The 45300-nt window shown below is 47.5% G+C and carries 43 protein-coding genes, 1 tRNA gene and 1 rRNA gene (1 of these 45 running past the window's edge); 12 read left to right on the top strand and 33 right to left on the bottom strand.

What is annotated here, in order from left to right:
- The 4 genes from ABMB67_RS14625 to comGA all read right to left on the bottom strand — a co-directional run.
- Positions 1 to 67, bottom strand: a 16S ribosomal RNA gene (locus ABMB67_RS14625); the annotation flags it as partial.
- A gap of 563 nt (positions 68 to 630) precedes the next feature.
- Entirely contained in the window at positions 631 to 1707 is a 1077-nt protein-coding gene (locus ABMB67_RS14620) for a hypothetical protein (RefSeq protein ID WP_354572505.1), read from the bottom strand.
- Positions 1708 to 2137: 430 nt separating this feature from the next.
- On the bottom strand, positions 2138 to 3175 hold the full coding sequence (gene comGB / locus ABMB67_RS14615; RefSeq protein ID WP_354572504.1) for a competence type IV pilus assembly protein ComGB: 1038 nt from the start codon (positions 3173 to 3175) through the stop codon (positions 2138 to 2140).
- Positions 3165 to 4280 (bottom strand): competence type IV pilus ATPase ComGA, encoded by a 1116-nt coding sequence (gene comGA, locus ABMB67_RS14610; protein ID WP_354572503.1) that lies wholly within the window; start codon positions 4278 to 4280, stop codon positions 3165 to 3167. Before comGA ends, comGB begins: the two co-directional genes overlap by 11 nt.
- A gap of 67 nt (positions 4281 to 4347) precedes the next feature.
- Here comGA and ABMB67_RS14605 point away from each other — a divergent pair.
- Positions 4348 to 4419, top strand: a tRNA-Gln gene (locus ABMB67_RS14605).
- Between the two features lie 84 nt (positions 4420 to 4503).
- Here the strand turns inward: ABMB67_RS14605 and ABMB67_RS14600 are convergent.
- Positions 4504 to 4695, bottom strand: coding sequence for a hypothetical protein (locus tag ABMB67_RS14600; protein WP_251224289.1), 192 nt, complete (start codon positions 4693 to 4695; stop codon positions 4504 to 4506).
- A gap of 126 nt (positions 4696 to 4821) precedes the next feature.
- Here ABMB67_RS14600 and ABMB67_RS14595 point away from each other — a divergent pair, with 126 nt between their 5' ends.
- Positions 4822 to 7155, top strand: coding sequence for an ATP-dependent helicase (locus ABMB67_RS14595; protein ID WP_354572502.1), 2334 nt, complete (start codon positions 4822 to 4824; stop codon positions 7153 to 7155).
- Between the two features lies 1 nt (position 7156).
- The gene (locus tag ABMB67_RS14590) at positions 7157 to 7789 is read left to right on the top strand and encodes an HD domain-containing protein (RefSeq protein WP_251224291.1); all 633 of its coding nucleotides are present in this window, start codon (positions 7157 to 7159) and stop codon (positions 7787 to 7789) included.
- Between the two features lie 15 nt (positions 7790 to 7804).
- Here ABMB67_RS14590 and ABMB67_RS14585 read toward each other — a convergent pair whose 3' ends face one another.
- On the bottom strand, positions 7805 to 8896 hold the full coding sequence (locus ABMB67_RS14585; protein WP_251224292.1) for a glycosyltransferase: 1092 nt from the start codon (positions 8894 to 8896) through the stop codon (positions 7805 to 7807).
- A 119-nt stretch (positions 8897 to 9015) separates the two neighbouring features.
- Here ABMB67_RS14585 and ABMB67_RS14580 point away from each other — a divergent pair, with 119 nt between their 5' ends.
- Positions 9016 to 10047: a glycosyltransferase family 4 protein gene (locus ABMB67_RS14580; RefSeq protein ID WP_251224293.1), complete on the top strand. Its 1032-nt coding sequence runs from the start codon at positions 9016 to 9018 to the stop codon at positions 10045 to 10047.
- 254 nt (positions 10048 to 10301) lie between these two features.
- Here the strand turns inward: ABMB67_RS14580 and ABMB67_RS14575 are convergent, their stop codons facing one another.
- The 3 genes from ABMB67_RS14575 to ABMB67_RS14565 all read right to left on the bottom strand — a co-directional run bounded on the left by ABMB67_RS14575 (position 10302) and on the right by ABMB67_RS14565 (position 13399).
- A complete protein-coding gene (locus tag ABMB67_RS14575; protein ID WP_285890540.1) occupies positions 10302 to 10916 on the bottom strand; it encodes an exosporium glycoprotein BclB-related protein in 615 nt (204 codons plus the stop codon).
- Complete coding sequence (locus ABMB67_RS14570) at positions 10898 to 11437, bottom strand: NTTRR-F1 domain (RefSeq protein WP_285890541.1); 540 nt, start codon at positions 11435 to 11437, stop codon at positions 10898 to 10900. Before ABMB67_RS14570 ends, ABMB67_RS14575 begins: the two co-directional genes overlap by 19 nt.
- 123 nt (positions 11438 to 11560) lie before the next feature.
- Positions 11561 to 13399, bottom strand: coding sequence for a glycosyltransferase family 2 protein (locus ABMB67_RS14565; RefSeq protein ID WP_354572501.1), 1839 nt, complete (start codon positions 13397 to 13399; stop codon positions 11561 to 11563).
- 125 nt (positions 13400 to 13524) lie between these two features.
- Here ABMB67_RS14565 and ABMB67_RS14560 point away from each other — a divergent pair, with 125 nt between their 5' ends.
- Entirely contained in the window at positions 13525 to 14070 is a 546-nt protein-coding gene (locus ABMB67_RS14560) for a hypothetical protein (protein ID WP_354572500.1), read from the top strand.
- A 1-nt stretch (position 14071) separates the two neighbouring features.
- On the opposite strand, the gene ABMB67_RS14555 is transcribed toward ABMB67_RS14560, so the two are convergent.
- From ABMB67_RS14555 to ABMB67_RS14535, 5 genes are all read right to left on the bottom strand, one after another.
- Positions 14072 to 15040, bottom strand: a complete 969-nt coding sequence (locus ABMB67_RS14555; RefSeq protein ID WP_251224296.1) for an SDR family NAD(P)-dependent oxidoreductase — start codon at positions 15038 to 15040, stop codon at positions 14072 to 14074.
- A gap of 12 nt (positions 15041 to 15052) precedes the next feature.
- Positions 15053 to 16309 (bottom strand): nucleotide sugar dehydrogenase, encoded by a 1257-nt coding sequence (locus ABMB67_RS14550; RefSeq protein ID WP_354572499.1) that lies wholly within the window; start codon positions 16307 to 16309, stop codon positions 15053 to 15055.
- A gap of 311 nt (positions 16310 to 16620) precedes the next feature.
- Complete coding sequence (locus ABMB67_RS14545) at positions 16621 to 17313, bottom strand: acyltransferase (RefSeq protein ID WP_354572498.1); 693 nt, start codon at positions 17311 to 17313, stop codon at positions 16621 to 16623.
- 11 nt (positions 17314 to 17324) lie between these two features.
- Positions 17325 to 18341, bottom strand: coding sequence for a glycosyltransferase (locus ABMB67_RS14540; RefSeq protein ID WP_354572497.1), 1017 nt, complete (start codon positions 18339 to 18341; stop codon positions 17325 to 17327).
- Between the two features lie 15 nt (positions 18342 to 18356).
- Positions 18357 to 19340, bottom strand: coding sequence for a glycosyltransferase family protein (locus ABMB67_RS14535; protein ID WP_251224300.1), 984 nt, complete (start codon positions 19338 to 19340; stop codon positions 18357 to 18359).
- Positions 19341 to 19487: 147 nt separating this feature from the next.
- Here ABMB67_RS14535 and ABMB67_RS14530 point away from each other — a divergent pair, with 147 nt between their 5' ends.
- The gene (locus ABMB67_RS14530) at positions 19488 to 20486 is read left to right on the top strand and encodes a DUF4855 domain-containing protein (protein WP_251194588.1); all 999 of its coding nucleotides are present in this window, start codon (positions 19488 to 19490) and stop codon (positions 20484 to 20486) included.
- 144 nt (positions 20487 to 20630) lie between these two features.
- On the opposite strand, the gene ABMB67_RS14525 is transcribed toward ABMB67_RS14530, so the two are convergent.
- From ABMB67_RS14525 to ABMB67_RS14505, 5 genes are all read right to left on the bottom strand, one after another.
- Positions 20631 to 21620 carry a glycosyltransferase family 4 protein gene (locus ABMB67_RS14525; protein ID WP_251224301.1) on the bottom strand — a complete coding sequence of 330 codons (990 nt, stop codon included), beginning with the start codon at positions 21618 to 21620 and terminating at the stop codon, positions 20631 to 20633.
- Between the two features lie 7 nt (positions 21621 to 21627).
- The gene (locus ABMB67_RS14520; protein WP_354572496.1) at positions 21628 to 22572 is read right to left on the bottom strand and encodes an NAD-dependent epimerase/dehydratase family protein; all 945 of its coding nucleotides are present in this window, start codon (positions 22570 to 22572) and stop codon (positions 21628 to 21630) included.
- Positions 22562 to 23647, bottom strand: coding sequence for a Gfo/Idh/MocA family protein (locus tag ABMB67_RS14515; protein ID WP_354572495.1), 1086 nt, complete (start codon positions 23645 to 23647; stop codon positions 22562 to 22564). The genes ABMB67_RS14520 and ABMB67_RS14515 overlap by 11 nt, the downstream gene beginning before the upstream one ends.
- On the bottom strand, positions 23644 to 24762 hold the full coding sequence (locus ABMB67_RS14510) for a DegT/DnrJ/EryC1/StrS family aminotransferase (protein WP_354572494.1): 1119 nt from the start codon (positions 24760 to 24762) through the stop codon (positions 23644 to 23646). Before ABMB67_RS14510 ends, ABMB67_RS14515 begins: the two co-directional genes overlap by 4 nt.
- Positions 24763 to 25035: 273 nt before the next feature.
- Positions 25036 to 25167, bottom strand: a complete 132-nt coding sequence (locus ABMB67_RS14505) for a hypothetical protein (RefSeq protein ID WP_285890544.1) — start codon at positions 25165 to 25167, stop codon at positions 25036 to 25038.
- 225 nt (positions 25168 to 25392) lie between these two features.
- Between ABMB67_RS14505 and ABMB67_RS14500 the strand changes: the two genes are divergently transcribed.
- The 3 genes from ABMB67_RS14500 (at position 25393) to ABMB67_RS14490 (ending at position 27938) form a co-directional block, all read left to right on the top strand.
- Entirely contained in the window at positions 25393 to 26061 is a 669-nt protein-coding gene (locus tag ABMB67_RS14500) for a BMQ_0737 family morphogenetic spore coat protein (protein WP_251224305.1), read from the top strand.
- A 225-nt stretch (positions 26062 to 26286) separates the two neighbouring features.
- The gene (locus ABMB67_RS14495) at positions 26287 to 26973 is read left to right on the top strand and encodes a hypothetical protein (RefSeq protein ID WP_251224306.1); all 687 of its coding nucleotides are present in this window, start codon (positions 26287 to 26289) and stop codon (positions 26971 to 26973) included.
- On the top strand, positions 26970 to 27938 hold the full coding sequence (locus tag ABMB67_RS14490; RefSeq protein ID WP_251224307.1) for a CgeB family protein: 969 nt from the start codon (positions 26970 to 26972) through the stop codon (positions 27936 to 27938). Before ABMB67_RS14495 ends, ABMB67_RS14490 begins: the two co-directional genes overlap by 4 nt.
- Before the next feature lie 62 nt (positions 27939 to 28000).
- Here the strand turns inward: ABMB67_RS14490 and ABMB67_RS14485 are convergent, their stop codons facing one another.
- Genes ABMB67_RS14485 through ABMB67_RS14460 form a run of 6 tightly spaced genes read right to left on the bottom strand, consistent with a single transcriptional unit; the run spans position 28001 to position 32472 of the window.
- On the bottom strand, positions 28001 to 29113 hold the full coding sequence (locus tag ABMB67_RS14485) for a glycosyltransferase (protein ID WP_354572493.1): 1113 nt from the start codon (positions 29111 to 29113) through the stop codon (positions 28001 to 28003).
- Entirely contained in the window at positions 29110 to 29565 is a 456-nt protein-coding gene (locus ABMB67_RS14480; RefSeq protein ID WP_251224309.1) for a dTDP-4-dehydrorhamnose 3,5-epimerase family protein, read from the bottom strand. The genes ABMB67_RS14485 and ABMB67_RS14480 overlap by 4 nt, the downstream gene beginning before the upstream one ends.
- Positions 29562 to 30416: a dTDP-4-dehydrorhamnose reductase gene (rfbD, locus tag ABMB67_RS14475; RefSeq protein WP_354572492.1), complete on the bottom strand. Its 855-nt coding sequence runs from the start codon at positions 30414 to 30416 to the stop codon at positions 29562 to 29564. The genes ABMB67_RS14480 and rfbD overlap by 4 nt, the downstream gene beginning before the upstream one ends.
- The gene (gene rfbB / locus ABMB67_RS14470; protein WP_251224311.1) at positions 30413 to 31378 is read right to left on the bottom strand and encodes a dTDP-glucose 4,6-dehydratase; all 966 of its coding nucleotides are present in this window, start codon (positions 31376 to 31378) and stop codon (positions 30413 to 30415) included. The genes rfbD and rfbB overlap by 4 nt, the downstream gene beginning before the upstream one ends.
- An 11-nt stretch (positions 31379 to 31389) precedes the next feature.
- Complete coding sequence (locus tag ABMB67_RS14465) at positions 31390 to 32103, bottom strand: sugar phosphate nucleotidyltransferase (protein WP_251224312.1); 714 nt, start codon at positions 32101 to 32103, stop codon at positions 31390 to 31392.
- Between the two features lie 15 nt (positions 32104 to 32118).
- Positions 32119 to 32472 (bottom strand): DUF1360 domain-containing protein, encoded by a 354-nt coding sequence (locus ABMB67_RS14460; protein ID WP_251224313.1) that lies wholly within the window; start codon positions 32470 to 32472, stop codon positions 32119 to 32121.
- A 146-nt stretch (positions 32473 to 32618) separates the two neighbouring features.
- On the opposite strand from ABMB67_RS14460, the gene ABMB67_RS14455 reads away from it, so the two are divergent.
- Positions 32619 to 33071: a hypothetical protein gene (locus ABMB67_RS14455; protein WP_251224314.1), complete on the top strand. Its 453-nt coding sequence runs from the start codon at positions 32619 to 32621 to the stop codon at positions 33069 to 33071.
- A gap of 124 nt (positions 33072 to 33195) precedes the next feature.
- Here the strand turns inward: ABMB67_RS14455 and ABMB67_RS14450 are convergent, their stop codons facing one another.
- The 4 genes from ABMB67_RS14450 to ABMB67_RS14435 all read right to left on the bottom strand — a co-directional run bounded on the left by ABMB67_RS14450 (position 33196) and on the right by ABMB67_RS14435 (position 41390).
- Entirely contained in the window at positions 33196 to 36771 is a 3576-nt protein-coding gene (locus ABMB67_RS14450) for a LamG-like jellyroll fold domain-containing protein (protein ID WP_354572491.1), read from the bottom strand.
- Positions 36772 to 37374: 603 nt separating this feature from the next.
- Positions 37375 to 38139 carry a DeoR/GlpR family DNA-binding transcription regulator gene (locus ABMB67_RS14445; RefSeq protein ID WP_354572490.1) on the bottom strand — a complete coding sequence of 255 codons (765 nt, stop codon included), beginning with the start codon at positions 38137 to 38139 and terminating at the stop codon, positions 37375 to 37377.
- Between the two features lie 229 nt (positions 38140 to 38368).
- Complete coding sequence (gene fabI, locus ABMB67_RS14440) at positions 38369 to 39148, bottom strand: enoyl-ACP reductase FabI (RefSeq protein WP_251224338.1); 780 nt, start codon at positions 39146 to 39148, stop codon at positions 38369 to 38371.
- 181 nt (positions 39149 to 39329) lie between these two features.
- Positions 39330 to 41390 (bottom strand): cation:proton antiporter, encoded by a 2061-nt coding sequence (locus ABMB67_RS14435; RefSeq protein WP_354572489.1) that lies wholly within the window; start codon positions 41388 to 41390, stop codon positions 39330 to 39332.
- 182 nt (positions 41391 to 41572) lie between these two features.
- On the opposite strand from ABMB67_RS14435, the gene prpE reads away from it, so the two are divergent.
- Positions 41573 to 42307 (top strand): bis(5'-nucleosyl)-tetraphosphatase PrpE, encoded by a 735-nt coding sequence (prpE, locus tag ABMB67_RS14430; RefSeq protein ID WP_354572488.1) that lies wholly within the window; start codon positions 41573 to 41575, stop codon positions 42305 to 42307.
- Here the strand turns inward: prpE and ABMB67_RS14425 are convergent.
- Genes ABMB67_RS14425 through ABMB67_RS14410 form a run of 4 tightly spaced genes read right to left on the bottom strand, consistent with a single transcriptional unit; the run spans position 42304 to position 45047 of the window.
- On the bottom strand, positions 42304 to 43200 hold the full coding sequence (locus ABMB67_RS14425; protein ID WP_354572487.1) for an RluA family pseudouridine synthase: 897 nt from the start codon (positions 43198 to 43200) through the stop codon (positions 42304 to 42306). The two genes, prpE and ABMB67_RS14425, sit on opposite strands and share 4 nt — an antisense overlap.
- Positions 43193 to 43987, bottom strand: a complete 795-nt coding sequence (locus ABMB67_RS14420; protein ID WP_354572486.1) for an NAD kinase — start codon at positions 43985 to 43987, stop codon at positions 43193 to 43195. The genes ABMB67_RS14425 and ABMB67_RS14420 overlap by 8 nt, the downstream gene beginning before the upstream one ends.
- Positions 43988 to 44007: 20 nt before the next feature.
- Positions 44008 to 44640: a GTP diphosphokinase gene (yjbM, locus tag ABMB67_RS14415; RefSeq protein ID WP_251224321.1), complete on the bottom strand. Its 633-nt coding sequence runs from the start codon at positions 44638 to 44640 to the stop codon at positions 44008 to 44010.
- A 20-nt stretch (positions 44641 to 44660) separates the two neighbouring features.
- Positions 44661 to 45047: a UPF0738 family protein gene (locus ABMB67_RS14410; protein ID WP_251224322.1), complete on the bottom strand. Its 387-nt coding sequence runs from the start codon at positions 45045 to 45047 to the stop codon at positions 44661 to 44663.
- Positions 45048 to 45226: 179 nt separating this feature from the next.
- Here ABMB67_RS14410 and ABMB67_RS14405 point away from each other — a divergent pair, with 179 nt between their 5' ends.
- Positions 45227 to 45300: the start of a CYTH domain-containing protein gene (locus ABMB67_RS14405; RefSeq protein WP_251224323.1), read on the top strand. 508 nt of this gene lie beyond the right edge of the window; only the first 74 of its 582 coding nucleotides appear in the window; it begins with the start codon at positions 45227 to 45229; its stop codon lies beyond the right edge, outside the window.

Here is a 45300-nt window from a genome sequence, read left to right as displayed (position 1 = left end):
GCTCGACTTGCATGTATTAGGCACGCCGCCAGCGTTCGTCCTGAGCCAGGATCAAACTCTCCATAAAAATGGTGAGCTGATTAAGCTCTTACGTTAATAATTTGACAGTCGCTTCACACTGCATCCTGTGCAGGCTCCGCTGACTTTTTTGTGGTGACATTCGTCACCTTTTTTTCGCTTGGCTTTTGTTCAGTTTTCAAAGAACTCGTTTTTATCGCCGTTCATCAGCGACGATTACTATCTTAACATAACTTAAGTTTCTGTGCAATAACTTTTTAAAAGTTTTTATCTCAACAGCAAACAAGATTAAAACAATGTAGATAAACATACTTTTTTCATGCCCAGATATATAAATTTATCACACTTCACAGGGAATGACAATAGTTAATGAGAAATGTTTTATCTGCTTTATATTTTTATTATAAGACGGAGTGATAAAAGGGTACAGGTCGCTTTAGAGCTTCCTGCCCTTGCGCCTATTTCTAAGTCTTTTTAACATTGCCTTATCCTCACTCGAAACTGCAACGCAATAACGGCAAAACAGTACGTATTGCCACTCCTGTGAAAGAGGCCATCCCAAGTTCTTTAATGGCGTCACTATGTCTGTTCCTGTTCTTATCTGTCCCTAAACTATATCTTTGAGGTAAGCTCCCAAATCGCCGGAGCGGTTACGGATTCCACCACTCGGTCTCCATCGAAACATTCGACAGTGGCTTGTCCGGTAAATCGAATATACACTCCGTCCATACTAATGATGCGCGCCACCATCCGGAGCGGCCTCGACATCGTATCTATGGCGCGAACGAACTCAATATCCTCTTCACGTTCGTACGTAACCCGATAATGCTGTTGGCCATCGTTGTAATCGTAGATCAGCCGATTGAAGAACGTTTGGCCCGTTTTACTGTCAATGTACGGATCTTCTTCCCTGAATTGCAGGAACCTTACAGCATCGTCCCCGATAATCTCCCCGTCTTTGGCGAGCATGAAGATCGGAAATTTGCTGTACCCGTATTTTTTTTCTCCGGTAATATAGGAAGTAATCGTTTGATACCGCCCGACCTTGGCACGGCCCCAATACCAATGGCTCATAATGCTCATCATCGAAATATTGCCCCAGTTATGATCATGGTAGCCGGTACCCGTATAACGGCTTGTGAAGCCGTTTATCCTTACCTTTGCCTCGACTTTCCCCTCCGGTACGGCAGGCAACCAGGCAAAGTAGTGCTGTTCTTTATTTCCGAAATAGAAGTATCCAGTTTCCGGTCGCCACGCAGGAACGTTGCCGACCAGATGTACATCAGCCTCGATATCTCCTTTTTCGAAATGAATATGGTATTCATTTAAATCCCCTCTGAAATAACAGTCCCCGAGCCGGACATCACAGCTGTCTGTCGAAGAGGAGAAGCTTGATATTGGCAGTTCCAGCGCCTCTGTATATTCTTTTCCATCTGCCGTGTGCAGAGCAAATGTTACCTGCGGAGAAGGACCACGACTTGGCGCCAGCGTCCACTTGTTGGAATAAAACACGATGACAAGCGTGGAGCCGTCATCCATTTGCGAGTCGAAATACAACCATTCATAAGTGCCCTTCTCCCCCCGGGTACGATAACCGTCCTCCCAAGGCATGATCTGATGTTTCAACGCACCCAATCGTTTATAATGTTCCGGTGTCGCTCCCATGACAGAATGAATTTTAGCTTTCATCGTAACACTCCTTTTCCTCCTGCATTCGCGAAAAATATGTGTGGATCCCGTTCTCAAGTCAATCCGATTTCCTTGGATCATTTCCCAGCGGATGACATCAACACCTACCCGCTGGCGGCAGTACCCTTCGTCCGCTCAAGTGGCCGATCCTCGTGTTGGCCGGAAAAGTGTTTTGCTTTAACTTCACAAAGCTGAAAAAAACAGTCAAGTCATATAAGCGATGGGCAACCTGACAGTGAAACTCCTCCAAATCTACCCATCTCCGCTGCTATTTTTTCATAAGTCTGTGCCATTAGTGGTGAGGGTCATCATCTTAACACATTAAAAAGACCCTTTATAACTTTTCCCAAAACTTCTTGAGACTAACCTGAAAGAAAGAGACTGGGCCAAAAGGTTGGTCCAAAGCTAGTTTTTTCTCAAGCTCTTTAGCTTACAAGCCTCCCACCATTTGAAACAACGGCAGCATCGTCGCCAGAAAAAGCAGAAAAATAATGCCGCCAACCAAAACAAACAGTGCAGGTTGAATCACTTTTAGGAGACGCTGAACAGCATCCTCCATCTCTTTGTAGAGCATTTCACTGTAATGAAAAAGATCATGGGCAACGTAGCCGGTTTTCTCGCCGTTGGCGATCACAAAACCGAGCTCTTTCCTGAAATAAGGTTTCTCCTGGACTATTTGAGCAAGGGAGTGTCCCTGATGCAGCTGATGCATAATTTCAAGACATTCCTGTTGAAAAAAAGGGAGATAGTCCTGCTTGTTAAATAAACTTAATGCTTGTTGGAGAGTAAGACCAACCGCTAACAAATGGCCAAGCTGATAAGAGAAATAATACGTGATCGACGTTTGGACATAACGCTTTCCTTTCGGGAGGGAGAGAAGGAATCGTACCCGTTTAGCCGGAGAGCTTTGCTTCAACCTCATCCAAAGAGCAAATGCGCCACATAACAAAATTGCGACTGCACCAAAAAGAAAATAAGGAAGTAAATCCAAGGTCGAAAGAAGCAAAGACGTCAAGCGGGGAATTTCCACCATCGCAAAGAAGGAATGAAAATGAGGTAAGACAAAATGATACATTAAAATGATCAGCATCGCGCTTACCCATAGCAATAAAATTGGATAACGCAACAGCTTCAACAGCTCTCCTTTCGTTTGTTCACGCTTTACCAGTAAGGAACCCGCTTGGATGAAGCCTTCTGCTATATTGCCTTGCTGTTCAAAAAAGTAAAGAAAGGATTTAAGACTCGGGGGAAGAGAAAAGACTTGAAAAGCTTCGTGAACTGGATAGCCGCTTTCTAATAAAGTGAGCACTTCATCATAATGCTGCTTAATTTTTGCCGGAACATGCAATTGAATGAAGGTGAGGGCGGTACGAAGAGGATAGCCTTGTTTGAGGAGGCGGCCGATGCGGATAAAATGTTCCGCTGTCGTCTGCAGCGAATGATGCTTATCATGGAAATTAGTGTTCATGGACAACCCTCGCAAATTCCTCAGTTGATAAATAGCCCAAGGCCCACGCTTTTTGTGCTTCTTTCGTAAATCCTTTTAAGGAGTCCGCCACCGCCTCTGAGATGGCCGCCATGAGTTTTTCTCCGGCCAATGATTCAAATAAGGCAGCTCTCGCCATTTTGCGCCTGCGCTGACAATACGGAGAACAACGGTCTCCACAATACGGGCACCTTGTCTCGACAAGTCGCTGTGATAAAATAAGCCGGCAGCATTCCTTTAAGTCCAATTGCGAAGCACCGAGATCCAACATTCGCAAAATCGTACTGTAGCAGTTGTTGGCGTGAACCGTTGCCAATACGAGATGCCCGGTCAGCGCCGCTCTAATCGCCAGGGATGCCGTCGCTTCATCACGAATTTCGCCAATTAAAATGACATCCGGATCATGACGGAGACTGGCCCGCAAAATTGCATCAAAATCGAGACCCGATTTCCGATTTACTTCGACTTGAATGACGGTTGGAATCGGCCGTTCAACAGGGTCCTCTATCGTAATAATTGACCTTCCTCCCTGTTTCAGGATTTGCTCGACAATCGCATAAAGAGTCGTCGATTTCCCTGAGCCTGTAGGGCCCGATAATAAGCACAGCCCCCGTCTGAGCTGACTCACCTTGTTAAGCATTCGCTCTGAATGCTGGAGAACAGATAAAAAAGATAGTGTCTTAGTGGAAAAATGAGGTAATATGCGAATGGCCAAACTTTCCCGTTCAAGGGTGGGGAGAGTGGAGAGACGTAAGGAGTAGGTTCCTTGCTTTGTTTCGTGGATCATTGAAGCGCTTTGTGGCTTGCGTCTTTCACCGATATCCATTCCTGATTTGTACTTGAAGTGGCTGATTAACCGTTCCGCCAGCTGCCGGTTCAGCACCTTCCAATTAAGCAGCCTGCCATGTACGCGATAAGCCAACGTATAATGATCGGCAGCTGGAAGGAAATGAATATCGGTTGCTCTTACATCAATGACTTCATCAATCACAACCCTGCTGTAGGTTTCAACGTCATACAATTTAGCATCGACTCCTATCTTGGTAATATAAGTGAAGAGCTCTCCCCTACTTACATTCCACATCATTAAAAAAAATCCTTTTTTCTTTTGCATAAAACCTCACTCTCAGGTTACACTTATTGTTGTAAGGCGGTGGGCTATAGCCAAGCGGTAAGGCAACGGACTTTGACTCCGTCATGCGCTGGTTCGAATCCAGCTAGCCCAGTTAAGAAAAAGATGAGACATAAATAGTTAGCAGGGGCTGGGCCAAAAGGTAAAAAAAACAACCTTTTTTCCCAGCCCCTCTTTATTATGATGATTGCTGCTTCCTCTCTTCACGTTCACGCTTCATTTGGACGAAGCTGATAAACAGAAAGTTCAGTCCAATCAGCGTCGCAATAAATGGACCAAATAAAAATTGTCCTCCATAAAGCCATCCATGAACAAATAACGCCAAAGCGCTAAAGGTCAGCATGCAGCCTATTAGAAAAAAAGTCAGCACCCCTTTCACCTTCCTTTCCAAACCAATTCACCGTTTAGTCTTTCCTTTTTTCAAGAAAAAGAAGCACATTCGAGACAAAATTTGCTACGATAGACAGGATGTTAGAATTGAGAGGAGAAGCAGTTGATGCAAGTCGCTTATTATCAAGATAAATTGATCGCCCTTCATACATGCGAGCGTTCCGAATGGCAGCAGCTATATATGGCTAGCAAACGGGACGAGATCACCTGCCCGCATTGTCACACTCCTGTAAGGATTGAATTAGGCATAACCGCCCCACCGCTGTTCAGCCATACCGGGCAAACGGAAGAGTGTGAAAACGTGGCACAGCTTCTCGCCAGAAAGCAGGATGAGCAACAGAGAGCAGCTGAACAAGAGAGCACAACGATCCAGCTGCCGAAACGCAGGTCGATCTCGGACTCCGGAAGCAGCTCTCTTTCTCGATGGAAGGAACCGGAACCGTTAAAAGCTGTTCCTCCCTTTTCCGTCCGGTCAAACGATAAAGACACAATGGCCAGCGGTTATCGCCACACATTGCTGGAACAGGGCATTCTTCTTGATGATCAGCAATGGACGGCTGTAACGACAACAGAAGGTCCGTTACTCGTGCTCGCCGGCGCCGGAAGCGGCAAAACGAGAGTATTGACTGCCAGAGCAGCCTATATGCTCGTGGAGCTGGGCCATTCTCCAAAGGAGATGATCCTCGTCACGTTTACCGCCAAGGCGGCTAAAGAAATGAAGGAACGCATGAAGCAGTACCCCGGCCTGACAGCAAAGCACCTCCAGCCACTTGTCGTCGGCACCTTTCATAGTATCTTTTATAAGATGCTGCTTCATGCTGATGCGGAACGGTGGAATCAAACAAATTTGCTAAAGGCGGATTGGCAAAAGCAAGCGATGGTAAAGGAAGCCGGGCGGGAAATCAACCTGGAGGAAAAAGAATTCGCTTTTGATCAGGCCCTCACGCAAATCAGCTGGTGGAAAAATCATCTTCTCTCACCTGAGCAGGTCACTCCCCGTGATCAGTGGGAGGAACGAACTGCCTATTTATATAGACGGTATGAACAGATGCGCAGCCAAAGAAAATGGTTTGACTTTGATGATATGCTGCTCGGTACATATGAGCTGCTGCATGAGCAGCCGGGATTATTAGCCCGTTATCAGGAACGTTTTTCTTATCTTTCAATCGATGAGTTTCAGGATATTAATAAAGTGCAGATGGAGATTATTTCTTTACTGACTACCGCTACTCAGCATATATGTGCAGTCGGGGATGATGATCAATCGATTTATTCCTTCCGCGGCAGTGATCCATCGTACATCCTGACCTTTCAAGAACGGTTCCCGCACGCAAAAAGGGTCGTTCTCGATGAAAATTACCGTTCCCATCATCACATTATCGCAGCAGCCAATAATGTGATCGCCGCCAACCGTAAACGTTTTTCCAAAAGGCTTCGTGCCCAGTCTGTTGACGAGCATCTTCCCTATCTTTTCTTTCCTTATGATGAAGAAGAGGAGGCGACAATGATCGTCACCGATATTCGCAAGCGAATTGAGCGCGGAGAGAAGCCGGGTGATTTTGCCGTTTTTTTCCGTACTCATCACTCGGCGCGGGCCTTGATTGAGCGGTTTATCGAATCAAGCCTTCCGATTCAGCTTGAAGTCGATGGAGAATCGTTTTATCGCCGGAAGACGATCCGCAAGCTACTTGCTTACTTGCAGCTCGCTCTCGATCCCGAGCATGGCGAAGCGCTCCGAGAATTGGTAGGTGCGTTATTTTTGAAACAGGAAACGGTTCAGGAAATAAAAGCGATCAGCATCACAGCTGACTGCACCCTGATTGAAGCGCTAACCAAATTAAAAGGGCTGCCGCCATTTCAATTGAAGAAACTCGCTTCTTTACCGGACAAATTCTCTATGCTTGCTGCAAAACAGCCGCTTGAAGCCATTACATATATTGAAAGTGAAATGGGACTGGACGATTATTTAAAAAAGCAAGGAAATGAGGGCAACAAAATGGAGCGCGGCTCGGACGATGTCCGCGACCTGAAAGTCGTGGCAAAACAATTTCAGTCGCTGGCAAGCTTTTTGGCTCATGTCGAGCATATGACGGCAAAATACGAAGCGCTGCGCCAGCACCCGCCAGCTTCCCCGGCGATCCAGCTAATGACCGTTCACCGCGCGAAAGGACTGGAATTCCCGCATGTTTATCTGATTGGCGCGGTCGAAGGCGGACTGCCTCATGACTATGCGTTAGATGCACTGCGGGAAGGAAGCGACCAGCCTTTAGAGGAAGAAAGGCGCTTGATGTATGTCGCGATGACGCGGGCGAAGCAAAGTTTGGCGATCTCTGTCCCGATGATGCGCCGCGGAAAACAAGCCTTCCGCTCGCGCTTTGTTCGTGACATGCAGCGCCTTGCCACCACACAGCCCCTCGCTGTCTCAGAAAGGAGATCGTAGCATGAAGGATGCCATTACAAAAACAACGAAATGGGTCAAAGCGCAATTGGAAAATGAAGGGACGGGTCATGACTGGGACCACATCCGGCGCGTGACCAGACAGGCCGAGGAAATTGCTGAAATTGAAGGAGCTGATCGCCACATTGTTACATTGGCCGCCCTCCTCCATGACTTGATTGACGACAAGGTTGTCACTAGTGAAGAAGAAGGACTGGCCAGAGTCAACGAGTGGCTTGCACAGCTTGCGCTTCCGGCAGGCGCGCAAGCTCATATTATCGAGATCATCACAACGATGTCGTTCAAAGGCGGTAACAACAAGCCAATGTCGACGCTTGAAGGGCAGGTTGTTCAGGACGCCGACCGCCTGGACGCCTTGGGTGCGATCGGGATTGCCCGCACCTTTCTTTATGCCGGAAGCAAAGGACAGCCGATGTATGATCCGGCTGTCCGTGTTCGTGAGAACATGACGGCTGAACAGTATCGTCATGGAAAGTCATCCGCGGTTCATCATTTTTATGAGAAACTGCTGAAGCTCAAAAGTCTGATGAATACGAACGAAGCAAAACGACGCGCTGAAAGGCGCCATGCTTTCATGGAGCAATTTCTTGAGCAGTTTTATCAGGAATGGGGCTAATACCGCCGTACTTTGCTACGCCCCTTCCTCAATTCCGAGCTTCTTTTCCAAAAGCTCTTTATTTTGCAAAATTGCCGGGTCCTCCGGCCGATATTTTCTCGCCTGCTCATTATGATAATAGGATTTCTCCCAATCATGAAGTTGATAATAGCAAACGCAGAGCTGTAAATGAGGATACCAGGTGGAGTAAGCTAAATAGCTGAAGCTCCACTGGTTCTCATCAGGCTTTAGGGCAATTGCCTGCTCATACCAGTAGGTTGCATGTTGAAATTCCCGCCGGCGATGATAGTAATAACCGATCCTGCTGCACGCTTCCGGTCTTGGCGTTTTCGTATATTCGAACGATTGCAGCAAGGACTTTAGCTCGCCATTATCATCTTGATTCAGTTTGCGCAGGCAGTCGGCTTTATGGATACACGCATAAAATTTATCTTCTACCCAGCCTTCTTGCAGGGCGAGATTTTGATTGTATGCTTCAATCGCTTCTTCCAGATGACCGTTTTCCCGCAGTTCATTTCCGTAATAGAAATAGTCCCTTGCGCTGAATGTGTCTCCCCGCTTAATTTTCTCACGGTAAATCGATAGGTTGCGACTAACGGCATGCTTGATTTTTTTATGGGTAATCGCGACGTCCGAGTTGATGATTTTCCCGAAAACATTTAAGTAATTATGAACATCTCCACCCCATTTGAAATTACGCTCCCGTTTCACCAGACGGTTGCGCCGGTAGCGCAATGTCACATTGCCGAACTCATCCTTCCCGGCATTATAAAACATCGAAACAGAGTCAACACTCGGATCAAGTGTTTCTTTTAACGTCTTCAGCTTTTCCCTGTCCTCCTCCTCGACCACATCGTCCGCGTCAAGATAGAGAATGTAGTCCTTCGTTGCATATTTGAATGATTCATTGCGTGCCTCGGCAAAGTTTCCTGTCCATTCGAAGAAAAAAACCCGATCCGTGTATGCTTTGGCGATTTCCACAGTTCGATCGGTTGATCCGGTATCGAGAATATTGATTTCATCAACAATGTCTTTAACCGAATCGAGACATCTTGCCAGAACTGCCTCCTCATTTTTAACCATCATACATAGACTGATTGTGACCACTCGTTGTTCAACTCCCTTTTCATTCTCGTTGTAATAGAATATGCACGCCAGCCATGTTTGTTTAGCCTATATCATAAAAAAACCTGCCACATATGATAAATAAAAAAGGTGAGTGGAACATGACAAATACGAGCATCCGCGTTCTCCAGGGCACAATCAATATCGCCAACCAAATGAATACGCAGGCAAAAGGATTAGAACGATTAGGGGTACCGATAAAAACGGCAAACCATTATCAAAATTACTTGAACTATCCAACGAAATACGATTTAAACATCGAGTTGCCCCGTGAGATAATGGCAGCTCAGCTCACTATCCAGGATCAGATTATTCCGGCATTCGACCTGTTCCATTTCCATTTCGCGACCAGTCTGCAGCGGGGAAATGTTGATTTACCTTTGTTAGCCGCCAACGGCAAACCGATTTGCATGCAGCATTGGGGCAGTGAGGTTCGCATGCTGTCTAAGGCTTTGAAAACAAATCCGTTTGCCAAAGTAAAGCTGGAAGATGAAGGGAGATTACAGAAGAAACTCGAGGAACTGGGACAGTATATCCCTTTTTGTGTCGTTGCCGACCATGAGCTGATCCAATATGTACAACCATTTTATGAAGAGGTGCACGTCATTCCTTCGATGATTGACCTTCGGGATTATAAAAAGAGCTGGTTCCGGAAAAAGAGGAAAAGACCACTCATTGTCCATGCGCCCACCCATGTCGACGTAAAAGGAACACCCCACATTTTGCAGGCGGTTGAACAATTGAAACTATCCTACTCATTTGATTTCAAGCTCATTCACGGCATGGCTCATCACGAAGCAAAAAAATGGTACAAAAAAGCGGATCTGATTATTGACCAGCTTCATATCGGCAGCTATGGGTTATTTGCGGTTGAAGCGATGGCCCTTGGCAAGCCTGTGATCTGCTATATTAGCGATTATATGGCGGAGCATTATCCTAAAGACCTTCCGATTATTTCCGCGAACCCCGAAACCATTTTCGATACATTAAAAAATTTATTGAAAAACCAAGATCAATTGACCGAGCTAGGAAAAAAAGGGAGAGCTTATGTCAAGAAAGAGCATAATATGGATAAAAACGCCGCCCGTCTTCTAAATCTTTACGAGCTGATGATGGGAAATAAAAAAGGTTGAGGCATTCTCTGAAAAGTACAATTTCACCTTTTTAGCAGCTTCCGCATTCTTCCGAGCCTTTCAGGAGAAAAAAGGTCCATACCTTTCTCGCTCCAGCTGGAAGCTGTAAAAAGCCCATACCGAAGCAAAGTTCGGTATGGGCTTTGTGCAAAATGAAGCAGCTGTCCCGGGCTTCATCGCATCTTATTTTTTGTCCACGTTCTGAAACAGAAGCATCCACTCTTGCTTATCGAAAGGTTGTTCTCACTCTCCATTTATTCAATCGTTAATCCCGCGCTAGCATAACCGGCAACTGTCGCGGCAATATCCAGCCCTGCTGTGACATCCGCAGAAAATACCATAAGCAGCCGCGTTTCCGCCGTGACGGGGATACTTAGTCCTGTCGTGATACCATTGCTGATGTCCCCCACTGCTATCGTTCCTGTTAGTGGCGGCTCAAGCGTTACCGTTGCACCAGGAACAGCTGTAAACGTGTTATCAGGTGTAGTCGACTCAAACAGCTGTGCTGTGATCGTAACAGTGGATCCTATTAAGCTCAATGCAGCTGTTCCACTGAAAAACGCTGCCAGTGACGTAATCGTTCCATCGCGCGGAACTGAGAAGGCCATATTCGTTACGCCGCTAAGATCAATCGTTTCCCCTACTGCACTTACTCCAGGCGTATTAAGACCGAAACCGACGATACTTGATGTATTCGCCAGACCGCCTAATACAGTTGTCAGGACAGCTGGTGTTCCGGAAGCGTAAGGAATAATCGCGCCTCCTCCTGCCGGACCTGTTGCTCCGGTTGCTCCCGCTGGACCCGTCGCTCCCGTGACTCCCGCGGGCCCCATTGGTCCAGTGGCTCCGGTCACTCCTGCTGGGCCCATTGGCCCAGTGGCTCCTGGGGGACCCGGTGGACCGGTTGGGCCAACCCCAGAGCCTCTACAGTTAATAAAGCGATATCATCGACGATAATATCGGCGGCTCCCTCGGCTGGTAGGGTGTTGACGAGAACCAATGCCTGGGCAGTGTTCTCCGGCGCAGGTGTTGAGGTGTGATAGACCCTCATCCACGTATTATTTTCTATAACTGGAATTCGATCTACTTCTACATGCGTAATCAGGCCATAGCCTATAAAATTAAACGCACTGTCGTAGTAATTGATCGCCAATGTCATCGGCGGTGCTGGCGAACTGCTCGTTTTAGTGAGAGCAACAGACAACCCAAAGCTTTCATCAGGAGCAGCTGGAATAAGATGACATACATAGGAATTTATTACTTCTCCTGGCAAGTGCACGGCCTGAAAACCTGAATGACTTGCGTCCGTTATGATTGTCCCGTTTAATGAAATCCAAGGCTCCATGAGATCCGCTTCAAAACTTCCGTTCAGCAAGCGATTTCTTACCATTTATTCCCTCCTATTCACATACTTCTTCTCTCGGTAATACCAAGGTCACTAGTATGCTTTGAATATTCGGACGCGCTTGCCTACTCCATTCACCCAAATTTAACAAACTTTTAGTTTTTTCCGCTAATTGACCGTAACCATTCTTTCTGACTCAAGCGGATACAGTGTAGCCAACGCTTGCTCGATTGATAGCAGTGATTGGTTCGCAAGGTTTTTGCGCAACGGCTCTTCCGCCTCTAACAGGCTCCGCTGCCGGTTCCCATCGGTAAATCCGCCCCGGCTTCCGTGCACGAGAATCCAGTAGTGAAAGCTCTCGAGCAGATCACCGAGCAGCTGCTCTCTCTCCGCTTGCAGCAAGCCATCTACAGCCACAGCGTAGGATGCTTCTTTATAGCTCAGCTCTTCCTGACTCGCTCTTAAATGGGCGACCGCTAAATTATTAAGCGCTTGATGGCCGATCCGGACGAGGCCGTGCTGCGATAAAGCAAAAGGAGTAAGAAGCATGCTTGAGGAAAGCAGCTCATTCCAGCCTGCTGTTACATTCAGCAAGTAATTTCCGATATGAACTAAGTCGGTTGTTCGCAGCGTCTGATAAGCGATGCTTTGATAATTAAGCACGACATCCGCCGAAGCTGTCTCAGCTAAATAATGTTCAATAACCGGAATCGTTATTTCCTGGATCGAATCATGAAACAATACTGCATCCCCTTGAGCAAAATAGCTTCCGACCGAAAAAGCGACTCCCGCATCAAGCGGCGGCTCCAGTTCAATATACGGAATTTGCAATGGCGTGTCTTGAACGGTTCCTTTCGCCATAACAGGAATAACTTCGATATTGCGCGCGAGAAGCTGCTCGATAATCGAATGCAATTGTTGATGATAATGCCGAACATAGAGTACAACCGTATAAGGCCGAACCGGGCTTGAAGAATTCCATTGAAGCTTGCTTAACGCCTGTGGCAGCCCAGCTTTTTTGGCTGCTCCCTTTCCAAGTCGCGGACCGTATTTTTTCAATAAATAATCAAGCGTTTCAATCGTGTCCCCGTGCATGCGCTGATAAGCTTCGGACATCACTTCGCCCGGCTTCTTTTCATGGTTCGGACGAATTTTGTTATAAGCCAGCACATTAAATGTATTATCGACAGATACCGTCAGTCCGTGATCAATCGTCAGCGCATTCCCTAACAGCGGATTGCTTAGCGCTTCCTTCGTGATCGTCTGCAACGCTTTGGCACTGTAGGCGTGCGGAATCGTCAGCGCATTTTCTCCCCCAAGTTCCGGTTTACCTTGAATGTAATTCAAAAAATAACGCGCTGCCGATATAATATCCGACTTCGGATAGTTCATAATCCACTCAAGAGAATTGAGGCTAAGATCGACACCCTTTTCAACAGCGTGGACAAGGGGCAGCAATTGACTTGCATCAATTCGAATATCGCCATCTGTGAAAAGATAAATATCAGCAGACACTTCTCTGGCACCGATATAGCGGCCAATATCATTTCCAAGCGACTCACTGTATGTGATCACCGTTGCCCCCTGGCTCGCAGCAATTTGCGCGGTCGCGTCGGTAGAACCATTCACAACAACAAGAATCGTTGTTGGAGCAAGCCGCTTTACTTGCTGAATCACTTCACCAATCGTATCCGCCTCATTCATAGCGGGAATGACAACAGCAAGACTTTTACTCCGATCCCTTGGCAAAATCGTTGTGTTCGGCACAGCAGGAGGGGGCGGCTTAACCGGTTGCGTTTGCCGTACCGCCGGCATCGGGCTCGCCGGTGGTGGCGGCACCTCATTGACTGCCGGAAGGGAAGGCGATAATGGCCGCTCCTGTGTCTCATTATTCACTTCAGGGGGAGGTTGAGCAGGGGCCTGCTCAACCGGCGGCTCCTCTCCTCGTAAACGTCTATAATAGTCTTCCTTATTTTTGATTACTCTGTAGTGAAATGAATCATTCATATCGTCTCTCCTTATTAAGCCTTCCGATATTTACTTTCGATGCGCTATCCACAAATGATCCGCATAAGTACGTCTTTGTTTTCATATATGAATAGAGATAGTTTGATTGTGGAGGTGAATGATTGATGGCCAAACGAACCATTTCATTGACAAGATTAACTCCTGTTCAATTACAGCAAAGACTAATTTACACGCAATCTGAATTAGCGAAATATAAGCAGCAGGTCGAACGCTATCAAAATGATTATTATTATGGGCTGATTGATGAACTGCAGCAAAAGAATGAACAGCTTATTCAGCAAAACGAAGAACTGAACAAACAAGTGACTCTGTTAAAAGAAGAGCGTTCGTTACGGGAAAAGCTGCAACAAGAAAATGATAAACTGATGACAGAACGGCAAAAACTCGAACAGCAATTGACCGATCACGACTCCCTTCAACCACTGCAAGAGAAAAAACAGCAGCTGGAAACAGAGATTGCTGAAGTGAGTCAGCAGTTAGCCGATTTGAAAAAGGAACGTGCACGGCTAACAAGTGAAGAAGAAAACACTGTTGAAGAAAGCGACATTCCAGTTGAAACGAATGCGGATTCGTCCCCCGCTCTTTCCGTTAATCAAGAAGAAAGCAGTTGGTTTGTGCGCAATTTAAGTGAAAAGAAGAAAAAACGCTAACCTAGGGTAAGTGAGCACGATACCAGTCAATTGTTTCAAGCAGCCCTTGCTCTAATCTTACGACCGGCTCATAGCCGAGAACCTCTTTCATTCTCGTAATATCGGGCTTTCTGACAAGCATATCCTCATACCCTGGGCCATACGCGTGCTGATAAGAGACGGTACTGATTTTTGACGGGGAGGCAGTCAGCTTCTTAATACGCTCAGCCAATGAGGCAATCGTTATTTCCGCTTCTGTTCCGATATTAATGACCAGACCATCTGCCTTTGGGCTCATCGCGCGCGCTGTCGCCGCTGCCGTATCTTTGACAAAGGTAAAGCAGCGGCTTTGCTTTCCGTCCCCAAAGACCTCAAGCGGCTCACCTTTCAACGCAGCTTTGATAAAGATCGGTACAACACCGCCATAGGAAGTGGACGTCGCCCGCGGTCCAAAGGCATTAAAGTAGCGGAGAATCGTAACCGGTAACCCTTCCTTGCCGTAAGCAAGACATAAATGTTCTTCAAGCGCTTTAACACTTGAATAGCACCATCTATGCACGCTGGTGGCTCCTAGAATTCTGTCGCTTTCGTCCTCTGAAAAGGGGGTCGCTGTGTTTTTTCCATAGACCTCAGAGGTCGACGCAAACACAACCTTTTTGTGATGGCGGAAGGCTTTCTTTAATAAAAGGCTCGTGCCTTCCAAATTGCCATTGATCACATGCAAAGGGTGTTCAACCGTATGTTTAACACCGAGCACGGCCGCCAAATGAAAGATGCCATCCACTTTTGGGATCAGATCATCCAGCAGTTCTTCATTCTCGCAGTCTCCTTTTACAAATATAAAACGATCCGAAGCGGTTAGATTCTGTATGTGAGAAAAATCGCTATTTGATAAATTATCAAGGCAGTAGACATGATGACCTTCAGCAATTAAATGCTCACACAAATGAGAACCAATAAACCCCGCCCCTCCAGTAACCAGTACCTGCACAATCTCACCTCTTTACAATCGAATCACATTTTTTGAATGATCTGAAATTCGATTTCTTGTATCCAAAATTAACTTCGCATGTGCTTTCAGTGCCGTGTAATCAATTTGACTATGGTCTGTCAAAATCACGACGCAATTATAGGATTCAATGACTTTCTGCTCTAACGCGATGCTTTGATACATTTGCTGATTGATTTCGATCTCTTCTACATAAGGGTCGTAATAATCAGCCTGATATCCTTTGCCGATTACATGCGCCATCACTGGAACAGACATTGATTCACGAATATCATTGACATCACGCTTATAGGTCATGCCGATTAACAACACGCTTTTTTCCTCAGCCGGCTCCCCGATCAATTCCTCAATTCGTTTCATAATATAGCGAGGCTGGGCATCATTGACATCCTTGGCCAAATCAATGAACGTCGTTGGCATATTGGCATTATTTGCTTTCCACTTTAAATAGAGCGGGTCGACCGGAATACAATGACCACCGATCCCAGGCCCAGGGTAGTATGGCGTAAATCCGTATGGCTTCGTACTGGCTGCCTGAATGACCTCCCAAATATCAATATCAAGTCCATGACAGATTTGCGCCATTTCATTCATGAACGAAATGTTGATCAGTCGTTGAGCGTTTTCCAAAATTTTCGTCATTTCCGCCACTTTCGGTGAGCTTACCGGCACAAGCGTCTCAAACGCTGCCCCGTAAATGCTTGTCACTTTTTTTAGACATTTATCCGTCACGCCGCTGACCACCTTGGGGATTTGCCCCAATGTATACATATGATTTCCCGGGTCAATACGTTCCGGAGAATAGCCGATAAATAAATCTTCTCCAACGGCAAAGCCGGCTTTTTCCACCATTTCAAGCATGACTTCTTCTGTCGTTCCAGGGAAGGTTGAGCTTTCCAGAACGAGCAATTGCCCTTTCTGCAAATGAGGCAGAAGCGTCGAAATAGCCGTTTGTAAATAACTTAAATCCGGATACTTGTGCTCTCTTAAAGGAGTCGGCACACATAAAAGAATCGCTTCAGCCTCTTTAGCCCGGCTGAAATCTGACGTTACGTCTACACGCCCTGTTTTCATGAAAGCTTCCACTTCTTGATCACTCAAGTCAGATAGGTACGACTTTCCAGATTTTATCTTCTCTACTTTCGATTGATCAATATCAATCCCGATAACAGGATAGTCTTTCGATGCGAATAACATGGCTAATGGTAATCCGACATAACCAAGTCCAATGATAGCGATTTTTGTATTCATCTCATTAACTCCTTTACGTTCGCAAAGATATACATATATATGTCGGAAAAGGGCGTTTTGCACTAGACATACATGGAAATACGGAAAGATGGGCTTAACAAAAGGGCTTAAGACAAAACTAGCTTTGGACCTACTGGCAATGACTTCACACGCCACAAGCCCGTTGTGAGAAACCCACTCACAACGGGCTTTAAAAGATCGTGGCGGTTCCGCTCATTGTTAAAGGCTGTGACAAAAAGGTAAAAAAACAACCTTTTGCCACAGCCTCTGAAACCAAAAATTCGAAGCGGTCGTCATCTTGACACGCCCCTCTATTTACGACGCGCCGGATTACCGACGACCACCGTTGAATCCGCTACATCCTTTGTAACGACAGCACCGGCGCCGATGACCGCATCGGCGCCAATGGTGATCGAAGGCAGTAATGTCGCGTGATTGCCGAGCTTTGCCCCTTTTTTAATATATGGTCCCGTATGAACACCTTTTCCGCTGCCCATGTATTTATCATTCGACATCGAGACACAAGGGCCGAGAAAGACAAAATCCTCAATCGTCGTATCTGCCGTTACATAACAGCCGGTTTGAACGGTAACGGACTGACCGATCGTCGTTTTTGGCTCAACCATCGCATGACGTCCGATCACAGAACGCCGGCCAACCTCCACTTCTTCCCTGATGCTGACATGATCGCCAATAAAAACCTCATCTGCTATGATCGAACCATGATACAACGTGACGTGGCTGCCGATTGTTACCCCGGCTCCTACCGTCAGTGGAAATAAGGTAGCTGTCGGCTTTCGCGCCATTTTTTTATTTGCTGCCGGCTGTTTACCAAGCAGGGTAAAAGCCTGAATCCGGACATCGTCGCCAACCTTTGTTCCGGCTTTGATGACGACATGATGATCAATTGTCACATTGTCTCCGATTTCAACATCCTCTTCAATGACGACGAATTCGCCAATTTCACACCCATTTCCCAATGTCGCAGTCGGATCAATACTCATGCTTGTCGCTCCTATCCTGAAATCAAATTTTGGTAAATTTGCAGCACTTGCTTAATAACCTTTACGGAATCGTGGTTCGCTTCGACAAAGGCTCTTCCCTGGCGGCCAAACTCTTGCCGCTTCGCCGGATTTCCGAGCAAATCGGCTAAAACGGCATCAAGATTATCAGGATTCGCCGACTGAATCGGCAGCCCCGGCGGAAACGTCGGGACTAAATCCGGGCGCAAATAGCAGATGACCGGCTTCCCCATCGCCATCGCTTCGATACTCAGGTTGCCGTAAGCGCCACATAGCACTTGATCGATGACGATATCCGCCTCTTTATACAGCTCAAGCGCCTTCTCGTGGCTTAGCTTCTCGACCAGCTTAAATTCAAATGGATGCTGGCTCTGGAGCCGCTTGACGCTTGCCTCGATATAGGCGGTGCCTTTAAAATCCCGGTCTGTTGGCGCGTGAACGACAAGCGGTTTTGCTTTCACCTCCTGCTCGACGGCGACTTCGTACTGGCCGATCGGACAGAGTCGTGGCAGAACATAGACCGGCTTATTTTCTTTGCTGTAATACGGATAGACATATTTATAAAGCTCATAATCTTGGACAATCGCTGCGTCAACCAGCTTTGAAAAGGTTTCTAAATTCGATTGGATCGCATCTTCCGGAAACGAGGATTCGGCGTACGCGTAAGGATTTTCGTAGGAATCCCCCTTCACCGCAAGCGCCCGGGAACGAACATCATTCCCGCGGTGGTGCATAATGCTTTTCTTTCCCTTGTCCTTAATCCATTGCAAATCGCGAAAATCTTCAAGGAATGTATGGCTATTGTGAAAATGGAACAGATCAAAATGATCGAGTGCAACGTTGACAAGCTTCTGCAATTCAAAAGCATCGGTCATATATGTTCCTTTGTAATCGAGGAAAGAATGAAAAAAATTATAACCGGTGGCATGAACTCCTTCTTTTTTTAAGTGGTCGCAAATAAGCTCGACCTGCCCGGCTATTTCCATCGGCGCATGGCAAACACGAAGCATAACATCTCACCGTCCTTATTTCAGATAGATTTTTTCAAGAATTTCTGCTATTACCCGAACATCATGAAACTCTTCCACAAATCGACGGCTTTTCTGCCCGATTTCATACCGTAATTGCGGATTTCTAAGCAGCTCTTCTAATGTATCGGCGACCTTCTCCGGCGCCGTGCTGACAATCGGAAAATTGCTCGGCAGCTGGGCTCTCACATCGTCACGAATATAGGCGACGACGACTTTTCCAAGCGCCATTGCTTCCACGCTGAGCATCCCGTACGTTCCACACAATACTTGGTCAATGATTATATCCGCCTCGCCATAAGTAGCCAACGCCTGCTCATGGCTCATATTTTCAACAGGCTGATAGCGAAACGGCAGCTGTCTGCCTTTAAGCTGTTCAATGCCCGCCTGAACATAAACAGTCCCTTTAAATTCCCGGCTCGTCGGAGCATGAACGATGAGCGGATTCGTCTGATCAACACGCGGATACCTCGGCACGAAGGAATCGACCTTACAGGCCAGAGGGACAACGTGGACGTTTTTGTAGTAATCCTTAACATAAGGAACCATTTCATAATCTTGAACGATGGCGGTGTCAATGTAAGTCGACAGCCGTTTTAACCGCCGATCAATCTCTTCGTCCGAGTAATAGCTTTTTGGTAACGCGTATGGATTTAGCCTTTTCACAGCCTGATCCGTTCTGACATCATTCCCCCAATGATGCATCACCATTTTTTTGTTTTGCAGCTTTAACGCCGGAAGCTCGAGCCCTTCGACCGAAAACGTATTGCCGTTATGAAAATGAAAGACGTCACTGTTTTTCGCCAGTGGAACCATATGACGTGCAAGCTCGTAGGCATCGGTATGAACGACTGAGTTCTTATAATTAATGTAGGTATGAAACCAATTATATCCATTTACTTCATGTCCTCTTCGCTTCAATTCATCGCATAAAACTCCCATTTGACCTGCTATTTCTGTAGGTGCATGCACAATCCGCATGTGTATTCCTCCTTGAATTCAGTCATATATTCATATTCACAAATGATAAAATCCGTTAACCATCTATGAAAATTTTAGATGCCAACTTATCAATTTATTCTTTCTTCAACATATGCTATAGGGTACATTGACGAAAGGTGGGATTTGATGAATTTTCTTAGTAGTAAAACAACAGGCTTTAACCAGCACATTGCCGTTCTCCCAATCGGGGGGTTTGATGCCACATCCCCTCTTGTCTGGTCCAAGGAAGCCTTGCTCCCGGCTGTCAAATATGTATTGAACGGGGTGGATACGGGAGATTCCTATTTTACCGGATTTGTTTTGACTCCGATTAAAACAGGTGCCAATAAATACCTTCACCCTTTATATACAGGCTTTGGCGAGCTTCCAACGATCCAGGACTGGCAGACATATATGGCATTGTTGTTTTCGGATCAATACAATTTAAAAGCGCTTGAAGAGCTGGCGGTCCGTCCACTTGATATTTGGATCGGTCTTCCTTATCCGATTATCAGTCAAACAAACTTTGGAGTGGTCAATGGAAAATCATTATCCTTTGCCAATCAGGCCGACCGGGAAGAGGCGCTCAAATGGTGGATTACGACCTTCTTGGCAACATGGAACCAGCAAGGCTTCACGAAGCTGAATCTCAAAGGCTTTTATTGGTTAAGAGAATCGCTGATACCCGAAGATGAATCGCCGATCACGAACATTAATCAGTACATTCACACGCTAGGCTACAAGACAATGTGGCTGCCAAATTACGGCGGCTTCGGTGTCACGAACCCATGGAAGGGCGAATCGATGAATTTTGATTTAACCGCCATCAACACAAACTATTACGGCAACACACCGATCACGCACGATTGGATTAATCATTCTTCAAATTTCGCGAAGTTTTATCAAGCAGGCCTCCAGATCAATGTCGGCAAGGGGATTACCTTCAACCAGTATCATCTCTATGATTTTCTCAATCTCGGACTTCCTCATCGAAACAATTACATCGATGATTGTGTGCTCGTGTTTAACTTCCATGACATGAGCATTCAGGAATTCGCCAGAGATCGCAATGCTGATTATCAACAAATTTACCTGTTCATGAAAAAGCTCTACGTCGAGCAAAGCTATCCCGGACGAAGCTATTAAGAACAACGGTTTAAAAATAAAGCAGGAAAGCGGGTTTGCTTTCCTGCTTTATTTGTGCAGCACGGAACCGCCGCCTCCTTTTATGATTGATCGACTTCGCTTTAACGCATCTCAAAAGGGCAAATCAGCCTTTTGAGCTACCTCCTATAAAGTCGGCAGCTGCTTATAAATTTCCTCCAATTGCTTTGTCACAACCGCGCTGCTATGATAGGCTTCCACGTACCTTCGACCCTGCTTTCCGTATGCTTTGCGGACTTCAGGGTACTTAATCAGCAATTCAATTTTGTCATAAAGCGTATCAGGGTTGGCGTTGACGATCGGCGGAATTTCCGGGAAGGTTGGCAGCAGGTCATCCCTGACATACGTTACGACCGGCTTCCCCATCGCCATCGCTTCCACCGAAAAGAGTCCATACGAGCCGCAGAGAATTTGATCGAGAATAATGTCCGCCTTCTGATACATCTGAAGCGCCTTTTCATGATTCAGCTGCTCAATCCTCACATAATTAAATTCATAGCGTTCTTTCAGCTGCTCAATTGCTTTTTCAAAATGGGCCGTCCCTTTAAATAAAGGATTGGTTGGCGCATGAATCAATAGAGGTACTTTATTTTCAGCCTCTTCCACGTATGGGATGTGATCGAGGTTTACGGCGATTGGCAGGACGTGAACGCGCTCATAATAATCCTTAATATAATCGTAAACCTCATAATCCTGAACGATCGCGTCTTTGACGATCGCTGAAATAGCGGTCAGCTTCTTATCCATCACTTCATTTTCGGGAGAATCGCCGGTGTAAACATATTTATTCCGCTCTCTGGCCTGCTCATGAAACCTGACATCATTTCCCCAATGATGCATCACCGCCTTTTTGCGATGCTTTTTCAATTGAGCCAGATCACTGAAATCGTCGACCAATGTCTCCGCATAATGAAAGTGGTAAATATCATAGTCTGTCAAAATGTCTTCCACTTTTTTGGCCAGGTCTTCCTTTTCCAAGTTCAAAAGATTTTCCTCATAGCCTAAATAAGAGTGAAAGGTATTGTAGCAGCGGACATGATGCCCCATCTTCGTTAAATCACCTGCAAAGATTCCCATTTGTCCGGCAATTTCGTTTATACCTTGAAAAATTCTCACCTGCTCTCTACTCCTTTACCCAATGAAATGTTTGAGCGATGCCCTGTTTTAATGAGTACAAAGGCTGCCAGCCGATCGTATTCTGAATATGATCAATTGCCACTACCCTTCGCTGGATCGTATCTACTTTCCGTTTTGGGGCGTAAATAATTGGATAGGTCTCCGCATCATAGCCTGCTTCTTCAATCACGCTCCTGGCAAGGTCCTGAATCGACGTCTCTTTCATCGTACCGACATTAAAAACCTCCCCAACAGCGTTATCACGGGAAGCGGCAAGTAAGAGAGCGTCTAGCGCATCCTCAATATAAGTAAAATCGCGCGTTTGCGTACCATCTCCGTAAATCGTTAACGGTTCGTTAGCCATGATCGCATCAAAAAACTTGGCGACAACACCGCAATAAGGGTTGGAGGCCAGCTGACCAGGTCCGTATACGTTGGAAAGCCGCAAGATCGTCATAGGAAACTGATAAAGCTGATGAAAAACGTGGCAATAATGCTCAGCCGAAAACTTACTCGCGGCGTAAGGCATCGCAATTTTGTGATACTCTTCCACCGTCGGCAAAACGTCTGCATCCCCGTAGACGGAGGCTGTCGAGGTGTAAACGAAACGCTGTAAATGCTGGCAATGCTTGTGGGCGAGATCGAGCAGGGAGTAGCAGCCTAACAAATTGACTTCTAAATCCTGTTCCATGTTTTCCACGGAATGGACAAGATTGCGACAGGCAACGTGAAACAAAATGTCCACGTCGGCTAAATGCGGCGTTACCGCATCTGCATCCGTGATGCTTGCTTCGACAAACGTCACATGATCAGCCACGGGAACAGCCTGCCGATTGCCTGTCGTTAAATCATCAATCACCGTAATCTTTTTCGCCAACGGCATGAGTCGTTTGACTAGTTGCGAACCGATGAAGCCGGCTCCTCCAGTCACAAGCACATGCTTATTTTTCATGATCTGCCTCCCCTTCCTTCATATTTTTGGTGGCAAACGTATGAAGAGGAAGTGATACGGGGCGCTTTTGCCGACTTGATTCATAAAGGGCGAAGATAAGCTCCAGCGCGTTTTCTGCCTCTGTCCCACTTACCGTCAGCTGATCCCGCTTTCCTGCTAACTCGGCAAGAATATGGTTGTACATGCGTAGCTGCTCGCTCCGATCCTCCAAAAGCTGATCAAGCTGTCCGGTCAAGGGTTCCTGCCCTGTTACTTCAAATCGTTCGAGGTGATCAAAGTTCTTCCCGCTGACGACAATCGTCCCTTTTTCACCGAATAGTCGAATAGAATAGCCGAGATTAGCTGGCTGCGTAACCGTATTGGCCTGGATGAGTCCCCGTCCGCCATTGGAAAACTTCACCATGCCAAGGGCGATATCTTCCGTTTCCTTCCGCTGATTGACTTTATGGAGATCACCGTAAATTTCCTTCGCTTCTCCCATATACCAAAGCATTAAGTCGACTAAATGGATTCCTTGATTAACGAGCATCCCACCATCCTGATCCCATGTTCCCCTCCATTTTGCTGCCTGATAATACGAGTCGGAACGCTGAATTTCCATCATCACGACAGCAAGATGAAGACGGCCCAACGCTCCGCGGTCAATTAGCTCCTTTATCGTAAACACTATGGGGCGATGACGCATTTGATGACAAACGAACAAGCTTTTTTCTACTTTTTTCGCTAATTGATTGAGCTCTCGTGATTCATCAAGTGACAGGGCCAGCGGCTTCTCCACAATCGTATGCTTTTTCGCCAGCAAGCAATCTTTCGCGATCGCACTATGGGTGCCGGACGTTGTCGCAATCACAACGAGGTCCACATTAGGATCGGCAAGAAGCACCTGATAGTTTTGATACATCGCAAACCGTGTCGTTACACGGTTTTGCGCGAGCAGCTCTTCATGAACTGCCTTCATTCTCTCCATTGAAATATCGCTGATCGCAGCGATATAGGCATCTGTCAGTTTGCCAATCGTTTCAATATGCTTTTGCGTCATTCTCCCGCAGCCAATCAGGCCGATTCCACGTTTCATGTCCGGCTCCCTCCTTTGCGTTGCTCGAAGGCGAGGATTGCGGCAATGACCTTTTCTTGTTCGGAAGAGGTGAGAAACGGATGCATCGGGATCGCCAAAAGGCGTTCAGATGTTTGCTCGGCAACCGGAAAGTCGCCTTTCTTATAACCGAAACCGGCAAAAACATCCTGTAAATGGAGGGGTAACGGATAATACACGCCGCTAGCAATTTGCTGCTGCGCCAACGTCTCGCTCAGCTCTGCCTGATGCTCGACTTCTATATTATAGAGATGATAAATATGCGTCTGTTCTTTTTCTTCCATAGGAACACCGACCGTTGAATGTTGAAACGCTTTGGCGTACACCGCCGCTTTTTTCCGGCGCTGCTCATTCCAGTGATCGATTTTCTTCAAGGCCACCCGCAAAATCGCGGCATGAATTTCATCAAGACGGCTGTTATAGCCAATTTCATCATGATAATATTTTGCGGTGCTGCCGTGATGACGTAATTTGCGGATTCGTTTGGCCAGATCCTCATCAGCGGTTACGACGAGTCCCCCATCACCAAGCGTTCCGAGGTTTTTCGTCGGGAAAAAGGAGAAACAGCCGATGTCGCCAAATGTTCCGACACGCTTTCCACCAATATCAGCCCCAAAAGCCTGACAGGCATCCTCGATCACATAGAGCTGATGGCGTTTGGCGATCTCGTTGATTTCTTTCATCGCGCAGGGCTTGCCAAACAGGTGAACGGGGATAATCGCTTTCGTTTTTGAGGTGATTTTTTCCTCCAATAAAGCGGGATCGAGATTATAAGTGCCGGCTTCAATATCAGAAAAAACAGGTGTCGCGCCAACCCGGGCAATTGCTTCGGCCGTGGCAAAGAACGTAAAAGGGGTCGTAATGACCTCATCGCCCGGCCCGATCTCCAACGCTCGTAACGCTAAGACAAGAGCATCCGTCCCGTTCGCGACAGCCACCGGATGGGCCACTCCTAAAAAATGGGCTAATTCCTGCTCCAATGCCGCTCCTTCATTTCCTAAAATATAGTGACCACTATCGACAACGCGTTCAAAAGCGTTCATTATTTCCTTTTTAATCGATTGAAACTGTCTATCCAATTGAATAAGAGGTATCATGCTCTTCACTCCAAACTTTGTTCAAAATTCATTCTGCCTTACATATATGTGTAAGCCTTGAATGAAGTCACGGCTCTTTTTTAGATCAATCGCCCGCAAATGAAAAACCACACAGCGGGATTTTTTTAGAAGGGAAGGGAAGGGGCCGTTACGAGGGGGAAGCTGACACCCTTTCCCGATTGCTCCCGAACGATTTTTCCTTACTGTCTTTCATAAAAGAGCGGGATGTCATAAAAGGAAAACGATCTCCTTTTAGGACACCCCTGAGCCCCGTTATGGCTGAATCCGTTTTTTTCCACAGCAGCCCGTTGATTTTTTTTCGATTGCTGCTTTCGGTTTTGGTTTCGGCTTAGGGGAGCGAAATGTCGGCTTTGGAGCTGGTTGCATGCGAAATGTTTTTTTCATAAATGATCCCTCCTGAATCGTTCTTCTACTACTATATGCAGCAGCCTCCTCCTTGCCTGTGTGAAGTTCGGCTTCCATTGATTTGCTGTCCTTTTTTTGAAACATTTCCGTGTCGTTGCACAATTTCGGCAGGGCTTCATACTATACAGTAGTCCGATTACCTACTTCACACTCACCTAATTGAGCTTCATGAACAGGTAAATAAATTTTTTAGGAGGTATAGAAATGAGTCTTAAGAAACACAGTGTCTGCATTAGAGTGCCTAAAGTTTTTGACTGGGTGACTCGTCAGATTGACTTACCGACTATCAGTTTTCGCGAACCGGAGCTGTCTAACTTGTTCTCTTGCACACAAACTCCAACGCCAGCTGTTGATTTATGTACATTCCTAGCAAACTTCCCTAATTTCAGCAGCCAATGCCGCGTGCTGGAGGACTCGCTTTTCACTCAGGAAGTGTTCCAATCCGGTGGCCGAAGTGAAGTGGAAGTGTCATTAGGTGACGGGAATGACATTACTCTTGAAAAGGTCAAAGTATTAGCGAAAGGATTGCTTGAAGTTGATATTTTAGATCAAAACGGCAATGTGATTTGTACGTCTGATCCAATTGAGTTCGCGACAATCCAAACATTCTATTTATGCGCTCCGGAAGGAACAGTCGTTGAATCATTTATTTCTCACGGCGAGTGCGACTCTGAAATTGTCTGCACAGGAACATTCGATCAGTTGGATATTTCCTTAACCTTCTGCTTAGATGTTCATGTGATCGCTGACGTCAAATTGGAAGTGGAAGCTGCTTACTGCAAACCGCGCAAAGAGCTTCCTGTAGCCGACGTCATCTGCAAAACAGACAAATTCCCTCCACAATGCCCGCTCGTCTTTCCAGGAAAACACTAAAGAAAAGCCTGACAGACTCTCCGAAATAGCAGGTGGAGCCACTGCAACATGAGAAACTCAGCTGGAAACAGATCGCTTCCGGCTGAGAGACAGTGCGCGATGAAGCCCTCTTCGAGGATGTTTCAAAAGGAAATAACCCCCTTTTGAGACATCCTCTTATTTTTTGATTCTTCTTCACCGCTTGCCTTCATACATATTTATAAGCTGGATGAGAGGAGGAGCATTATGGATTCACGATTATCAACGAAAAAAGATGATTCCACGATACAGCTGCAACAAAAATTAATTCATTATCGCTCTGAGCTGAAGAAATATTACCGTGTTATTGAGAAGCATCAAAAAAAGATTGCTGACCAGGCGGCGATGATTGCTTCATTAGAAGAACAGCTACAGGAGGATCAGCCCGGGCAGGCGCTACCGGAAGGAGCAGAACCGTTTTCCTGCTACTTTATTTATTCATTGCTTGTTCCTTCGCGGGTCGAGCATAATGAGGAACCTGTTATCATCAAAGGAAGCTTCCTGATTAAAAATCATGGAATGGAGCCGTTATCAAGCCCTGTCATTTGCCTTGCTTTCAGTCAGCCTTCTCTTGCCAATATTTCAGGTAAAATCACCCATCCGCGGAAGCGGCAGCTCGATGAATTCATCGTCGAGGATGAACAGCTCTACGGGGAATGGCAGTACCTTGAAGGGCACAGCCATAAAAAGATGAAAGACAGTGGCGAAATCTGGCTGAGACCGCTTCACCTACAGCAAATCGACAGTGGGGAAACGGTTCGTTTTTCCGATTTCGAAATCGCGCTCCCTCTGACAACCGAATACAAAAACATGTCGGTAAAAGGCTTTATTTACGGAGCTGAAATTCCTGAAGGGCAGGCTGCTCTGAACCAGATCAGCGTTGCGCTCACATGATGACCGCCAACAGGCATGTGCTGGTGCTGCGCTCAGGCTATGGCAAGGTGTATCGGTATTTTGAAGACTCGATCGTTTCCGCGCTTCACAACCTTGCCCTCAGCAGCAGCCTCGCACCGGCCCATCCGCTGAACACCGAAGCACTCATTGAATCATGCCGGCAGGAAAAGCCGGATCTCGTCCTGACGCTGCTCGGCTACCAGCTGGATGTCCGTTTTTTTGAATGGCTTCAGAAAAACGAGATCCCCCTTGCTGTCTGGCTGACGGAGGATCCTTATATGATCGACCGATCCTTGCAGGTTTTGCCCTATGCCAAAAAAGCCTTTACGATTGACCGCCAGGCGCTGAGCTACTACCGGAAGCTCGGCTTCACTGATACAGCCTTTCTCCCTTTGGCGACGAATCCGGATGTGTACAAACGAGGAAAACAGCTTGATGAGCTGGCCTCCTCCATTTGCCTCGTCGGCTACCCTTATCAGGCGCGGGTCGACTTAATTCGTTTTCTTGCAGACCATCTCCCCCTTCCAATCACGGTCGTCGGCGAATGGAAGGATATTTCCTTGCCTTCGCATGTCAACGTCGTCTCAAGATGGGTTACTCCGCAAGACGTTGCTCTATTTTACACAAGCAGCCGGATCGTCCTGAACACATACCGCTCGGACAGCGATCCGGCAAATGATAATTCAACCGGAGTCAAAGGCACGAGCCTGAACAATCGTACATTTGAAATCGCCAGCTGTCGCGCTCTCCAGCTCACGGAATACCGTACTGAGCTTCATGATTTTTTTTCCGTCGATGAAATCCCGTCCTTCCGAACAAAAGAGGAATTGCCGGATAAGATTAAGCAGCTGCTCGCCAATCCCACCGACGCCGAGCAGGCCGCCAACAAGAGCTACCTTGCCGTCACCCGCCATCATACGTTTGAGAATCGCCTCGCCAAACTGCTAAGCTATTTTCCCGCGTGAACGAGGAGGACTGTGTCAAAAGGTAGAAACACAACCTTTTGACAAGCCCTTTTTTTCAGCTGTCACCGGGCCGACCACTTTTTTTGCAATCGCCTTGCCGCCAGGCGCACCTCATCAGGCTGACTGAGAAGCTCCGCTATTTTCTGATAGAGCGCTTCGGCGTGGAACGGGGCAACGGTCCAGCCTCCGTCCGTTTCCTGGACGGCTTCGGCCTGGGCACCGAGTTCAAAGCAGAGCACTGGATAGCCGCTATTTAACGCTTCGCGGGTCGTATAAGAGAACGTTTCTGGACAGATTGATGGGATCAGGACGAGGTCGATTTGATCGGCAGCAAGGAGGACCGGCAGCTGGTCACGTTGAAATTCCCCGCGCTGAATAAAAACGGGACTTGCTTTCTTCGCCAGGAGATGATCGGCGTTGCCATAGAGAAACAGCTTTACCGGCAATTTTCGCCGATCGAGCTTGCCGATCAGCTCCAGCACCTGCTTCGAGCCTTTATGGACCGCCATATGGCCGGCAATCCCGATCCGCAGCTCCCGTGATCGTTTCGATTCTCCATTTGGCGGCGGCTGACGATAAACAGGATGGGGCTGAACGACATAATCCAACTCGGGAAAATAGCCTTGCATCACTTGCTTTGCTGACTGACTGGGAACGATGATGCGCCGTGCTTTTTGCAAAAGCTCAAGCTGCCATCGCCTCCATTCTTCAATTGAACCCGCGCGCCCGACCATCTCCTCCATCAGCCGCCGTCCGATTCCTGTCCTGCTGCAGTGGCGGCATATTCGTACCTCTTTCTCCTGTCCGCAATAGTGTCCTTTTGGCGTAATAAAGAAAAGCTGGGGGCAGGCGGCGAGATAATCGTGAATGTGGATGTCATATGGCACCGGAAAAAGCTCCAAAAATGAAAGCAGCCGCTCAAGCGGAAATCCCCAAACGTGGTCAATCATCACGGCATCGAGTGGAGTCGATGTTAGTTGTTGGACAAAGGCGGGGCTGTCCAGCGCTGTCAGCGGCCACTCGCTTTCAGTCTCCGCTTCACAGAGAATCAGTCTTTGCTCGCGGACAAAGAGGATGAGCAGCTCGGCATTATGTTCGACTGCCCACTGCTGACGAAACAGCCTCACCCCGCCGCCGCCATGATGAGTCAGGACGAGCACCCGCTTTGCCTTCATCGATGCTTCGTCTCCCAATCAAATGAAATGAGAGGATCATCATAGGCAAGACGATATTCATCAGGCCGCTCCACCTGATACGCCTTCGTCGTCAAATACATCATGACGACCGGGGTTTCACCGAGCACCCGGTAGCCGTGAGCCACTCCGGCGGGAATCGTCAAAATGAGCGGATTGTCCTCTCCCATGTAGCACACCTGCGTTTCCCCGTTCGTCGGCGATTCCTCGCGCAAATCATAGAGCACAACCTCGGCATTTCCCGCCACAAAAAACCAAACATCATCCTGCTCTTTATGATAATGAAACGCTTTGATCACCCCGGGATACGATTTTGAAAGCGACCATTGTCCGAATTGTGACAGCAGGTCTTCATCATTGCGGACAAGCTCCGCGAAAAAACCGCGATCATCACAATGCTTCGTAATCTGCTTCAGCTTCACTCCGGTAATCATCGTCTTTGCCTCCTTTCCTGCAAATAGCGAATAAGCGTCGGCTTCCAATGAGCCGGCTCCGGCAGTCCGGCAGCCGGCAACTGATCCAATCCTAAGATGGTGCGCGGTGGACGAACGGCGACTCCAGGCTGCCTAACAGTTTTGACCGGCTCGACCGTAATCTGATCCAGCTGCAACGATTCCATGATCACCTTCGCCATTTCATAGCGGCTGCAGCTCCCTCTATTCGTCACATGAAACACACGGCCACGCGCTCCGCCTTTGAATAAACGCAAACAATAGCTAACTACATCCTCAACATAGGTAGGGGAGCCGATTTGATCATCGACGACCGAGATGGTGCGCTGCAAAGCGGCCCGCGCTACAATTTTTTCGATAAAGTCGTTTTCATGACCGCCATATAGCCAGGCGGTGCGGACAATCAAGGCGCGCGGATGGGCCTGCAACGTCAGCTGCTCGCCAATCCATTTGCTCGCTCCATAAACAGATAGCGGAGAGGGGGGACTGTCCGGTTCATACGGCGTTGAGGAATAAGCGGAAAAGACATAATCGCTGCTGATGGAAATTACATCAGCCTTTACCTGGGCGGCGGAGCGGGCGACATGAAAAGAGCCATGACTGTTAATGCGAAAGGCGCGTTCCGGCTCGCGCTCACATTGATCAACGTCCGTCAGCGCGGCGCAATGAATGACGAGAGTCGGCTGTACTTTTTCCAGCACGGCGCGCACCTCTGCTTCTCTCGTCACGTCAAGCTGCTCTTTTCCACAGACTACGACATCCGCTTTGTTCTTCAGCCGCTGATAAAAGGCTCTCCCCAGCTGCCCCATCCCCCCCGTAATGAGCACCTTCATCGAAACGCCCCTTTTCTCCATTGATTCCGGTACCATAAAGCCGTATCCTCAAGTCCTTGTTCAAACGACGTGACAGGCTGCCAGCCGAGCTGCTTTTTGAGCTTTTCCGAGGATAGCGCATATCGTCTGTCATGACCCTTCCGATCCTCGACAAATGAGATCAGCTTTTCATTTTTACCGAGCAGATGCAAAATACGTTTCACTGTTTCAAGATTTGTATATTCACGCGTACCGCCAATGTGATAGATGTCGCCTGGTACTCCTTTTTTCATAATATTGACAATCGCCATGCAATGATCCCGAACATGCAGCCATTGTCTGCGGTGCGCGCCATCACCGTAAAGCGGAATCGTTTTATTTTCCAACGCATGCACAATCACTTTCGGAATCAGCTTTTCAGCATGCTGATAGCGCCCGTAATTGTTGGCGGCACGCATAATAATGACCGGGAGGGAAAAGGTCTGGACGTACGAATGGATCAAAAGGTCGGCTCCTGCTTTACTGGCGGCATACGGATTGCCCGGTCGGAGAAGCGCCTCTTCCGTTAGCGGCTCCGTCGTCGATTCGAGCGAACCGTAAACTTCATCTGTCGACATATGAAGCAGCAATCCGCACCGTCCCTGCCTCACTTGCTCAAGCAGATGATACGTCCCGATCATATTCGTATCCAAAAACGGTTTCGCCTTCGCGATGCTCCGGTCAACATGGGTTTCCGCCGCCAGATGAACAACGACATCATAGGACCTCTGAAAAAGCTGCTCCACCTCCGCTTGCTTTGTCACATCCCCTTCAATGAACTGAACCCGCGGCTCCTCTTTCAGCTTCTCCAACTCCCTGCGATTCGCCGCATACGTAAGTGAATCAAAGATCGTCACGTCCCCGTCATTCATTTCCAGCAGGTAATAAACAAGATTCAAACCGATAAATCCTGCTCCGCCTGTAATAAGGATTGATCGTCGCATGCTTATCCCCCTTAATAACCACCTAACCACTCATTTGCCAGCTGATAGGATTGATGCGTTCCGGCATCAATCCACCACCCTTTCAGCCTGCGCCATTCCAGTTCTCCTTTTTTGAGGTAACGAATGAGAACATCGGTAATTTCCAGCTCATTTCGTGCAGAGGGTGCAATGGCATCAATATGACGAAAAACAGTCGCATCAAAACAGTAAATTCCCGTCACCGCCCATTGCTTTCCTTTTAAATCAGGCTTTTCCTGCAGAGAGACGAGCTCATTTTCTGCTGAAAATGTCGCAATCGCAAATTGCTTTGGAGTGACTGTCGGCGAAAGCAAAATTTGCGCAGGTTGATCCGATTGTAGATAGACGGCGAGATAATCGGTTAAATCGTCTTCAAATAAATTATCACCAAGCAGTACGACGAACTTCTCTCCGTTCGCAAAATCCTCAGTGAGTGCCAGGGCGGCGGCAATCCCATTTGGAGCGGACTGCTCAATAAACTGATAAACAGGGTAGAGATGTTCAAACGGCTGGAGTGCTTCAGTGAACATCGCTCTTTCCCCGCAATTAATGACAATGGCGGCTTCTGTTACTTCGGCTTCTTTCATTTTCACAAGCGCCCAATGGATCATCGGCTTACCGTGAACATGGAGTAAATGTTTATTGACGGACTTTGTTAACGGATAGAGCCTTTTCCCCCTTCCTCCTGCTAAAATAATCCCCTTCATATCATCACCCCTTAGTTATTCACCGACTGATTTAACCCACGCTTCCAACATCGCTGCCAGTGCTGCCAGCGCGAGGATGACGAGGACCGGGTGAAAAACAACAGGATAGAGCGTTACCCCTGCATATAAAAATAGAGCACACCAGACCCCCATACACCAATAGCAGCTTAAAAGCATGCCAATAAAGCGCTGGATGCCTCTCCCTTTAGGTTCGATAAACGTCACCGTTTCCCCGTTTTCCTGTTTTTCTTCAACGAGGGTCTGAAACGGTTTGCGGATGAATTCACAAATCGTATCAAAGACGAGCAAATGAGTGAGGCGAAAAACCGCTAAAGCAAGAATCAAAAACTCAAATGGCGTCAGGCTCATTGCGCCCACTTCCTCTTTTTACCGGCGTTACTATTACGTTATGCAAAAAGCTGCTTGTATCAATCCACTTTTCCCGGCTAGACAAACACCTTTTTTTTCTTTGTACATAGGCTACTAGCATGAAAAAGGAAAAGGAGTAGATTGAGATGAATGAGCATTATCCTTACCCTCATCAGCCGATGCGCCAGCAACCGTCTGTCCAGTTCCTCCCTCCGAATGTCGTCGGCAATTACGTCAACCAGTGGATTACGACTTCCATTTCCGGCTATGGTCAGGTCGTTGCCTACATTACTGATTTCAACCGGCAAAATGGGATGGTTTCGATGTTTTTGTATCAGCCCCCTTACTATCAGCCGCAGTTCCTGCAGGTCAGCCATGTCGATCTCGTCGGCATCGCTCCTTACTACGGCCCGATCCCGCCAAGACCGGGCATACCACCAGGTGGAGGCGGTGGATGGCACCCTGGCGGAGGCCAGGGAGGCGGATGGCCTCCTGGTGGAGGCCAAGGTGGCGGACATCATCCTGGCGGCGGGCAAGGCGGCGGCTTTTGGCCATGGTTATTCCAGCAAACGTTCGGTTCAGGTCAGCAGCAAGGATAAAGTTGCGGCACAGAAGCAGTGATAGCCTGCTTGTTTACAAAATAAACAAAAAATCTCCATTGCTCATCTAAAAGATGGGACAATGGAGATTTCATTTTCTAAACCTTATTCAGTTGTATCACCATTAGTATACATAAGCCTCCAGCATAAGCTGCATCACTTTCGCCACTTCCGCGCGTGTCACATCTCCCTTAGGATCGAAGACATTTCCCGGCTTGCCGTCAAGAATATCGGCTTTCTGCAAGAGCTGAATCGCATCCGCCGCCCAGGCAGCTATCTGTGCATCGTCTTCAAATCCTTCGTAGCTATTTTGTGTTCCAGCTTGAATCCGGGCATGCTCCATAAAGCGTACGACCATTGTCGCCATCTCCTCGCGCGTCACTTCGCGATTCGGGGCGAACTGACTGTTGCCGGTTCCATTGACGATGCCATGCTCGCTGGCGTAAGCAATATACGGTGCATAATAAGCCTCCGCATTCACATCGGTGAATCCGCCAGATCCTGCATTACTTTCTTCTACGCCAAGCAGTCGGCCAAGTACGGTCGCAAGCATTCCTCTCGTCATCGAACCGTTTGGCGCGAATTCATTCTCCGATACACCTACGAACATTTCCCTTGCCGTCACAAAGTTGACGTGCTCATCCGACCAATGTCCAGGCGTGTCCGTGAAGGATTTCTCATTGTTTCCGACCGTGAACGTCCCTGAGCCATCGGCGATGAACACGATTTGTCCGTCCACAACTCTCGATAGCGGCACGATTACTTGGCCTTCGTCCGTCACTTTGTAAACAACAAGACCGTTAGCGGCTTCCTGCTCATAAGGAACCGACACCGTCACTTTACCGGTAAAATCAGCTACTTCCTCATCGTCCGACAACAGCTTCACCGTTCTCACCGGCTGGCCATTGACCTGTGCACCTTGTCCAATTTCAATGCTTAGATCGCGCCCCGCAAGCTGAGCGATCGTCTCCGCATCAATCGTCATGTCGCCAAGTGCGGTTTGTACAACAACTGAATGACCATCCTGAACGATTTGATTGAGAGAGTTTGTATCTAGGCTAAGGTGAATATTTTCCGTCTCCGGTGAAGCTTCTACCTTGATCGCGACAGCTTCTCCTTCACGTTCTACTGTCACCTCGTCCACTTCATTCTGGTCAAACCCTACCTCTACTCCAAAATCGTTCTCTTCCTCATTCCCTGGCTCTGATCCGTCACCAGGCTCCTGATCAGCTGGCGGTGGGGTTGATCCTCCACCACCTCCTCCTGATGATGGCGGACGTGATGATCCACCGCCTCCACTTCCACCACCAGAACCTCCACCTTGGTCTTGGTCCTTATCCTTATCTTCATCTTCATCCTTTGGCGGTGTAGGATTATCATAAAGATTCAACGGCATCGTAAACTGGTTTCTCTCACGATAGAAAAGGTCATATTTGACCGAGTACCAATTGACCTCCACGTCATTGCTGCCTTCCTTGAACGTCATCATCATGATCATGCCAAGATCTCTAGGTTCCATGTATTGGGAGTCCGCCAGCACATTCTGCACAACATTGCCATTCACGCCGATGTCTTCTCTTACGACGATATCGGGATAACCAATATGGCCGGACAGAGCGAGCACGATATTGTCATGCTTGCTGACGAACTCTTCCCAGATTTCAGGGCCGTCCATGGCATCACTAAAATAGTGCCTGTTAGAGTGATGATGATCCGTGCTAATAAACTCTCCGTTATGGTACATATACGTATGTGTTGTTACAATGACTCGCTTGTCCGGATTCTCCGCCACGACTTCGTTGGCCCACTCCAACACTTCGGCAGTTGGCGCGAATTCAAGTGAAATAACCATATATTCCACGTCGCCAAGCTCGTAGAAATGATAGGTGTTCTCCATCTTGCCTTCTACCATCGCTCCGCCAAAGGTCGGCTCTTCTGAATATTTGCTGTAAGGGAAATTATTATTGAAATTTGTGTAATCCCGATTCAACCCGTTCCGAACGACGTCATGATTGCCCGTCGCCAAAACATAAGGAATGACACCATCCAGATAAGAGTAGGATTCAGCAGCAACCTCCCATTCCGTTATGCTGTTTGGGGTATCGACAATATCGCCAACGCTGATCGCCAAATCGATATTCAGCTCTTCCGCATTATCTCTCATCCAGGCAAAATAGTTTCTCATCCCCTCAGGAAACTGACGCGCCATATATTGTGTATCCGGAAGAACGGCGATTCTGTAGTCGCCATCAGGAAAATCTGCCGGCTGCCACGTAAAAGCCCCTGGATCAAAAACAATCGCATCATTTTGCTGCGCCGAGTTGTCCGGATAGAGGTCGTCAACCTTCTCATCCAGCTTCCAGTTGCCGATTAGTCCGTCCTCATTTCCAGTCAAAAACGTATTGTAATTCTGCTGGATCTCTTCTGGCGTCCGCACCGTTGACCAGACGCGAACATCGGCGATTTCCCCTCCGAACGCCATTGTAGGTGTCCCGTCGTCTTCATACCGGTAGTCAGAGCCGATCTTCAGACCGAGAGTACCTGCTTTGGACGGCAGCAACTCCGGCATCTCTTCATCATTACGAAGCGCTGCTGTATGCTCCTGCTTACCGTTAATATAAGTCGTTGCAGTGTTCTCTTTGTCATCTAGCACTATCGCGACATGAACCCAATCGCCCCGATTGATGCTGACACCGTTGGCAATATAGTTCAAGGTATTGTCCTTAATGCCTTTCCAATAAAGTCTCGGCGTGCTGTTGTTGTAAACTTCGAAGCTAAATTCCGGGATATCATCGTAAGAACCGCCCCAGTAGTTTCCGAGAATAACGCCGACTCGTTGGCTGCCCGGCGTATTGACTGGTACGTTCAGCCATGCCTCAACCGTTCGAGGCCCTTCCTCCATGATGTCTGTAGCTAAGTCCATACGTCCATCGGCAAAATCAATACCGGTTCCTGTAAACTCGCCTTGATATGGCGCCTCATATCCTTTCGCCACACCGTTGATATTGCCCGCTTTGTCATGAACGATAGGCTGTTCCTCGGTCAGGTCTACTTTATCCAGCTCCCAGAGATGCAGCAAGCCCGCTTCATCGCCCTGAAGCTCAGTATCTCTATTCTCTGTTAGCTCATCAAGAGTACGCACCTCGCTCCACAAGCGTACTTCTTTAACCTCAGCGCTCATATGCAGGCCATTCCTTGGATCCGTGCCGATGCTGTGAAGATGATTCAAATCAAACTGTGCAGGTAAATCCGTGGCAAACGCTTCATGCACAATTTTGCCGTTCAAAATGAAAGTCACTGTGTCCTTCTCTGCATCCCGGATCCAAGCGAGGTGAACCCATTCGTCAGTCGGAACAACGGCATCCGTCCGCATGTTTCTTGTTTCATTGGATACCTCGTAATAACGTAATGTGTTGTCAGACCAAAGTTCGATGCTAAAGGATGGATTGGAAGCAGCGGAATAATTACCAAACAATATTTGGCGTTCATTCCGGTCTGGCTCAAATTTCGCGATCATCTCAAACGTTGCCGGGACATTTTCCAACGGTTGCTCAAGTTCTACAGAGTTTTGCCTGTTCGGGTCAAACACCAGCCCTTTCAAACTTTCTGATTCTTCGGCTAAGACGGTAGTCAGGCTGAAGCTTTGCACAATTAACGTTACTAACACCATCCACGTCACGATCCACCTTTTTTTGAACATGCTTTGTTCCTCTCCTTTTTTAGAATCTGCTATCTATGTGCAACAGGGTCTGTCAGCTTGCTGCGCGTTGTGACAGGAGAAAAAAAGCGGCTTTCTCCTCTGCGCAGTAGGTCAAAGCAAATTCAATGTTCATTCAATTCTGTCGATTGGAGATGCAAATATAGCTGAACTTCCTCGACTTTCGCCGGCAATCTGTCGAGTATGCCGCGCCATTATTGCTCTCTTTTGGCTTTGGTGAACAGCAGAATTTTTCGACCTCCCTACTGAATGACCCATGGGATAGTAAGTCAGAGATTCATATCCCTTGTTCAACCCGAATATATTAAAAACAGTATTTTAACGCAATTGTTTTTGCGTTTTTTTGCAATATCTTAACATCACTTCATATAAAAAAAGGAATAATAGTGTATTAACCCTTAATATTATAAAAATTCCAATTTTTCCGTACGGAACATTACAAATAACAATTGAAATGAAATATAAAATTAACAGCCTCTTCAACAAAGTTAATCTTTCTTTCACAGCAAAAAAGCATTCGACCCTGTGGAGTGGTGTCGAATGCTTTACATGGCTACTCGTTTTTTAAAGGATATAAAATCAACATTATCTATGTACAATCTTTACCCCTGCTTTGTTATATGCGGCGATTGTCTCTTCGTTTACCGAGGAATCGGTAATGATCATATCAATGCCCTCCAGTGGGCATACGTTGAGGTATGATACTTTTTCGAACTTGCTGGAGTCAGCAGCGATAATTGTTTGTCGTGCATTTTCCATCATTGCCCGTATAATATCAATCTCATGAATGCGGAAGTCGGTCAGTCCTTTGCTTAGCGAAATCGCGTTGATGGAAATAAACGCCTGATCAATATTGTAGTTTCCAATGTCCTCCTCACACTTCTTACCATAAAGCGCGTATTCCTCCTGATCGAGAATCCCTCCTGGAACGATGATGGTAAATCCGGGTTTATGAGAGAAGTGTTCGATAATGCGCAGGCCATTGGAAATGATCGTCAACCGCTCGAAGCTCTCCGCCAGCTTCTTCGCGATTTCCATTGTCGTCGTGCCGGCGTTCAGCGCAATCGCTTGCCCCTCCGAGACATATTCACAGGCCAGCTCAGCAAGCTCCATTTTTTTCTCTTTATTTTTGCTTTCCCGATACGAGAATACATTTTGATCGCCCCGATTCTCGGGTAAAATGGCGCCGCCGTGCACACGTTTCAACAGCTTTTTCGTTTCCATATTTTCCAAGTCACGCCTTACCGTATCGATTGATACATTGAGCACATGAACAAGTTCCGTTACTTTGACGGAGTCGTTTTGTTTTAGTAGGTTCAGTATTTTTTTATAGCGCTCTTCCTGCAACATCCTAACCGCTCCTAACTTCGAATATCATTTGCGACAATCTCAGTATAGCGGCGAAAGTTCTGCTGCTCAAGGTAGTTTTCTGTTTTTTCTCTTATTTTGCGACTTTCCCCGTGCATTTTCGTGGTTCCCCAAAAATCAGGCTTTCATTTCTGGCAAAATAACAGCTTTCCACGAAGAAAGAGGCTGGAGCAAAAGGTAAAAAAACAACCTTTTATTCCAGCCTTTCTTGTTAGGATAATGACAAAATATTGTAGCCGCTATCGACATGGAGCATTTCCCCGGTCATGCCGCGCGACAGGTCACTCATTAGAAATAATGCCGTATCGCCGACTTCTTCCTGCGTTGTCGTCCGGCGCAGCGGCGCGCGCTCTTCAATTTCCTTCAAGACATCATTGAAGCCGCCGATTCCTTTTGCGGCTAGAGTGCGGATTGGGCCTGCTGAGATCATATTGACGCGGATATTATCCTTCCCAAGATCATTGGCCAAATATTTTACGCTTGCATCAAGCGACGCTTTGGCGACGCCCATAACATTGTAGTTACGGACAACCCGTTCTCCTCCCAAGTAAGTGAGAGTAACGACGCTGCCTCCTTCCGTCATGAGCGGGCGCGCTGCCTTGACAACAGCCGTCAACGAATACGCACTGATGTTATGAGCTAGCAAAAACCCTTCCCGCGTCGTATTCAAATACTCACCTTCAAGTTCCTCTTTATTGGCAAAGGCGATGCAATGGGCGAGACCATGAATGACGCCCACTTCCTCTTTGATTTGCGCAAACGTTTTCTCGATTTCCTCATCGTTTGTCACATCACACGGTAAAATCAGGTGATCTTCCCGTTCCAGTGTCTCAACAAGGTCGCGGACATTTTTCTCGAGGCGTTCTCCGGCAAAAGTAAAGATGAGGCGCGCGCCGGCATTCGCCAATGATTGTGCAATTCCCCAGGCAATACTGCGCTTATTCGCGACACCCATCACCACATATGTACGATCAGCTAAAGATAGTTGAATCATTTGTTTTCCCCCATTGCGAGTTGTTATTAATACCAAGTACTAAGAATTATATCATATCTTTTTGTTCTATAGATAGGTTCGACACTAACTGATTGATTCCTTTGAGTAAAACAGCCGTTATTCATAGCGACAGCTGAAAAAATACGATTTTCACTTTTTCAGCAGCTTCACTGGCCTCTTATTCATATGACTTTTTCCCCAAGACAGTCCGCGGCACCGCTGTTCCTCTTGTTCCCCGCAAATCAACCGGCTCCGGTTCCGGCGGATAGAACATAATAAAGCTTTCGGGTCCGGAATGGGCGAGTGTTCTCGGTAGGCTTTCCAGCTGTGGATGCCAGGCGACCGTCCCTCTGCGGGCGCTGAACACGACGACGATGTCATCGCGGCGGAGCAACGGCATATATGTCTCGTGCCATTCATTCCATGAGCTCAACTGCTGCCAGGACACCTGAACATTTGGCCTGACTTCCTGAAAGCTTTCTTCATAGCTAGCGATTGAATCTTTCATAACAAAGCAGGCGATCGTCGCTCCGACCTGGTTCGCGATTTGCTTAGCATGGCGCACCGCTTCATAATACCCAGGCTTATGATCAAAGCCTGACGGAATCAGAATGACGATCCTTCTTGTCGTATTTAAGGAGTGACCCAGCTTTGCCACCATAATCATCTGCGTGGAACGTTCAAGTAAATTATCAAGAATGCCGCCGAATATTTTTTGCGGCGTTGACAGTTTACCGTTCCAGCCAATTACCGCTGTCGTAATCCGTGATTCCTCAAGCGCCCTCATCATCCCGCGGGTGACATTGGAATCCGCTCTCGTCAGCATGTGAACCGGCACCTCCGCACCCGACGCATACGCAACCGCATTTTCGAGCAGCTTCTCAGCCTGAGCGAGGCGGGCCTGCGCTTCTCCCCTGCCCGCCTCGGCCACGGCAAGCACATAGAGCGGCTGTGGGGACGGTCCGCGAACGATAAAAGCCAAATCGAGCAGCGAGGCCATCGTTTGTGGGTTGGCCACCGGAACGATGACCCGTTCCGGCGCGGTATTCGGCTCATATGGCCGCTGTTCTTCCTTGACGGCAATGATGCGCGAAAATTTTTCAACCGTATAAGGCCCGATCATACACGTAATTAAAATCATCACAATGACACCATTAACCGTCGCCTGATCAAACAAGCCAAGGTCAAACCCGACAAGAGTCGCTGCCAGCGTCGCCGCAGCCTGCGGGATCGACAGGCCGAAGATCAGCTTAATTTCCTCCGTCGAATAATGAAAGATCTTTCCTGAAACCCAGGCCGCCAGAAACTTTCCGGTAATGACGAGGACGACAACGATCGCTGCCATGATCCAGGCGGACGGATCGTTAAACAAAATCCGCAAATCCATCAGCATCCCGACTGAGAGCAAAAAGAACGGAATAAAGATCGAATTACCGATAAACTTAATTCGGTTCATCAGCGTCCCCTGTTCCAAAATAAAGCGATTGAGCGCCAGTCCGGCGAGAAAGGCTCCGATAATCGGTTCAAGCCCGATCACGGTTGCAAAAAAAGCCGCCACAAACAGCATCGTCATCACAAAAATGTACTCCAATGACCCTTCACTGGCAAACGTCCGGAAAAAGAAGGTCGCAACAAGCGGAATGACAATAAAAATAGCCGCTACATATAAGCCGAGTGAGACGATCAGCACAAACCAAAAATTTGCCGTCAGCTCCCCTTGTGTAGCGCCAGCAACGACAGCCAGCACAAGTAAGGCTAACGTATCTGTCATGATCGTCCCACCGACTGCTGTAGTAACGGCCTTGTTTTTCGAAATCCCAAGCCGACTGGCGATCGGATAAGCAAGCAACGTATGTGAACCAAGCAAAGAACCTAATAATATCGCGGCACCAAGCGTATAACCATATAGATAAGTCGCAATCAGACCAAGAAGAAAAGGAATGGTGAATGATAAAGTACCAAATACTAAGCTCCGTGTACGATACTTCTTAAAACCGTCCAGATCAATTTCCAAACCGGCAATAAAAATGATATACAGCAGGCCGACTGTGCCTAACAAAATAATGGTCGGATCGCGATCAAGCAAACCGAAGCCATTTGGGCCGATGGCCACTCCCGATAAAATCAAACCTATAATGCCGGGGATTCTCAGCTTTTCCATCAAAAGGGGAGCTAATAAGAAAATCACCATCGAAATGGCAAAAATTAATACAGGATCCGTAACCGGTTGAGAAAGCAAGCACATTCACACCCTTACCATTATTTCTGATAGTTTTTTCTATCTTAAGAAATTGTTTGATCTGCTGTCAACCGTCAACCCCTTTGGAAACCCTTTCATCATTAGCTTTTTTTCATGAACAAGGTAGTTGTCTAAAACGTAGCGAATCGCTATGATGAAACTGACGAAGGAAGGTGCTGGAAATGAAACTGGATGTCATTGGCGATATTCACGGCTGTTATGAGGAATTGTCTTCACTACTTAAAACATTAGGCTATGATGCCGCGAACGGCTTCGCTCATCCAGATGGGCGGAAGCTTGCTTTTGTCGGGGATTTAACGGACCGGGGCCCCGATTCCGTTACTGTCATAACGACCGTCGGTCAGCTCGTGAGCGCAGGCCAGGCATTTTATGTACCAGGCAATCACTGTGATAAACTGTATCGTTATTTTCTAGGGCGCAACGTTCAAATCCGGCACGGGCTGGAAACAACCGTCGCCGAACTGAAGGCTCTCTCTAAAAAGGAATACAAGAAAGTGCGCGATCAATTTATGACATTGGTGGAGAGCGCGCCGCTCTATCACGTCCTCGATCACGGAAATGTCGTCATCGCTCATGCCGGCATTCGCGCTGAAGATATTGGCCGGACGAGCAAGCGTGTTAAATCGTTTGTCCTTTACGGCGATGTAACAGGAGAAACACATCCCGACGGCACGCCGGTCAGACGCGATTGGGCGATCAATCATCAGGACGGGCCGTGGATTATTTACGGTCATACTCCGGTAAGAGAGCCCCGCTTTCTCGGCCGGACGGTCAATATTGATACGGGCTGTGTCTTCGGCGGGCATCTCTCCGCCCTGCGCTATCCGGAAATGACTGTATGCCAGGTGCCTTCGACGATGCCTTTTGTCGAAGAAAAATTCCGCAGCTTTGACTAGCCGAGCAGCGTCTTCATATCACCGGGAAGCGGCTGCTCAAACACAAGAATCTCCTCCGTAAATGGATGCTCCACCTCCAGCCGGTAGCAATGGAGCGCCTGCCGCTTTATCTGCTCAACCGGGCCTCCGTACAGGTCATCGCCGAGCAGCGGATGTCCTACATGAGAAAAATGAACGCGAATTTGATGTGTTCTTCCCGTTTCGAGCGCGATCTTGACAAAGGTCGCATGCTCCAAATAAGCCTCAACTTCATAATGGGTAATCGCCCGCTGGCCACGCGCGTCAACTTGACGGGTGATAATGCTGTCATCCTGTCTGGCGATGGGAAGCTCAATCGTCCCCCGCTCCTCGCTCAGCTTACCGGCGACAATCGCCAGATAGCGTCGTTTTAGCCGCCCCTGCTGCTGCAATTTGGAGAGCCGGTCGTGGGCAAAACGATGCTTGGCAACGACAAGCAAGCCGGATGTGTCTTTATCAAGCCGGTTAACAGCATGGAACGTCGCCGGGATGGCTTTTTCCTGATAATAACCGAGTACGGCATTAGCGAGCGAATGCCTCGGGTGTTCGCGTGAAGGAATGGTCGCCATCCCGGCCGGCTTATTCAGCACGAGCAGATGACTGTCTTCATAAACGATTTTCAGCTCAAGCTTCTCCGGCTGCATCGACGGGCTAACTTCCTCCGGCGGCAGTTCAACAGTGACGCGATCTCCTTCATAGACGGTAGCCCTGACGGTTGCTTCGCGTCCATTAAGCAAAATCCGCCCTCCATTAAATTTAATATCAGCCAACGTCCGCTTCGACAGCTGGCACCCCTCTCGTAAAAAAAGCCGAAGCAACTGCTGATCACAGTCGCTTCCGACAATCCAGTCCACCTTTGCTGTATACTTATTCACGGATAAACGACTCCTTCACCCGCTTCCAGAAAGGAAACGGACGGAATCTGGCGAAACGGACCTTCTCCTCGGCAACACGGCATTGCAACGATTTGATCCGCTGATATTTAAAAGAATAATGATCGATCGTCACTTGAATATCGACATCGTTTAATGGCTTCAGCAAACAGGTATGGTGCTGCGGCAGAACGAGCGGCGAGCCGATCGTCCGATAGACGCGGTTATTTATCGAGGCCATTTCCGCGATTTGAATCGAAGCAAGCGACGGATGAAGAATCGCCCCGCCAAGCGCTTTATTATACGCGGTGCTTCCGGAAGGAGTCGAAATGCATAACCCGTCGCCGCGAAACACTTCAAATGTATCTCCCTTAATTTCGACAGTACTGACCAGTGAGCCTTCGATGCTCTTGATCGTGCATTCATTGAGCGCCAGATGACGCTCGGCTTTAAGGTCGCCCTCATGGCGGACAATTACTTCCAGCAAAGGATATTCCACGATCTGATAAGGGGTTTTGGCAATATGAATCACAAGCTTTTCGACTTCATCCGGCACCCAGTCCGCATAAAAACCGAGATGCCCCGTATGTATCCCGACAAAAGCCGTATTCTCCAGCCGGTCGCTGTAATCATGAAAAGCCTGTAAAAGCGTGCCGTCGCCTCCTACCGTAATCACCATTTCAGGAGCCTGTTCATCATACTTTAAGCCGAAGTCTAATAAATAGCGTTTAATTCGTTGTTGCAATGTGTTTGAGACATCGTCTCCTCTGGACGTCACTGTAAATTTCATCACATGGCTCCTCCTTCACCTTATAGCTTGCGCTCCTGCTCCTGCTTTGTTGTAATAATCTGCTGAGCCTCGCGCACTTCATCGCGAATAATCGACATTTCCTCATCAAGCCGGAATGCAGCTTCGGCCGCCCGTTGCAGCCTCATTTTAATATCCTCTGGAATTTCACCGCTATACTTATAATTTAAGGAATGCTCGATCGTCGCCCAGAAGTTCATCGCCATCGTCCTCACCTGCAGCTCGACGAGGATTTTTTTCTCTCCTTCAATCGTCTGAACCGGATAACAGAGAACCAAATGATAAGAGCGGTAGCCGCTCGGCTTCTTTTCGGCGACATAATCGCGTTCTTCCATGATTTCAAAATCCTTGCGCCGCCGAATTAAGTCCACAACTGTTTCAATATCTTCGACAAATTGCGTGACGATGCGGACGCCGGCCAAATCCTGCATGTCTTCCTCCAGCCGGTCCAGCGGAATATTCTTCCGTTTGGCTTTATCCAAAATACTGGAAACAGGCTTCACTCTACCAGTGACAAACTCTATCGGCGTGTGCTTCGATGATTTTTGATACTGCTCGCGGATTCCTTTTAACTTTACTTTCAACTCCTCAACTGCTTGTTTATAAGGCGTTAAAAAAACATCCCAATTGCTCATTCAATCACCGTCCGATTTTTCTATGAATCTTGACCGAAAATCTCCTCGACAGCATTTTCAAGCTCTTCGCCGTAATTGCTGTTTCCTTTAATATTTTCCGTTAAGAAAGCCAGCTCCTCCACCAGCCCGGTCAACTTCACTGTCACTCCGTTCCCCAGGTCGAGGCCGAGCCCGCTCTGCTGCACATAGATTTCATGCAAGCTTGCCCACGTAGGCTGCGGAAAGCTCACATAATAAAATTGTTCTTCATCTTCTATTATGTAAATAAACGCCAGCTGATCCGAATCAACGAGCATTCGTTCTCCGGCTTTTAATGCTTGCGCGCGCTCTTTTGCAATCTGTTCAGCTATTGACGCAACATATTCGCCCTGCTGCTTTTCAATTTTTTCAACAACAAACTTTTTCATTCTGTACCTCCACTTATCACTAGCTTCATTTTCCATGAGATTCCTATTTTAGTTTAACATATTTCAATGAGCAATACGCAGCAAAGGGCATTGTCGGATAGATACAGGTATGCGATAATAAAGGATAGGAAGAATCAGAACGTTGAACAGGTTGTGATGGAATGAGCCAGGAGATTGAAATGGAGGTCAAGTCCATTTTAGATAAACAAGCCTTTACAGCTTTGCTTAATGGCTTTCAATTGACGGCGGACCA

Source organism: Halalkalibacter oceani (assembly GCF_040544555.1).
GTDB classification, from domain to species: domain Bacteria; phylum Bacillota; class Bacilli; order Bacillales; family Bacillaceae_D; genus Halalkalibacter; species Halalkalibacter oceani.
This window is presented reverse-complemented; position numbering and strand designations above follow the sequence as displayed.

Excerpts from the sequence above, each read along its gene's own strand:
- ABMB67_RS14620 (WP_354572505.1), bottom strand. The coding sequence starts at position 1,707 with ATGAAAGCTAAAATTCATTCTGTCATGGGAGCGACACCGGAACATTAT.
- comGB (WP_354572504.1), bottom strand. The coding sequence starts at position 3,175 with ATGAACACTAATTTCCATGATAAGCATCATTCGCTGCAGACGACAGCG.
- comGA (WP_354572503.1), bottom strand. The coding sequence starts at position 4,280 with ATGATGTGGAATGTAAGTAGGGGAGAGCTCTTCACTTATATTACCAAG.
- ABMB67_RS14595 (WP_354572502.1), top strand. The coding sequence starts at position 4,822 with ATGCAAGTCGCTTATTATCAAGATAAATTGATCGCCCTTCATACATGC.
- ABMB67_RS14590 (WP_251224291.1), top strand. The coding sequence starts at position 7,157 with ATGAAGGATGCCATTACAAAAACAACGAAATGGGTCAAAGCGCAATTG.
- ABMB67_RS14580 (WP_251224293.1), top strand. The coding sequence starts at position 9,016 with ATGACAAATACGAGCATCCGCGTTCTCCAGGGCACAATCAATATCGCC.
- ABMB67_RS14575 (WP_285890540.1), bottom strand. The coding sequence starts at position 10,916 with ATGGGCCCAGCAGGAGTGACCGGAGCCACTGGACCAATGGGGCCCGCG.
- ABMB67_RS14570 (WP_285890541.1), bottom strand. The coding sequence starts at position 11,437 with ATGGTAAGAAATCGCTTGCTGAACGGAAGTTTTGAAGCGGATCTCATG.
- ABMB67_RS14565 (WP_354572501.1), bottom strand. The coding sequence starts at position 13,399 with ATGAATGATTCATTTCACTACAGAGTAATCAAAAATAAGGAAGACTAT.
- ABMB67_RS14560 (WP_354572500.1), top strand. The coding sequence starts at position 13,525 with ATGGCCAAACGAACCATTTCATTGACAAGATTAACTCCTGTTCAATTA.
- ABMB67_RS14550 (WP_354572499.1), bottom strand. The coding sequence starts at position 16,309 with ATGAATACAAAAATCGCTATCATTGGACTTGGTTATGTCGGATTACCA.
- ABMB67_RS14545 (WP_354572498.1), bottom strand. The coding sequence starts at position 17,313 with ATGAGTATTGATCCGACTGCGACATTGGGAAATGGGTGTGAAATTGGC.
- ABMB67_RS14540 (WP_354572497.1), bottom strand. The coding sequence starts at position 18,341 with ATGCTTCGTGTTTGCCATGCGCCGATGGAAATAGCCGGGCAGGTCGAG.
- ABMB67_RS14535 (WP_251224300.1), bottom strand. The coding sequence starts at position 19,340 with ATGCGGATTGTGCATGCACCTACAGAAATAGCAGGTCAAATGGGAGTT.
- ABMB67_RS14530 (WP_251194588.1), top strand. The coding sequence starts at position 19,488 with ATGAATTTTCTTAGTAGTAAAACAACAGGCTTTAACCAGCACATTGCC.
- ABMB67_RS14520 (WP_354572496.1), bottom strand. The coding sequence starts at position 22,572 with ATGAAAAATAAGCATGTGCTTGTGACTGGAGGAGCCGGCTTCATCGGT.
- ABMB67_RS14515 (WP_354572495.1), bottom strand. The coding sequence starts at position 23,647 with ATGAAACGTGGAATCGGCCTGATTGGCTGCGGGAGAATGACGCAAAAG.
- ABMB67_RS14510 (WP_354572494.1), bottom strand. The coding sequence starts at position 24,762 with ATGATACCTCTTATTCAATTGGATAGACAGTTTCAATCGATTAAAAAG.
- ABMB67_RS14505 (WP_285890544.1), bottom strand. The coding sequence starts at position 25,167 with ATGAAAAAAACATTTCGCATGCAACCAGCTCCAAAGCCGACATTTCGC.
- ABMB67_RS14500 (WP_251224305.1), top strand. The coding sequence starts at position 25,393 with ATGAGTCTTAAGAAACACAGTGTCTGCATTAGAGTGCCTAAAGTTTTT.
- ABMB67_RS14495 (WP_251224306.1), top strand. The coding sequence starts at position 26,287 with ATGGATTCACGATTATCAACGAAAAAAGATGATTCCACGATACAGCTG.
- ABMB67_RS14490 (WP_251224307.1), top strand. The coding sequence starts at position 26,970 with ATGATGACCGCCAACAGGCATGTGCTGGTGCTGCGCTCAGGCTATGGC.
- ABMB67_RS14485 (WP_354572493.1), bottom strand. The coding sequence starts at position 29,113 with ATGAAGGCAAAGCGGGTGCTCGTCCTGACTCATCATGGCGGCGGCGGG.
- ABMB67_RS14480 (WP_251224309.1), bottom strand. The coding sequence starts at position 29,565 with ATGATTACCGGAGTGAAGCTGAAGCAGATTACGAAGCATTGTGATGAT.
- rfbD (WP_354572492.1), bottom strand. The coding sequence starts at position 30,416 with ATGAAGGTGCTCATTACGGGGGGGATGGGGCAGCTGGGGAGAGCCTTT.
- rfbB (WP_251224311.1), bottom strand. The coding sequence starts at position 31,378 with ATGCGACGATCAATCCTTATTACAGGCGGAGCAGGATTTATCGGTTTG.
- ABMB67_RS14465 (WP_251224312.1), bottom strand. The coding sequence starts at position 32,103 with ATGAAGGGGATTATTTTAGCAGGAGGAAGGGGGAAAAGGCTCTATCCG.
- ABMB67_RS14460 (WP_251224313.1), bottom strand. The coding sequence starts at position 32,472 with ATGAGCCTGACGCCATTTGAGTTTTTGATTCTTGCTTTAGCGGTTTTT.
- ABMB67_RS14455 (WP_251224314.1), top strand. The coding sequence starts at position 32,619 with ATGAATGAGCATTATCCTTACCCTCATCAGCCGATGCGCCAGCAACCG.
- ABMB67_RS14450 (WP_354572491.1), bottom strand. The coding sequence starts at position 36,771 with ATGTTCAAAAAAAGGTGGATCGTGACGTGGATGGTGTTAGTAACGTTA.
- ABMB67_RS14445 (WP_354572490.1), bottom strand. The coding sequence starts at position 38,139 with ATGTTGCAGGAAGAGCGCTATAAAAAAATACTGAACCTACTAAAACAA.
- prpE (WP_354572488.1), top strand. The coding sequence starts at position 41,573 with ATGAAACTGGATGTCATTGGCGATATTCACGGCTGTTATGAGGAATTG.
- ABMB67_RS14420 (WP_354572486.1), bottom strand. The coding sequence starts at position 43,987 with ATGAAATTTACAGTGACGTCCAGAGGAGACGATGTCTCAAACACATTG.
- yjbM (WP_251224321.1), bottom strand. The coding sequence starts at position 44,640 with ATGAGCAATTGGGATGTTTTTTTAACGCCTTATAAACAAGCAGTTGAG.
- ABMB67_RS14410 (WP_251224322.1), bottom strand. The coding sequence starts at position 45,047 with ATGAAAAAGTTTGTTGTTGAAAAAATTGAAAAGCAGCAGGGCGAATAT.